The following is a 57,671-nucleotide window of genomic DNA, read 5'->3' as shown; positions in this document are numbered from 1 at the left end:
GTGCCAGCACCTCGGCCAGCTGATCCAGAATATCACTCATCCCCAACCACTCCCTGCTGTGACGGTTTGCCGTAAATCTGCTCCGGGGACTGCAGCACCGGTTCTGTCGCCTGCCAGTCCCCCTCCGATAGCGACCGGTAGAAGCAGGATTCACGCCCTGTATGGCAGGCGATTCCGCCAAGCTGTGTCACTTTCAGCAGCAACGTGTCGCCATCGCAGTCCAGCTGGATGTCTTCCAGCTGCTGGACATGGCCGGAGGATTCGCCTTTTCGCCACAGGGACTGGCGCGACCGGGACCAATACACCGCCCGCTTTTCCTGTACGCTCAACGCCAGCGATTCCGGGTTCATCCACGCCATCATCAGGACGCGACCGGTTGCCGCATCCTGCGCTATGGCCGGCACCAGCCCATCCTCATTCCAGCAAACCGCATCCAACCATGCAGGATTCGTCATTATCGTTCTCTTCTGCTTCCCGGTTTTAACAAATAGATGCCGGCGACACCCAGCAGCAACGGCTCCCAGCGAATGACGGCTATCCAGGCCGGCTGGATCCAGGCCGTTATGGCCAGTATCAGCAACCCTGCGCCCAACGTCCGCGACCAGCCATCATGCAAAGGCGACGGCCGTTGCGTCAGCATACGTTCCTGCTGATCCCGCAATTCATGCAGGTCACGCACCACCTGGTGGGCCACCATGGGCGCCTGCTCGATCAGCTGTGGCATCTGTTCATTCAGACGACGCAACACACCGCGAGGCGCGACCCGGTCTTTCATCCACTGTTCAAGGAAGGGTTGCGCCGTGGCCCACAGGTCCAGCTGGGGATAAAGTTGTCGACCCAACCCTTCGATATTCAGGAGCGTTTTCTGCAATAACACCAGCTGAGGCTGCACTTCCATATTGAAGCGGCGCGCGGTGGAAAACAGGTTCATCAGCACCTGACCAAAGGAAATTTCCGCCAGCGGTTTTTCAAAAATAGGCTCACAGACCGTACGAATGGCCGCTTCCAGCTCGTTCACCACGGTTTCACGAGGCACCCAGCCGGAATCAATATGCAGCTGTGCCACCATCCGGTAATCCCGGTGAAAAAACGCCAGCAGGTTACGGGCAAGGTAGCTTAAATCTTCTGGAGTGAGCGAACCGACAATCCCGCAATCCACACCGATATACTGTGGATCTCCCGGGTGCTCATAGGAAACAAAAATATTCCCGGGATGCATATCGGCATGAAAGAAACTGTCACGGAACACCTGGGTGAAGAAGACTTCAACGCCCCGCTCCGCCAGCTTCTTCATATTGGTACCCTGCGCCTGCAACGCCGCCAGGTCAGTCACGGGCACACCGTAGATGCGCTCCATCACCATGACTTTCTGGCTGCAGTAATCCCAATATACCCGGGGAATATACAGCGAAGGCGAACCCAGAAAATTACGACGCAATTGCGAAGCATTGGCCGCCTCACGCTGAAGATTCAGTTCATCGAAAATGGTTTTTTCATAATCCGCCACGACTTCCACCGGACGCAGTCGTCGCCCGTCACTGGATATTCGCACCAGAATATGCGCCAGCAGGAACAGCAACGACATATCCTGACGGATGGTTTTCTCAATACCCGGACGAATGACTTTGACGACTACCGAATCACCGCTGTGCAGTGTCGCTTCATGCACCTGGGCAACCGACGCTGACGCCATCGGTTCACGATTGAAGGTGGCAAATAGTTCGGAGGGCGGTCGTCCAAGACTTTTCTGGATAATCGCTTCCGCCACTTCTCCGGAAAATGGCGGCACCCGGTCCTGCAATTTCGCCAGCTCATCACCGATATCATTCGGCAGCAAATCCCGACGGGTAGAAAGAATCTGGCCAAACTTGACGAAGATAGGACCCAGCTCAATCAATGCCCGCCGCAGCCGCTCTCCGCGGGAGAGTCGGCTGGGAATAAAACGCCAGGGGAGCAGCTTGAGGAACCAGCGGACATAAAAAGGTAACGGCTCGCTATCCACCAGGTTATCCAGACGATAACGGGCCACCACGGAAACTATCTTGATAAATCGAAAAACCTGCTGCACCGATCAGGCATCCTGTGTCTGCTGTTGGGTCTTTGCCGTCAGACGATCCACTCTTGCCTGCAACCGGTCGGCAGCCAGTCGCAATGTATCCAGATCATCCCGGAACGCACTGACCTCATTTTTAGGCGGCAAAACCCGAAGCTCTTCCTGAAGGTATTCTGACAGGTTCAGGCGTGCGGTGGTTGCCATGTCGCCAAACAGGGCTGCGCTTACGCGGCTGACCTGTCCCACGGCGTGCGCGGCGATGCCGCCACTGTAACGGGCCAGCAGCGCTTCCCAGTCAAATTCACTGTGCTTGACGATGGTTGAAACCGTCAACAGCAGATCCGAATTACCGGTCAGGGTAATCCCCTCGTTGAACAGGGTCGCCATGGGCTCATCACTGACCGCCAACCGTGCCAGAGCGGGTGCGGTTCCACGAATCACGCAATCGGCCTCAGACTCGTGACAGGCTCGCAGCTCTATGCCGTCTTCAGTAAACACCAGCCAGATATCCACAGCCGGTGCCGTAGAAGCCACCTGCAATACCTGTCCCTTCAGTTCGGCAAAGCGTCTCGCGGTGACCGGGTCCAGCTTCAATACCTGTTTCAGGCCCTGTTCCAGCGCCATGCGTGCAGCGGTGCCGGGCATGGTTTCCAGCAGCGAGGTCATGGTTTGATTCCCTTGTGCAGCGCCACAATGCCACCGGTCATGTTGTGATAACCGGTCTGGACAAATCCGGCGGATTTCATCATCTGCTCAAGAGTATCCTGATCAGGATGCATGCGGATGGATTCAGCCAGGTAACGATAGCTGTCCGCATCATCGGCAATCAGCTTGCCCATCACCGGCAATGCAGTAAATGAATAAGCATCGTACAACTTGCTCAATAGCGGATTATCAGTCTTGGAAAACTCCAGAACCAACAGACGACCGCCGGGCTTCAACACCCGGTTCATGGAGCGCAGCGCCTTGTCTTTGTCCGTGACATTTCGCAGGCCAAAGGCGATGGTAATACAGTCAAACGTGTTATCCGCAAACGGCAGGTCTTCCGCGTTGGCCTGAACATAATCGACATTGCCACAGACACCGGCATCCGTCAGCTTGTCACGGCCAACATCGAGCATGGCGTCATTAATATCCGCCAGCACCACCAGCCCCTGCTCACCCACGATTTTGGAAAACTTGGCCGTCAGGTCACCGGTACCGCCGGCAATATCAAGGATTTTCTGGCCCGGACGGGCTGCGCTCATCTCGATGGTAAAGCGCTTCCACAACCGATGGACGCCCATGGACATCAGGTCATTCATCAGGTCGTACTTGCCGGCCACCGACTGAAACACCTCAGCTACCAGCTTTTGCTTGTCATCCCTGTCAACGGTTTTATAGCCGAAATGGGTGGTCTCTTTTGAGTGTTTGTCAGTCATGATTCATCCAGAAAACTACTGTGCGGATATCGGGCGACTTATTCTAGCGTTACCGCCGGGCAATGTCTTGACATACGTACCACCACCTAGCGACCCGTGTCATTCCAGAAACTTCACAGCACTGACATCCGGATCCCGCGAAGCCCCGGCCTGATGCAACCGTTCCAGGTAATCCTGCCAGTAAGTTTCATAATGCGCGCCCAGGTCATAGAGGTATTCCCAGGTGTAGATGCCTGAGTCATGGCCGTCGTCAAAAATCAGCTTAATTGCGTAATTGCCAATGGCTTCAACACCGGTTAGCTGCACATGCTTTTTGCCCGTCTGCAGCACTGCCTGGCCCGCACCATGCCCACGCACTTCTGCCGACGGGCTGTAAACCCTCAGAAACTCTGCCGACAGCTCATGCGTCACCCCATCGGAGTAACGCAGCTCAAGCATGCCGCTCTTGCGATGCAGCCGGATATCAGACGGCACACTGTACATTTCTGCCATATAACAACAGCCTCCATAAAATCAATCCACAGGCAAAACGAATCCCACAGCCCTGCATCATCTTTCGCAGACTATGGCATAACAATCACTATCGAACGCCAGCCGTTCGCGACCTCCACCGCAAGGGTCGGAGAGAACCCGGCACCCTGCAGGTCCCAGTCAACCGACTGGCGGCATGGGAATCACGAATTAAACGCTTCGGGACATTTTTTGGTTATGCCAAAGCGTCTGTACCGGTGACAATTGTCGCCGGTATCCGGAACTTACTCAAAATACCACCGTCAGATAGATGCGACATGATATCGAATATTTTCGGTTTACAGGTAAAAATGGCGACAATCCCTTGTGCTGTGATCCAATCAAACTGCGCATGGATCAGAAATTGCGTTCTGGATAATGCTGAGCCAACGCCTGTAGTTAGGGTATGGTTTTATCTGACCTATTGGTCAGAAACAATGAAATACACATTACACCTTATCAAACCGGGTGTGAAAATACCGCCAGGTTTATGATTGTTCATCTGGCAGGCGTCCGCTCCCGGAGTGTTTTGAGTATTCATTGCCGACACTCAATTTGGATACAATGGAGGAAAACATGAAAGAAATAATAAGTTATGTAAATAGTGATACCACATCAAAGACCAACCATGTGATTAACAAAGGAGAGTCCGTAAGATTCTCCAACAAATATACAGAAACAGCTACGATTAGATTATGGAAAGGTTTTTATATTAAGGACACTTATCCATGCACGCAGAAATACGCTTTAGTTACAAACATAAACAAAAAGCTAAGAGCCAGAATAAGAGGAGACAAAGACAGCATTTTCTTTAAAAAAAATAGAAACGTGCAATTTATAACACCTGCCAACAGAAGGTATCAGTCAACCAGGTATTTCTCTTTTTTCAATAATCCCGGCACACACAAACAAGAAATAAAAGATCCAGCCTTTAAAAACCCTAATTTTAAACCAGAGCATCTTGCAGAAAATTACTTCTACATCTCAAACAATAACACTTTAGATTGCATAGCATGTTCGTTTCAAGTAACAAAAGAGCACTGGAACTATTACAATTCAAATTCCACTATACGGAATAAAAAAGCTGATAGTGCAAATATGCGTGGATACTACCAGGACGTCCCACGCTTTCATGCTTGTGATCAATCAAGCATTAAGGTGTTGATATCGGAGCACGCCAATTACATTGAGCTTATGAAAGAAGAATGTATGACTCGCTATTACTACAATACAAAAAATGAAGGCTGCTTTGATCCTTATTTCACACAAATAAAATTCGTTGCCGGAATAGATAAAAATGAAGTAGAAACTAAATTATTACAGTATCACCCCCTGGAATATGACAACGACCAGCAACTATGTGATGACATTATTGTGATTACAGACCCCGAACAAATAACCACCTGTAGCCCGGAATGGATTTGCTTTCAATACGATTTTCTAGAATGCAGACAACATCTCGAAAATATAATAAAAGAAAGCGAAGAAAACCTAAACAAAGATCAAACAGATAAAGAAAATAAACTGGCACATAATAAGCTCACAGAGGATGAATTGAAACAAGTAAATTCAGAAATAGAAAACATTAAACAAAAACGCAACACAATCGAAAACGAATTAAAACCTTTAATCAATAAAAAAATAGAATTCATTGCCAAAATCATGGATTATGCAGTTGACACATTATCCGAAGGCGATGAATACAAAAAAATACAAAATCGACCAGAAAAAGATGACGAATTATTAAAAAAACACCACGATAATTTACGGAAGGCGTTCACGGATCTCATTGAAACTATCAAAGCTAATAAAGGTATGTCAACACTCATCGCTACCCATTTGGATAGCCAGGACAAAGACTATATTTCAGAGATGGATGAAACCATTGCAAATTCGGCAACAATAGCAACTGACCTCATTCACTCCATAGTGTCGCATATTGGCCAATATGCGGAATTTTTCAGTAATGACCAGGAATTCTATGACGAAATAATGGCTCATGTTTTTATGAAACCGTCAGAAGAAGAACTGCAGACACAACATCAAAAACAAATAGCAGCAATGGCGGCAGTACAAATAAGCGTGCCATCACCATGATCGTCCATGACGGCTGCAAGCAGTCGCCATCATCCTTCAGAACAAAAATAAAAATTTAGTGACAGCGCTTAGCCCGGATATTGCGTGAAAACCCACAAATTTCTGGTTATTCGTATTTTCGTGGGAAAGTAGAGATTGACAGACAGGGAAGCGGTACATCGGTAGTCGCCAAACAAAAACCGCAACTCTGCTGTCAGTATGGATATGGAAGGCGTGAACAATTGCATCAAGGTCATCAAACGTATGGCCTATGGCTTCAGGAATACAGAATATTTCTTCCTGAAAATCAAGGCTGCGTTCCCCGGAAAAATGCGATGCTGGGTTAATACAATAAGTGCAACAGGCAAATGCAGCTGGCACTGTGAAAAATATTGACGCGATTATTGTATGAATTCTGCTTTAGCTGCCTCGTCAGCCCCAACCTGAAACACCGACCGAGAATAAAGCCCGCTTCCGGCGGTCACCGTAAGCGGGCCGACCAAACGATCCACCAAACCTGATTACAGGATATAACGGCTCAGATCTTCGTTCTGAACCAGCGCACCCAGGTGCTGATTCACATACTCAGCATCAATCACTACCGCTTCACCGGTAGCCGCGAGATCCGCTGCACCAAATGACACTTCTTCCAGCAAACGTTCCATCACGGTATGCAGACGACGGGCGCCGATGTTTTCGGTGTTTTCATTCACCTGCCAGGCGACCTCCGCCACACGGGTGATACCGGAACGGGCAAATTCAATCTTCAGCCCTTCTGTTGCCATCAGCGCCTGATACTGTTCAGTCAGAGAAGCATCCGGCTCCGTCAGAATACGCTCAAAGTCTTCCACGTTCAGTGCCTTGAGTTCGACACGAATCGGCAGACGGCCCTGCAATTCCGGAATCAGGTCAGACGGCTTGGACAGATGAAACGCACCGGACGCAATGAACAGGATGTGGTCGGTTTTGACCATGCCATACTTGGTGCTGACCGTGCAGCCTTCAATCAACGGCAGCAGGTCACGCTGTACGCCTTCACGGGAAACATCGCCGCTGTTGCTGCCGGAACGCTTGGCCACCTTGTCGATTTCATCCAGGAAGACAATACCGTTCTGCTCCACCGCTTCAATCGCGCTGGTTTTCAGGTCATCTTCATTCACCAGCTTGGCCGCTTCTTCATCCTGAACCAGCTTCATGGCTTCACGGACTTTCAGCTTGCGGGTCTTTTTCTTGCCACTGGACATGCTGGAGAACATGTTCTGCAACTGGCTGGTCATTTCCTCCATGCCGGGAGGCGCCATGATCTCTACCCCCATGCTGGCTTCATTGACTTCAATGTCGATCTCTTTATCGTCCAGCTCGCCTTCACGCAGTTTCTTGCGGAAGACCTGGCGTGTACTGCTGTCCTGCGGCTGAGATTCCTCGGAGAAAGAACGAGCCGGCGGCAACAGTGCATCCAGGATACGATCTTCTGCTGCATCCATGGCGCGATGCTTGACCTTCTGCATCTCCTGCTCACGCTGCATCTTGATCGCGGCATCCACCAGGTCACGGACGATGGATTCCACATCGCGACCGACATAGCCCACTTCGGTGAACTTGGTGGCTTCCACCTTGATGAACGGCGCATTGGCCAGCTTGGCCAGACGACGCGCCACCTCGGTTTTACCGACACCGGTCGGGCCGATCATCAGAATGTTCTTGGGACTGATTTCGTTGCGCAATGCTTCATCAATCTGCATCCGGCGCCAGCGGTTGCGCAGGGCAATGGCCACGGAACGCTTGGCGTCATCCTGACCAATAATGTGTTTATCCAGCTCGTGGACAATTTCGCGGGGAGTCATATTCGACATAACTGCAGCTCTGATTTCCTGAATTCGTTACCGGTGCCGGGCTTACTCGTCGTAGCAGAGTTCTTCGATGGTCCGGTTGTGGTTGGTGTAAACACAGATATCACCTGCAATCGACAGGCTTTTTTCCACGATATCCCGCGCATCCATATCCGTATTCTCGAACAACGCCCGGGCGGCAGACTGTGCAAACGAGCCGCCGGAACCTATCGCCAGGATGCCGTCCTCCGGCTCCATAACGTCACCGTTACCGGTAATGATCAGGGACGCCTTGGCATCGGCTACCGCCAGCATGGCTTCCAGACGTCGCAGTGCACGATCCGTCCGCCAGTCCTTCGCCAGCTCAACCGCGGCGCGCACCAGTTGTCCCTGGTGCTTTTCCAGCTGTGCTTCAAAGCGCTCAAACAGGGTAAAGGCATCCGCCGTGCCGCCGGCAAAACCAGCCAGTACCTGGTTATTGTAAAGACGGCGAACCTTGCGGGCGTTGCCCTTGATAACCGTCTGCCCCAGTGACACCTGACCGTCACCACCGATCACCACTTGGCCCTTTCTGCGCACAGACAGGATGGTAGTGCCTCTGTACTGTTCCAAGGCGGACTCCTGTAATTCGTTCATTAAGATGAGGGAATGATTGGGACGGCGGGAAACAATTTCAAGGGCCCTCTGAGCAGAGGGCCGGAAATGGGGGATTTATTTCAGTTGTAACATCAATGAATCGATCTTGTGGGCAGCCAGAGCCTGACGGGCTTCATTCAGGGAACGCTGCTCAGTGAACGGCCCCAGTTGCACACGATGCCAGGCATCCCCGCCCTTGACGATCACACGCTCAACCCGGGCATCCAGCCCCCACAGCAGTAACTGCGCACGCAGGCGGTCTGCATCATCAGGGTTACGGAAAGAACCGGCCTGCAGCAGGTAACGTCGGCCCGGCTTTGCTTCCACCGTGGCTGGCGCCTGCTTGTCAGCCGATTCTGGCGCCTTCGCTACCGCAGGTTTCTCGGCTTTGGGCGGTGCCACCGTTTCACGTTTGGGCTCGTTAGGCACCATAACTTCTGATTCAGGCAACAGGGTATAGAAATCAAAGACCGGCTTTTTTTCCGGGGACGTTTTTTTCTTGCTGACGATCTCACCGGTTCCCGTATTGCCTGCGACTGAACGCGCATCCACGCCGGCATCAGGCGCCAGATTCACCAGTAACGTCACCAGCACCCCGATCGCGACACCGGCGCCCAGCCATAACCAGCCGGGAATATCTTTCTTTCCTGCCGATTTCTTCGTTGCCGACGCACCACGCCGGACTGTTTTCTTCGCCGCCATTACCCCTCCATGGCACCGTTTCTTCGTCAAGACTACCCATACTATAACAAGCCATAGCGCAACGGATAAAACACGTAACCCGTTCGCCATACCTGCTGACCAAACCGGGAATTATCGGCAGAAGCCAAGGGGAACTCTACCGTGACTTTTACGGTCTGATTTGACAGGGCATTAACCCTTGAAAAGCGTATTGTTTTGCCTGTGGAATTTCGATAGCATCCGGCTCATGGCTACGATAATAGACAGTTCACACCCTGTATTGACTGAAGACCACGTCCCTGACGCTGGCATTATCGCACGTCTGAATTTTCTTCCCGCTCTCCGACGACGCTACCGCCGAATTTAAGCAGTACAGGCGCTTTCCCGTGCCCTGTCCTGCCTGACCGCTTGCCTCTACACTACGTTGTTTATATAACCCAGTCCCTGACCAAGGTTTAAGGATCCGTTCATGAACGTGCTTAAAGTACTCGAACACCAGCTCACACAGGCCCTCATCGCCGCCGGCGCCCCGGAAGGCAGCAATGCCATGGTCCGCACCAGCGCCCGTGCTCAATTTGGCGATTACCAGGCCAACGGCATCATGCCCGCTGCAAAAAAAATGGGCATGAATCCCCGTGAACTGGCACAGCAGGTCGTGGACAAACTGGAACTGGGCGGCATCATCGAAAAGGCTGAAATCGCCGGCCCCGGTTTTATCAACCTGTTCATCAATGCCGAATGGCTGGCCGGCGAACTGGACGGCTACAGCAAGGATCCCCGCGCTGGCGCAAACGAGAGTGCTGAAAAGCTGAACATTGTCGTGGACTACTCCGCACCGAACGTTGCCAAGGAAATGCACGTTGGTCACCTGCGTTCCACCATCATTGGTGACGCAGTGGTACGGACCCTGGAATTCCTGGGCCACAAAGTGGTTCGCGCCAACCACATCGGCGACTGGGGCACCCAGTTCGGCATGCTGATTGCCCACCTGGAAGAACTGCAGAAAGAAAACCCGGAAATCATGTCTGCCGAACTGGCTGACCTGGAAGAGTTCTACCGGGAATCCAAGAAGCATTACGACAGCAACCCGGAATTTGCCGAGCGTGCCCGTAACTACGTCGTCAAGCTGCAGCGTGGTGACGAGTGGTGTCTGGAAATGTGGCAGAAACTGGTTGATGTCACCCTGGAACAGAACCAGCGCAACTACGATCGTCTGAATGTCACCCTGACCCGTGAAGACGCCATGGGCGAAAGCATGTACAACGACATGCTGCCCGGCATCATCCAGGACCTGGAAGCCAAAGGGCTGGCAGTGGAAGACCAGGGCGCTAAAGTCGTCTACCTGGATGAATTCAAGAACAAGGACGGCGACCCCATGGGTGTAATCGTCCAGAAAAAAGACGGTGGTTTCCTCTACACCACTACCGACCTGGCCTGCGCCAAGTACCGCTATGAAACTCTGGGCGCGAACCGGGTACTGTATTACATCGACGCCCGCCAGGCCCAGCACCTGCAGCAGGCATGGACCATCGTCCGCAAAGCGGGTTATGTGCCTGAATCTGTACCGCTGGAGCACCATGCCTTTGGCGTCATGCTGGGCAAGGACGGCAAGCCGTTCAAGACCAGAAGCGGCGGTGTTGTCAAACTGTCCGAACTGCTGGACGAAGCCGAAGAACGGGCAGCGCGTCTGATTGCACAGAAAGGGGCTGACCTCACCGAAGAACAGAAGGTTGAAGTCATCAAGGCTGTGGCCATGGGCGCGGTGAAATACTCCGACCTGTCCAAGAACCGGACCAGCGACTACATCTTTGACTGGGACAACATGCTGTCTTTTGAAGGCAACACTGCACCCTACATGATGTATGCCTATACCCGGATTCGCAGCATCTTCCGTAAGGCGGGTGTCAATGAGTCTGACCTAACCGGCCACATTACCCTGACAGAAGCAGAAGAACGCGCCCTGGCTCTGAAGGTCATGCAGTTCAGCGAAACCATCGACACCGTGGTTCGTGAAGGCATGCCGCACTTTATGTGTGCCTACCTGTACGACCTGGCTGGCGCCTTCATGAAATTCTATGAAGCCTGCCCGGTTAACAAGGCGGGTGTCGAAGAAGATGTTCGGAACAGCCGACTGCAGCTGTGCGCACTGACAGCCCGTGTCCTGAAACAGGGTCTGGGACTGCTGGGCATCAACACTGTCGAACAGATGTAAAACGCCCCTACCAAAAACGGCAGCTTTCGCTGCCGTTTTTTCATTTACAACTCAACATTAGCCAGCTGCTGTGACTCCATCAGCGCCTCATAGTCGCCCGTCAACTCGTTCATTTTCCGCAGGATAGATTCGGTAGTCACCGAAATCACTGTTGGCACATAACGCCCTTCTTTCTCTCCCTTGAATCCTGCCTTGGAAAACTGCCACTGAGCCTGCACTTTGGTCAGCTTCTTCTGGATCATGGCACTGTTCTCAGGAGCAACCCGGAGAAACTGCAGGGATTCATCGAAAAGTGTAATCGCTTCGTGCAACTCTTCGTGAAGCTCCTCTGCATCCACCCCCCAGGCCATCGCCATATAGCGGCCAGCAATACGCTGGGACAACATCCGCTGCCGCCCGGAAATATTCACCAGTTTTGCGTTATTGCCACCAGCATGCTGCTCAATCAAGGTCACTACATCATTCGACAACGTCAGAAGCTCATTACTTTTTCTCAAGACCCATACTGCATCCTGCTTGTTGGGTGTCGCCAGTGCCTGTACCCGGTACAGCTGCCAGACTTCCTCCACCCGGGCCAGCATATCCCGGATTTTTTGGGTCGGCGCGTAGTCAGACAACTCAAGGAACTGTTGCTCAAACAGGGCAATGCTGGCATCCAGCTGTTTCTGCGCCACCTCGATGTTCACACCGGCCCCCAGCATCAGGTAATTCTTCACTATCCGTTGTGACAACATCCGCTGCCGCCCCGATTTATTCACCGCCTCAGCATCTGTCAAAACTGCTTCAACCGGCAATGACGTCGCCAGCAGCATCATCAAAAACAATGCAGGTAATCGGCTCATCAACATATCCCTCCCCCTAACTATTCCTGTCACATATATGGAATGCCTAAGCAACATGTACGCCACAAAAAGAATCAATAAAAGAAAGGTAATTACGTTTTATCAAGCACAAAGCGATTCAAAACAGATCAGACAAGCACACATAACGCACCATCCTGGAGCGACAAACTTACAGGAATGGTGAAACAGAGGATTCAGGAGATTGAATACAGGTAATGGAAGGGTGTGATGAAAGCGTCGGGAGCCAGCACCTTACACTCTGACTCCCGAAACAAAACACTTAAACGTCTAACATAAACGTCACTGGTCCATCATTGAGCAGACTGACTTTCATATCCGCACCAAAAATGCCGGTGGCAACATCAGAATGGCGCAGTTGGGCCTGCTTAACGAAATATTCATATAACGCATTCCCTTTCTCCGGTGTTGCCCCGGAGCTGAAACTGGGGCGCAAACCTTTGCGGGTATCGGCCACCAGGGTGAACTGAGAGACAACCAGCAGCCCGCCACCGGTATCCGCCAAACTCAGATTCATCTTGCCATTGTCGTCAGAAAAGACCCGGTAACGCAGAACACGATCCAGCAACTTGTCCACTTTCTGCTCATCATCGTCTTTTTCCACCCCCAACAGCAGCAGCAATCCTGAATCAATAGCCCCCACTGTTTCATCCGCAACGACCACGCTCGCGTGGCTGACACGCTGAATCAACCCTTTCATAACAACCTTATATCAAGAGGTTTTGTCCAGACCAAACTCTTTACCGAAGCGTTTGCCCATTTCATCGGTCGCCCTGACCAGAGCATCCCGAATACCAGCTTCTTTGGCTGAGTGTCCAGCATCCCGCACAATGTGGAGTTCGGCTTCCAGCCAGTGCTGCTGCAACGTCTGCGCATTCTCGAGCGGGCACACCATATCGTAACGTCCGTGGACAATAATCCCGGGAATACTGGAGATAGCCTGACACTGCTTAAGAATTTCGTTTTCCTGAATGAACGCCTTATTGATCATATAGTGGGATGCGATACGGGCCATGGCCAGAGCGCGATGCGGATCAGAAAAACCATCCAGCACTTCCTGGCTGGGACGCAGGGTTGCACAATGCCCTTCCCAAAGACACCAGGCCTTGGCAGCGGCCATTCTGGCCAGCTCATCCGATCCTGTCAGCCGCGCATAGAAAGCGCTCAACATATCGCCACGCTCTGCCTCAGGAATAGGCTGGGAGAATGTCTGCCAGTAATCGGGGAACACCCGATTGGCGCCATCCCGGTAAAGCCAGTTGATATCCCGCTCACGCGCCAGCCAGATACCACGCAACACCATGGCCAACACCTTCTCTGGATGCTGAATGGCATACAATAGTGCCAATGTTGAGCCCCAGGAACCGCCAAATAACATCCATTTTTCGACTTTCAGGAAGGCACGAATCGCTTCCATGTCCTCCAGCAAATGCGCCGTAGTATTATTTTCCAGTTCACCATAGGGACGGGAACGACCACAGCCGCGCTGATCAAACGCAATGATGCGGTACAGGTTGGGATCAAAGAAGCGTCGGGTATGTTTATCGCAGGAGCCGCCCGGGCCTCCATGCAGATAGAGCACTGGAATCCCTTCCGGGTTACCACTCTCTTCAAGATACAGTTCATGATGGCCGGAAACCGGCAGGATATGACGGGCGTAGGGTTTAATGGCCGGATAAAGCGTCAGCATCGGATATCCTTTGTCATGACACAGGCAACTGTCAGCTCACTGAACAATGATCATAACAGCCAGATTAAAAGTACCAGTGTCTAACATTAACCCTATTCAGAGTGGGAATAAAGCCAGCAGAAACACGGCGTTTACTCCATGATAGACTGGCAGAAAGTGCTCGCACTCACTGCCAGCCTGTAAAGACATCCTGTCATTACCGCACGCGTAACCCGTGCGGTAAATCAAACAACGACAGACTGACTATTCCCTTATTTCTTGGAAGAACGACGACGCTCTACCTCTGTCAGCTTCTTCTTACGCAAACGGATGGATTCCGGTGTGACTTCCACCAACTCATCATCATCAATGAACTCGAGCGCCTGCTCCAGCGTATGACGAATATGCGGCGTGAGCATGATGTTTTCATCGGTACCGGATGCCCGCACGTTAGTCAGCTGCTTGGCCTTGGTCGGGTTCACCGTCAGATCGTTTTCACGGCTGTGCAGGCCAATGATCTGGCCTTCATAGACCTCAACGTTAGGACCAATGAACAGACGACCACGTTCCTGCAGATTCCACAACGCGTAACCCAGCGCCTTACCCTTAACCATGGAAACCAGCACACCATTCTTACGGTGCGCAACCTTGCCGTCCTTGACCGGACCATAGTGGTCAAAGATGTGGGTCAGGATACCGCTGCCAGAGGTCATGGTCATGAACTGGGAACGGAAACCGATCAGGCCGCGGGCTGGCATGATGAAGTCCAGGCGGGTACGGCCCTTGCCGTCCGGCACCATGTTTTTCAGTTCAGCCTTGCGCAGTCCCATTTCTTCCATGACGGAACCCTGGTGCTGATCTTCCACATCGATCACAACCTGTTCGAAAGGCTCATGGGAAACACCATCAATATTCCTGATCACAACTTCAGGACGGGACACCCCCATTTCATAGCCTTCACGGCGCATGGTCTCAATCAGGACTGACAGGTGCAGCTCACCCCGGCCTGACACAATGAACTTGTCCGCATCAGCGCCCTGCTCCACACGCAGCGCCACGTTATGCAGCAGTTCACGCTCAAGGCGGTCCTTGATATTTCGTGATGTGACGAACTTGCCTTCCTGACCGGCAAATGGCGAATCATTCACCTGGAAAGTCATGCTGACTGTCGGCTCGTCAACCGTCAGCGGCTTCATCTGTTCAGGGTGATCCGGGTCGCACAGGGTATCGGAAATATTCAGGTTATCGATACCGGTGATGCAGATAATATCACCGGCGCGGGCCTGCTCTACATCAACACGCTCAAGACCCAAGTGCCCCATGACTTTCAGAATACGAGCATTACGCGCCTTTCCGTCACGTTCAATCAGGCGTACCGGTGTATTGGTACCCACGACACCACGGCTGACCCGACCAATACCGATAATGCCAACATAGCTATTGTAATCCAGCGCACTGATCTGCATCTGGAACGGTCCATCCCGATTAACATCCGGTGCCGGCACCTTGTCCACAATCATTTCGAACAATGGCGTCATATCATCCGCCATCTCATCCGGATCATTGCCAGCAATACCGTTCAGTGCTGACGCATAAATCACCGGGAAGTCCAACTGCTCATCGGTAGCGCCCAGGCGGTCGAACAGGTCAAATACCTGATCCATAACCCAGTCAGGACGCGCGCCGGGACGATCCACCTTGTTGATAACAACAATCGGGCTCAGGCCCTGCTCAAAGGCCTTCTGGGTCACAAAGCGGGTCTGCGGCATGGGGCCGTCAACGGCATCCACCAGCAGCAGGACGGAATCCACCATGGACAGAACACGCTCAACTTCACCACCGAAGTCAGCGTGTCCGGGGGTGTCAACAATATTGATGTGGTAATCCTGCCAGTTGATCGCGGTGTTCTTGGCCAGGATGGTGATGCCGCGTTCCCGTTCCTGGTCGTTGGAATCCATGATGCGCTCGGCATCCTGATCCTTCCGGCCCAGGGTGCCGGACTGCTGCAGCAGTTTGTCGACCAGCGTTGTCTTGCCGTGGTCAACGTGCGCGATAATCGCGATATTTCTCAGCTTCTCAATCACAATGATGCCTCAAGCTCTCAAAAAATAGTCTGTTTTGTTATCTCTGACCGGTTAATCACCTGTTCTGTCGGTCAGACATGCAGCACTTTCCCTAGCGCCGCCTGAAAATCATCCGATCGGCCGGAGGCCTCACAATAAGCCTCCACCAGCCGTTTTCTCAGGGTAGAATCCAGCAGTTCCATATCTTCCTTGGAACGCGCCAGGTGGTGAAAGTTGCGCAGAGCGCGCCATTGCCCCAATGACAACCGGCCACAGCTCATATCCGCGATATCAATCAGCCCCAACCCCCTGTCCGGGGTCAGGAGCACATTTCCTAAATGCAGGGAACGAAAGTAAACGCCTTTTTCATGTAGCCGGGCAATGAACTGCCCTAACTGCCGTATCAATCCGGACGAATCACCCGTCGTATCTTTTAGCACCTTACGCAGTGTTTCTCCGGGAAGCGGCTGATAATGCACTGCCGTTCGCCGGATGGCAGGGATGCGATAATTATCGATAATCGTGACCGAGGGAATCCCCCTTTCGGCAAGCAACCCGGCATTAAGGGTAAATCGCGTTGAGTAGGGGAAGACCAGTGCCGATGACAACAGCCGTTTGCGCCGAAACAGTTTAAGGAAAGAGCCGTCGCTCAACAGCAGTACCTTGTCGCCAAAGCCATCCGCTTCAATGACGCGGGCGCCATTCTTGAGGGTGGTGTACTCCTGTTCTGTCAGCCTGCGCATGCCAATTCCGGGTTCTGTATCGATCAGTCTCTGGCCATAACTATGACCCCAAGGGGCGGCAATTCTATTAGACTGGCACCACCTTGGAAAGATTATGTTAATATTGCGCGATTATGCTGCCCGAATCCTGTATCGGGCTCACTGTGAAAACCCCCATGTCTTTCCGCTTGCAGGCCGTAACAAGACCTGCAACAACCGAAAAAAGGTCACGATGTATGACAGACCCAATCCGAAATGATGAGGGAGGCCTCCGGGTTTACCTGCGTCTGCTCGGTTATGTTCGCCCGTACTGGCATGTTTTTGCCCTGAGCATACTCGGCTACATGATATTTGCCGCCAGCCAGCCCATGTTTCCAAAGATGGTGGACTATTTTATCCGGGCGCTGGACGTGAATGATCACGATCCGGTCGTAATCCCCCTGCTGGGCAGCTTTGACAAAACCGCACTGGTCTGGTTTGTCCCTGTTGGCGTATTGTTTATCGGGCTTTTCCGCGGCATCGGCTCATTCCTCGGCAGTTATTTTCTGGCCAAGGTCTCCCTGGGCGTGGTCAACGACCTGCGAATCGCCCTGTTCAACCGCCTGATCCTGTTGCCCAATACGTATTTTGACAACCACAATTCCGGCCACCTGATTTCCCGGATCACCTATAACGTCAGCATGGTCACCGGCGCGGCGACCGACGCCATCAAGGTGGTCTTCCGCGAGGGGATGACCGTCATCGCCCTGCTGGGCTTCCTGTTCTGGACCAACTGGCGACTGACCCTGGTGTTTGTGGCCCTTGCCCCCATTATTGCCATTGTCGTGGGCCTGACCGGGAAGAAATTCCGTAAAATCAGCAAAAAAATCCAGACCTCCATGGGTGATGTGACCCATATTGCGTCTGAAACCATCAGCGGTTACCGGGTGGTGCGCGGGTTTGGCGGCGAAACCTACGAGCAGCAACGTTTCAGAAGCGCCTGCCTGCGCAATACCCGCCAGGGCCTGAGGCTGGTCAAGGTGTCCGCGACCCATACGCCTACCCTGCAATTTCTGGTGCTGTCGGCATTATCCATTCTCATGTACATCATCCTGTACATGAAAACCTCCGGCGCCATCAACTCCTCATTCAGTGAACTGGTGGCCTTTATTACCGCCGCGGGCCTATTACCCAAACCCATCCGCCAGCTCAGCGAGGTGAACGCCAATATCCAGAAAGGTATTGCCGCCGCCCAAAGCATCTTTGAGCAGGTAGACGAACCCACTGAACCGGATACGGGCACCTTCACGACTGAGCGTGTTGAAGGCCGCATTGAATTCCGGAACCTTTGTTTCACCTACCCTGGTGCTGACCGCCCGGCATTAACCAATCTTAATGTCACCATAGAGCCCGGGCAGACCGTCGCCCTCGTCGGTCGCTCCGGCAGCGGCAAGACGACCCTGGCCAATCTCCTGCCCCGTTTCTACGGGCATACCGAAGGCGAGATTCTGCTGGATGGCCGTCCACTGGATGAATACACCCTGCGTAACCTGCGCAGCCATATCGCGCTGGTGACCCAGCATGTGACGCTGTTTAACGACACCATCGCCCGCAACATCGCCTACGGCGACCTGCAGGATATGGACGAGGAAGATATTCGCCTGGCAGCCAAGGCCGCCTACGCCATGGAGTTTGTGGACAACCTGCCGGAAGGGCTGCATACCCTGGTGGGTGAAAACGGCGTACTGCTCTCTGGCGGCCAGCGCCAACGGCTGGCGATTGCCCGCGCCATTCTGAAAGACGCGCCGGTACTGATCCTGGATGAAGCCACATCCGCGCTGGACACCGAGTCCGAGCGCCACATCCAGGCCGCCCTGGATGAAGTGATGAAGGGCCGTACCACCCTGGTCATCGCCCATCGTCTTTCCACTATCGAGAATGCCGACGTCATCCTGGTCATGGATAAGGGGCAGATCGTGGAAAGCGGCAACCATACCGAGCTGCTGGCCAAAGACGGCGCCTACGCCCGACTCTATCGCTTACAGTTCCGCGATCAGGCGGAACCGACACTGGACAGTGAACCCGTCACCCTGGTTGAAGCCTGAGACAGGCGGCAACCACTGACGGAAATGACAGACAGGAAACACTGGATACCCATGAAACCAAGTTTGCCCCGCTTTGACAAAGCCCGTGTCGTGGTCGTCGGCGATGTCATGCTGGACCGATACTGGCAGGGCCCCACCCGCCGGATTTCTCCCGAGGCGCCGGTTCCCGTCGTCCGGGTCAATGGCAGCGATGACCGCCCCGGCGGCGCCGGCAACGTCGCGCTCAACGTCACCTCACTGGGGGCGCCCGCCTGGTTGCTGGGCATTACCGGCGATGATGAAGCCGCCGACGCCCTGACCACACGGCTTGAGGCTGCCGGCGTCTACTGCGATTTTGTACGTCTTAAAGATGCGCCGACCATCACCAAATTACGGGTCATCAGCCAGCACCAGCAGCTGATCCGGCTGGACTTTGAGGAAACCTTCACTGGCGTCGAAGTCAACACCATTCCCGACCGTCTCGCAATCCTGCTGGATAATGCCGACGCACTGATCGTTTCCGATTATGGCAAGGGCACCCTGAAAGACATCCAGGCACTGATTCGTCTGGCACGGAAACGCAACATTCCCGTACTGGCCGATCCCAAGGGGCAGGATTTCACCCGCTACCGTGGCGCCACCGTTATCACCCCGAACCTGCATGAGTTCGAGGCGATTGTTGGCAGCTGTTCCAGCGAAGAAGAGCTGGTAACCAAAGGCCAGGCGCTGCGTGAAGAACTGATGCTGGACGCCCTGCTGATCACGCGCGGCGAACACGGCATGACCCTGTTGCGTGCCGACGAAAAAGAACTGCACCTGCCGGCCCGTGCCCGTGAAGTGTTTGATGTCACCGGTGCAGGCGACACCGTCATCGCTACCCTTGCGGCTGCACTGGCCAGTGGAGAGCCACTCCCCCGCGCCGCGGCACTGGCAAACATTGCCGCAGGCATCGTGGTTGCCAAACTGGGTACCGCTACCGTCAGCCTGCCGGAACTGCGCCGTGCGGTGAATGCCATCCAGGGCTCGGAACGGGGCGCCATGACACGCGAACAGCTACTGATCGCGATTGAAGACGCCCGCGCCCATGGCGAAAAAATCGTCTTTACCAACGGTTGTTTCGATATTATTCACGCCGGACACGTCGGCTACCTGGAACAGGCCCGCAAGCTGGGTGACCGGCTGGTGCTGGCCATCAATGGCGATGAGTCTGTTACCCGCCTGAAAGGTGAAGGTCGTCCGATCAACCCGGTTGAACGGCGCATGGCGGTACTGGCAGGTCTGGAAGCGGTCGACTGGGTGGTATCCTTCGATGAAGATACACCGGAATCCCTGCTGGAACAGCTAAAGCCAGATGTACTCGTAAAGGGTGGCGATTACGGTATCAACGAAGTGGTTGGTGCAGGCATTGTCACCGCTTACGGCGGCGAAGTCGCGGTTCTGGATTTTCTGGAAAATTGCTCAACCACGGCAATTGTGCAGAAAATCCGCAAGGAAAATGAGCAAGAGCCGGCCTAGTAAAACACGGCGGATTGGAGCATTACCCTGATCCGCCTCCCTATGCTCTGCTGTTGGTCAGATACCCGGCACACCACCATCCTGATACGTTACAAAGTGCACGTTTTCCCTTGACGCAAAACACTCCGATAATCGATACCCTGACACATTAAATGGCATGAGTTTCCCATCAATCAGTTGAAAGTATGCCGATGGCTCGCCATCTACAAGCTGCGCCAAAATCAGTCGATGATCAGACTGTAACCGGCTGAGCAGGAATCCATCTTCAGGTTCATCCTCTACGAAAAATCCCTGCTCAGGCCATGCATCCATCTCGACCGTCAAGCTATAAACCAGCTGAACGCTGGCCGAAGGGCAGTGAACATAACAGTGAACCGGTAACGTGACTGGCTGACCATTAACAAAAACACAGTCGTTTTGCTTTCCTGCCAACCACTCAGAAGGCTGAAGTTCGATCACGGATGATAGCATGGGCAAACCATAAGGGTTGCCGACAGACACTCCTTCATAATGGAACGGAAAATACCCCGGCCCCTGCTTGAACAAGACCTCTTCTGAAATTTCCCGGAGTACTGTATTCATCGGGTTTTCCAGCTCTGTGGTTTCCACATACCCCGATACCGGCTTGAGCACCCGTCCTGCATGACCGCGGTCCTGCCCGACCAGCACCAGGTAGTCATTCCCATCAACCTGTATTCTCAACAGGACAGAAACACCAAGGTTTGCCAGGCGAATTTCATTGCTCGCAGGGAAACTCGGCGGGATAGCACCTGAAGAACGAATCGCAGCCATCTGACTGAATGTCAGCGGATCACCGCAAGGTCGCAGATCCAAACCTTCTGCCGTACGGACTAAAGTGACCTGACGGGTCGAAAAGGCGGTTGCAGCTTCCCTGCGCAGTATGATTCCTTCACTCATGCAGCCTGTTTCTCCACCGCCTGCATGACGGCCTGAACATTATGGCGAAGGTGGTCAGGGTTGATCGTACCCAATACGGCAGCTGACACACCGGGATGGGAAAAGACAAAATCCATACAGGTCTGCACCGGATCCTCACCATCCATGCAGAGGTGGCCACTGGCCAGTGCCTTCTTCACCAGGATCGCTTTACCATGATCCCGGGCATAATCCAGCACAGCGCGTTCGCCCTGCTCATTGAGGTTCCAGGTGACCATGGCGCAGTCAGACTGCTCCAGGGCCAGAACCCCGCCTTCAACGGTTTTCGTTGACATGCCAGAAGCCAGCACCAGCCCTTCACGCTTCAGCTCAGCCAGCAGTTCAAGGGAGCCATAACGACGAATAATATCCACATCCTCGCCACTGGAGTGGACCAGCACCATATCCAGGTAATCAGTACCCAGCCGTTTCAGACTCCGCTCAACACTGAAACGGATATGTTCCGGCGTAAAATCAAAACGGGATTCACCCTTTTCGAACTCCTCACCGACTTTGGTGCAGATCACCCATGACTGACGCTCACCGGCAATCAACCGTCCCAGGCGTTCCTCGCTCGAGCCGTAGGCCGGTGCGGTATCCAACAGGTTAATGCCAAGTTCGCGGGCTATTGCCAGCAGATTGCTCGCTTCCCTGTCATCAGGAATCCTGAACGCCTCGGGGTACTTGACCTGTTGATCACGCCCCAGTTTCACCGTGCCGAACCCCACCGGTGAAATCGTCACACCGGTGTCGGCCACCGGCTTTCTCAGGTGTTCAATCAAAATAATCACTCCAGAAGGGGCCGGTTACAGCTGGGCGCGGCAACGCGTCAGGCAGACCGAATGCCTCGTTACCCGTAGGTTCAATACCTGCGCCCCGGAGTTCACGTACCACTTCGTCACTAAGGTTCGGCGCCAGCGCCAGCTTGGTGGGCCAGGTGATCAAACCATTACCGACAGCCTTGCAGTAGGCAGCGTCCGGTCTCAACAATTTGCTCTGCTTGGGTTCCGCCCGGTTAACCCGGAGTGTCGCCCATTGCGCATCGGAGAAATCGACCCAGGGCAGCAGTTTTTCAACTTCTTTTTTGGCCCGTGCAATCTGCTCGTCACTATCACGCTTGACGCCGGATTCCGCAATCTCACCGCCCATGTACCAGACCCACTGGTCATCATCGGTCGGATGGCTGGTAACGGTCAGGCGCGGCACGATATCGGTGCTGATACAGTGGGCGTACAGGGGATAGGGATGCTTGTGCTTCAACATCACCATGTGCAGCGGACGTAACTGCATTTCGGGTGATGTTACCCCCCAGCGCTGGAGGATATCGCCAGTACCTTCGCCGGCCGTCAGGACAAAACGACGGGCATTGATTTCATAGGTTTCACCATCGGCGGTACATTCGATGGAGGTAATGTCGCCATTCTCACCAAAGCGGATGACGCTGTCCTTATCCCAATCCACTTTCAGCGTGCGATCCTCAAGACCTGCGATCAATTCGCTCACCACCGTCTCGATATCCAGCACACTTTCATTGAGTTTGTAGAGCTTGCCCTTGAAGCCGGGATCCTGAAAAACCCTGGGGACTTCATCACGCTTGACCGGATCCACCCGGCCACGCAACGCTTTGCTGGCAAAGAACGTGGCCATTCTCGAACCGAGGCCACCGGGTGTCCACATATACTGGTGATCTGACAGGATACGCACACGGGACAGGTCAATTTCACCTTCGCCGTCCAGACAGGCGCGCCAGCGGGCGGGCATACCGGCAATACACTCCGACGCCTGGGTCAGGTTACCGGACAGCGCGTACTTGATACCGCCGTGGATAATCCCCTGGGACTTGATACTCTGACCGCCACCGAGCGTGGCATTTTCGAGAAGCAGGGCCTTGTAGCCCATGTCGTTGAGGCGCCGGAACAGCCATAAACCAGCAATTCCGCCACCGATAATGGTTACATCAGTGTCGATGACGTGGGACATGATACTCATCAATTCAGGTTAGTTCGGGGGAGTATAAGCCTTCAGCGGAGGCTGGGTCTATCGCAGGCATACCCCCATGACTCCCCATTGAACAATCCGATCAGAACATTGACAAACTCAATGGTCAGAATATGCAGGCTCATAAGACAATACACGCAACAACTAAGTAATCTGACAAGCAACACATTCCAGAAAAGACGCTATACCTGCTCCCTAAACTTATCAAACAACTTTTTGAAAGCCAGCCTCGCCTCTTTAGCTGTTGGTCTTGACCCAGGCTCTTTATTTAAGAGCTTCTGATCTTCAGCCACAAAGTCGCGAGCAAGAGAAGTATCTTTGTATGATTCCTCAATCTCTAATTGAACCGATTCACCTGGCTCAACCCTGTATAATGAAGAGGCAATAATCTTGTGTTCAAGCAATATCACAGCCAAAGTCATGCCCGCAGAATAAATATCAGTGGCATACGTTTGTGATTGTATTTTGTCTTTAGCATCAACTCTCTTTAACTCTGGCGCCATAAAATGGAGTGAGCCCTCAACTTTATTTACCTGCCCTCTGAATCCACCTTCTGCATCATATGCGAAACCAAAATCAGCAATCTTAAGGCAATGAAACTTTCTCTCTATTATTTTCTGCCCAACCAGAAGATTTTCAGGCTTAATATCACAATGTACAATTTCGTTTGCTTCCAAGTACTCTAAACCATGCATAAGCTGGATAGCCGAGTACAAAAGACGGATCAACATATCCTGAGGAGAGCGGCCTGCCAGGTATTGTCTGAGATCGACACCCGCATCTTCCATAATTAAGTATTGCTCATTAGCCTCAATATATCTTCCCTCTTTCGCCAAGAACAATTTTGATATCCTTTCGCTATCAGCCTTAATAAATCGAACAATATTTTCATGAGTTAATAAATCCCGGAGAATATCAGCTTCATTTTTCAGCGCTTTATATTTCTCGGCTTTCTTTGTTTTATCACCCTCAGACTTCTGTATTTTATCTCCCTCTGTTTCCTGTTTAGCAGTGATCTTTTGTCTTCTTTGTTTACGGATGGGGTCAAATTGAACTTTAACAACAAACGGATTCTTTGAAGGCAGCTTTTCAGTGTTGAAATATAGATTCATTTCGTCTGTCTGCACCGGCGTGACACGTACGACAACGGCTTGATCCAAAGTTGGATCAGGCAAGCAATTTTTATCACCGCCTTCTGCAGAAGATAACAACTCTGTTTTTACCCAGCCACGTTCACGCCACCGGCGGACTTTGTCCATCATAAAGGTAAAACTCGTTTCTGACGTAACTTCTGGCGTAACAGTTGATGCAGAACCGATGGACGATAAAGAGTCCATGCGCTCTTCATCAGAAGGTATGTGAAGCAAAGATAAAGCACCAGCTCCACCTGACGCGCCCTCTGGCGTTTCTTCTTCTGATTCACTACGTTGACCTTCCGATCCGGACATTTCAAAGAACAAAGAAGCACTGCTACCTGTGCCTACACTGGCCACACTCCCTCGATGCATTGTGGATTTCTTACCCCACTCGTCATCTAACTGTCTGCCAACATCAGTATCAGAATCCAGATTAAAGCTTGATATGCTCGCTGTTGAGGAGGCGCTTCTCCAACCATGAGACCCACCAGAACCGGTTTTTGGTGGTGCTCCACTGCTATCACTAGAGCTGGACAGTTGTGGACTGTTTGAGCCTGACGGCTTTGATGGTGTAGCCAAAATAACATCCTGAATCATGATCCCGTCTGTATTTCAATAAACATCGTGCAATCAAGCAATAACGACTCAGCCAGCCAGTCTGACATTCAAAGACCAAAACCCACAACAATGTTAGAATCCAGCCTTCTGCCTTAGGTGCACGGTTATACAGACGAATGCCACGACTACTTTACACATTAATCTATTATTTCCTCTTTCCCTTTATTCTCCTGCGCCTGCTCTATCGGGCATGGAAAGCTCCCGCTTATGCGAAGCGCTGGAATGAGCGGCTCGGTTTTTTCAAAGCCCCCGTTCCGGCCATGAAAAGTATCTGGGTGCATTCCGTATCGGTTGGAGAAACCATCGCGGCTGCACCGCTGGTGAATGCCCTGAAAATACGCTATCCAGGGCATCGAATTGTCGTTACCACCATGACACCTACCGGCTCTGACCAGGTCCGGGCCATCCATGGCGACAGTGTGTTTCATGTCTATGCGCCTTACGATTTGCCCGGCGCCGTCAGGCGGTTTCTGGATCGTATTACCCCGGAACTGGTCATCATCATGGAAACCGAGCTCTGGCCCAATACCATCGCAGCCTGCCATAAACGACATATTCCGGTACTGCTGACCAACGCCCGGTTGTCTGAGCGTTCCGCACGGGGCTACGCCCGGCTTGGACCTTTGACGCGCAGTATGCTGCAACAGTTAAGTTTCATTGCGGCCCAGGCAACGGATGACGCCGAACGTTTTATCCAGCTGGGCCAACCCCGTTGCCAGACCATGGTAACCGGCACACTGAAATATGATCTGAGCATCGATAATACGCTGCCTGAAAAGGCGAAAGCGCTTCGGGAACAGTGGCTGAGCGAACGTCCTGCATCAACCCGCATTATTGTTGCCGCCAGCACCCATAAAGGGGAAGAAGAGCAGATCCTCTCAGCGTTCCAGAAGGTTCGACAGAATCACGGTGAAACATTATTACTGCTGGTGCCCCGCCATCCAGAACGGTTTAACGACGTTCACACCCTGATCACCAACCAGCACTTGTCAGTTGCTCGGCGAAGCACCGATGAAGCCGTAACCGCAACAACCGATGTCATCCTGGGTGACACCATGGGAGAAATGATGCTGCTGTTCAGCGCCTCGGACATCAGCTTTGTAGGTGGTAGCCTGGTACCGGTTGGGGGGCATAACCTGCTGGAGCCTGCAGCGGTTGGCCTGCCGGTGATCAGCGGATCACATCTGTTTAACTTTACCGATGTCGCTGAAGCCCTGAAATCAGCAGACGCACTGTTCATCGCCAACAATCAGGATGAGCTGGCTGATGCCATCAACAGGCTTCTGGAAGATGATGGGCTTTGCGAGAATACAGGCCTGGCCGGGAAAGCCGTTGTCGAACAGAATCGTGGCGCACTCGAAAAGCAATTGACACTGGCGGACAGCCTGATGCATTAAATTAACTCACGGTACATAGGTAGCGATGAGATGACTTCATCGTACCTATGTCAGCGAGTACAGATTCGGCCATTGACCGCCTTTCCAGTTAACCCTCCCCCCCTGCATTCCATATAACCAACAAAAACATTCACGTAGAAATCTATAGGCAAGATGGTTCATTTACGACTATGTTCCATCGCAACAACGCAACTGTCTTGCTGAAAAGAACTGTGCATTGATGCGTTCTCAATCATTGATTAACTTTCTCTCGCTCCAATTGGTGCAGGTGGGCTTAACCGTCACAGTTTCCACCTTAAGCCATGCAGACATATTCCATGCTTATGGCCCTTTAACCGTTTTTGGTGAACACCTTCAAACCCTTGGGAGCAGCACGCCATCAACATCCGGTAAACACCCTGCCTTTTTTTATCTCAATGCCAACAACGCTCTATCAAAGGATCAACAGTCAACCATTGAACAGCAACTGTTGTCAGGACAAACACTGGTGATTGACGGCACTGAGAGTTCTCCGAAAACCCGGCAGTCAATCAGCGCATTACTAGGCGGCATTGGTTTGCATGGTGATGTCATTATGATTCACAAACCAAGAGGGGCTCAGCCACAATATACGCAGTTAACAGCCACAAAATCAGGAAACAAAAAAGAAGACAATTTTCGTGTATCACACAAACTCGCCAGCGAAACCCTTGCCATACAGCAACACTGGGGCAGACATCCCGTTCATCCGGTAAAGAAGCGAACCACAACAAATGACGCCTGGCAGCCGGAAACCACAATCAACATCGAGCTACGGCAGATTAATATGCCCTGCCTTGTTGGCAATCAAATGGAAAGTCGAGCGTCATCATCAACCTATTGGACCGGAGGATTGATTGATGCCTGTAACCAGAACGCCAGTTATTCACTGAATTATGTCGTGGACTTTATACGGTCAGTGGCTTCAGCGGAACACAGTGCTCAAGATGACAAATACATCCGCTTTACCGTGAATCCGGAAAGCAACGGCGGCAGTGGTTGGCACCTGGTTGATCAACCCACCCACCGGCACACCTGGTTTGAATCATGGACCCATCGAACCACCTGGTTTGGTCCCGTCGCCGATAGTTATACCATGGAGATTAAAACCCACGACCCGGAGGTATCGCTATACCATGCCATTCCGACCAATACCCCCAGACACTCGAAAATAAAAGCCAAGACAACAATAAAAGTGAACATGGCTGCACGATTTGGCATCGAGCCGGGTCGTATGCAGGGAGCCAACAACCCTGGACCTCCCGCCCCCCCCGGGGACGATGCCAATATCCCTTTGGCTGATGGCATCGGTGCGGACGGGGCGGGGTTACAAAACCTGCCTGAAGCAGGCATTCCACAGGAGCACGCCCCTGTATACGACTCCCCTCCTCCACCTGACCAACAACAGCCGCAACAGGACTTTCACCGCCCGCCTCAACCGAGCCTTGCATTAGAAACCATTGAGGAGGAAGCCCAGGAAACAAACCAACCAGCAACGACGCAAGAAGAGCCACTCGCCCTCCCCGCTCTTAATCTAAATATTTTTGAAGAATCCGACACCTCAGACGAGAATCGGATGTTACAGACACAGACAAGCAATCCCAAGAGAGAGAAATCCATAGATAAAGGCTACAAAAACATCTCTTTGATTCCAGTGGGTGCCTACTTTAGTTCAAAGTCCCTTGTGTACAGTAATCATGAATACGAGATAGCAAGTCTCTTGAGAAACCGCCCCAATGCCACGGCCTGGTGGCACTGGCACCGCGGATTCACCAAATACAGTAAGGAATGGCGAACCCACGACCGGTGTGAACTCTTTTGCCAGGACTGGTTCTTTAATGACAACACGTTTTCGGGCCTCGCTTATGCCCATTTCGTCCCCGGATTTTCTGCGACCTTCAAAGTCAGTGGAAACAAAACCAACCGATCCACATTTGAAGTGTCTGCAAGCGTACTGCCTGTTGCCCTGGGAGGACATATTCGCTACTTCGGACTCTTTCAGGATTATTCGCTATGGGATCAAAAAGGCCATCTGCAGACAATCAGCCAGCAAATGACAATCGATTGGGGAGCTACGGTATTTAACGCATCACCGGCATTTTCCCTGGAGGCTGCCAATATCAACAGCGATAGCGGCTTATGTTTGAATGTTATTGAAAATAACCGTCATGATGGCGCCAGGGTCGGTATTCATCGCTGCCACCACAGACGCAATCAGCTGTGGATATATGATAAACATTTCCGTCTCCAGTCACAGAATGCCCCTGACCGCTGCCTGACGGGTGAAGCAGATGAAACGGTTAGATTACGTCACTGCTCACATGTGCCAGAGCAAAAGTGGCAATTTCACGGTAATCAACTCAAAAATTTACAGGGTGATTATCTGGAAACCACGCCTGAAGGAGAATTAAAAAACACACAATTACACCACACTGACACACAGTGGCGACCGTACATCCATGAAACATTTCCAGACAATGCCGTCAGTTTGACTAAATAATTTTGACTCCCGAAAAAGTGATAGAAAAACTAATCGTCTGGTTATGAACCTAATATTCAAAACAAAGCCCAAGCCACAGTATTCGCGAGATACGGTTCATATTTTGCACCCACATTTTTCATTCAAAAAGGAGAGAGGATATGGAAAGTAGCACACCACTTAAACGCACAACCAGCTTAGGGGCCAGTCTGGATGCCCCTGTTAATCCTGAAGACATACAGAGATTCCGACAGTCGTCTCAATCTGCCCCCTCAACCCCCACCCAAAGACGAAGAAGTTTACCATCCACAATTATCAGAACAGTAAGCCTGACAGAATTCCGGGAGAGGTTAGCATCAGCGCCTGATTTTAGAAAAACAGCCGACATCAGCATTCTGAAAAGGCAACCAAGAAGAACGCCATCCCGGAAGTCACTTGAAACGCAACAACAAAGACTGTTAGAAAAACCGGAAAAACTCTTCAATACCATATGCGAAGCCATTTATCATAAATGCGCAGATGAAAATTTTGAAACAACAGATAAAAAAATTACCAACCTGATTGATGAATATGCATTTAAAGACAATGTAGAGACAGACCTGAAAACGATAAAAAACAGCCAACAGGAAACCGTATTTCTCTATTTTATCAATCATTACATTTCCCAAAAATGCCGCAGCTTCGAACCATCAAGAAAAAAAACAGAAACACTCATTCGCGTATTATTATCGAAAGGGTTTGACATAATGTCAGCCGATATCAATGGACTGAACTGTCTTGACTATCTGGTTCTAGAGGATGATGAATTCAAACCAGAATCAAAATCAGAATCAGAACACTCATTTACAAACCAACTAGTAATGAAACTGATTAAAGAGTATGGCTTTACACTCAACCAGGCTGATGAAAGATCCAGGAAACCACTCCTATTACGAGCAGTAGAAGCCGGCAACAACGCGAAAGTCCAGCTTTTACTGGATATCAGCAAGGCGGAACCTCACGATCGTGAATCGGAGCTTGGTGCCTCTGGTATACAACAAGAAGCCTCTCTGGCACCAATAGACGTTGGAAAACAGTATTCTGCTGATCCCAACATTACCGATGATGCCGGTGAAACCGCACTGCTATTAGCCGTCGCCAAACAAGACATACCTTTAGTTAAGCTGCTGATTAAGCATGGCGCTGACGTTAATGCAAAACCTTGCAAGTATGCAAATACACCACTGCAACATGCCGTAAAGATGAAAGACTTTGGCATGGTCACCTTCTTGGTTGAAGATCAAAAAGCAGCCCTGGAGCAAGTGAATATCCATGGTGAAACAGCACTCATGCATGCTTGCCATGAGATAGACTTAGCATCACTTAAAATAGCAGATTACCTCCTTGAGTGCGGTGCAGATATCAATGTTTGTAGAGAAAATGATTCCGAAACAGCACTAACCTTCCTGCTACGCAATCTGTTAGAAATAAAAGACGACACATTATCTGCAAGATGTAAGCAATTAATTATAAAATGGACAAACACAGAAACTAAACACAGCAATAAAACAGCTTATGGATATACTCCGCTACAAATCTGCCTTGCCGGAGACCACTATGATATTGCCAGGCATTTAGTCGATATTGGCGCCTAAATAAACGAAATTGGCGTCAACGGCTATACACCGCTTTTCCGTGCGGCAGTACAAACAAAAAAAATCGATCAAGTAAAAACACTCCTGCAACCAGAATTAAAGGCCAGTCCAAATGTTATTTGCAATGACGAAGTATTATTACAACGAATGTTAATTGAGGCCAACACAGCAGCTAAAAATAATGAGCCACGTAAGAGAGAAAGACGAATGACGATTATCAAGGCCTTACTGCAAGCTGAAGCCGACCTTTCACTCTGCTCTAAAGTACACAGCAGTACCGTTCCTACGCGACTGCTTAAACTTAGCGATGATCAGCTTTTTATGATGGTAGTTACCTATGGGGCTCAAACTGACTGGAATGTCATCAGTGAAGACGGTCAACGCACCCCACTCACTTGGGTATTGGCATTAGCACATGAACATAAGGAAGATGAATCCTATATTAAAGGCTTCACAAACATACTCAATTGTGGCACTGATCCAAACCGAACGGTTGGGCCTGAAAAAAGATCTGCCTTAATGATTGCCGCAGCCATCAATAATGACCCGACATTCGTTGACGCGCTGTGTGAGTTTAATTACAAAAAACAAGAGGTAAAAATCAACCAGAAGGATAAACATGGCAATACAGCCTTACATCTCGCTTGCCGGGAGGGGACTCATGATAAAAGCATCACACCAACATTAGCATTATTGCTTGCAAATGGTGCTCGAACGGATATTCCTAACAAAGAAGGTCACTTTCCAATATTTTACGCACTCCAAAACAAAAACATTGCAGCTATACACCTGTTAGTGAAGCAACCCTTTAGCCTCAGTGTTGCAAGAGCAGTAGATGCATGTGATATCGATAAAATGCTGGAAGATCTAAAGAAACAAGACCCGGAGAACAAGACGACATCTGAAATCAGAAACGCTTTATCAGCAGCCAAACAAAAAGCTACAGCAACCATACAAAAAGCAAAAACAACCATACAAGAAGAACAGAAAAAAAAGTCAGAATCTGTAGCACAAATAAAAAAAATGGAAGCCGCATTAGCAGAAAAGACAAGTCAAATAGCAGCAGAATTAGCAGCCAAAAAAGCCTCAGAAGATGCATTAAAAAAAGCTAAAGATGACTTGGCTACAGCACAAAAAGAGTCTGAAGAAGTAATGATGAGAATGAAGGATAACTTTACTGCAGTACAAAAAGAGTCTGAAGAAGTAATAATGAGAATGAAGGATGACTTTACTGCAGCACAAAAAGAGTCTGAAGAAGTAATAATGAGAATGGAGGATAACTTTACTGCAGCACAAATAGAGCATACGGAAGAAATTTCAAGACTTACAGCTCAAATGGATGAGCTAACTTCGCGCGTTGAGCCTCAAGAAGGAAGCGTTGCCGGGGCTGCAGAAGTTTCCGATCAAGGAGAACTAAAAGTTGCTATCGGAGCCGGAGAAAAGCCAGATACGATTATTTCTGGCGAGCCATTAACAGACGAGCCAGCATCGGATGAGGAAGTACAAACGCTAATCCAGAAGCGAAAGGACCTTCAAAAGGACATTGAACTGCTAAAAGCAGAAAGAGACAAAGAATTACCTCTGCTGGATTACAGTGCAGCCTCTGGATCTGATGCAGAAAAACAGCGTGAACAACTCAATGCTGAGCTGGCAGATAGAAAGGAACAACTGAGAATTACCCAGGAGAAACTGCAGCACTTGCAACGTGAAGAATCTGAGCGTACGGCTCAACCAATAACAAGTGAGGTCGCATCCAATACGGAGCCTCGGCAGTTAACCCAGACAACAGAACTGATGGCGCAGGAAGTCGAACGACTAACGCAGGAACTAACGGGACTGAAAACTCAACAAAAGCACAAGATCTCTTCAGCGACTGGCGACCCTGAAATGCAACATGAAATAGACAGGCTGGCTCAACAGCTAGACGTTACAGTGACTTCACTGCACACCTTGCAAGATGCCTTGCAGCCTCAGGAGCAACAACCTGCCGGGACACCGGCCACTTCCTCAAGCAAGGCCACTGCCCAAACTACAACACACCAAGCGGGCAAAAAGCCCACAATAAGTCAAGCCGTTATGGTTAAAGGGAGAGAGCAAGTGAAAGTCATAGAACGTCTTATTCCAGAAGCATTTGCACTGTTGTCAGTTTTCTATCCCGACAAATTATTGGAAACAGTAGGAGCCAGTGCCAACCGACTCTATTTGCAATCCTTCGCTCATGCCTACCAACTGACTGCCCCCTTATTCGGAGCAAGTGTGCCTCGCAGGGAGGTGCCCAAGTATCCTAGCCTTGCGCTCGCGCAAAGGCTCGCAAGAGAAGTAGCAAAAGAAGAAGCAAGATTTGCCGCCAGACGCCCCGCAGTCTTTACTGCGCAAGAAACAACAATGAGTAAAGACAAAGAGCTTGTTTCAACACAAAGCGATCCTGAATTTTACAATTACTCTGTGCGTCACCAGGTCATGAAACGATCTGCAACATCGGAGGATTTACAACAACCAGACGACACTACAGATTTTGATGAAACCGATGATGCCTTGACCTTTCCTGTCGTTAGACGGGAAGTCTGCATGGAAAGCATTATCGCATCATTCAGGGATCCAACAGGGATAATAACTCGACGTCGTAGCGAATCTGACTTGACAAAAAAAGTCGCCCCCACGACACGCATAAGCCTGAAATATCTGGATCTTGCAGAGATCATTCCGAACCAAATTGTAACGATTGCAGCTGAAGAGCTATCAACTGAGACACGTTTTTCTCGAGCCATTGATACCACTGAAACTGCAGAGAGAACAATGTCTGAAGAAGAGTTGTCCGGACTTTTAGCAACAGCCGCAGCCCCTTCTGAAACAGGGGAGTCGGATCGTGAAAGCCCGTTTACAGTAATCCCCGGAATGTCTCCAACAAAGTTGAGTCAGTCTGATTTATCTGGGGATGACAGTAACGCCGACAAGAGTGATGCCTAACAACCAGGTACAGTGCGCCGAGGAGTCGTTGTTACCGCTGAAGAACTTCAGCGTGCCTTACGTATTGGCAAGGTACTTCGACGAACCGATGACACAAGCAGTGATGGCTCATCCGGTCGCAGTGACAATAGTAACGATAGGTCTTCAAGCGGGCTTATCCATCAAGAATAAAAAACCTGCCAATAGGCAGGTTTTTTATGGGGGTTATTGGTATTTAAAACACCCCAACTGGATTGCATCCGGAATCTAGCCGGTACACACCGGCACGGTCATCCCCTCTTCCGGGTTACCGGTCATCCACTCATTCAACGCCTGCAGATCCTCCGGGCTCAGGGTGCCAGCGGTCTGTTTCAGCTTGAGCGTGTTGATAATGAAATCATAACGCGCATTGAAATAATCGCGCTGTGCGGAATACAGCACCTGCTGGGCATTCAACACATCAACAATGTTTCGGGTACCGACTTCATAACCGCTTTCTGTCGCCTTCAGAGCGCTTCGGGCAGAAACGATGCCCTGGCAACGGGCTTCAATGCGGTCCACATCGGTATTCACCGTACGGTACAGGTTGCGGGCATTGGTCGTCGTCTGGCGCAGGGTCAGGTCAACCGTCTGCTGAGACTCTTCCAGCCGGTAGCCGGATTCACGCACCCTGGAACTGGTCGCACCGCCGGAGAAAATCGGCATGCTCAGTTCCAGGCCATAAACGGTATTGTTGCTTTTGCCATTCCAGCCCAAATCATTGGCCATGGACGGATCATTGGCATGACTGTAAGTGGCCACAGCGTTCAGCGTCGGCGCATGGCCGGACTTACTGACACGCAACTGTTCTTCGGCCGCATTCACACCCATACGTGCCGCTTCCAGTGTCAGGTTCTGGGCAATGGCCGTTTTCACCCACTCTTCAGCAATCGCTGGCACCGGAGTATTGACCGGCATCCGCTTGTCCATCTGGACGATGGCAGGCACGCTGACATTGGTGATGGTGCGCAGGTTTTCCAGCGCGACTTCCACATCATTGGCGCCCTGGATACGGGTCACGCGGGCAGCATCATAGGCGGCTTTGGCTTCGTAGACATCCGTTTCAGCAATCAGGCCGACTTCAAAACGCTGACGGGTCTGGTCCAGCTGACGCTTGACGGCTTTTTCTTCCGCCTTGGCGGTGGCCAGGTTGTCCTGGGCACGCAGCACGTTGAAGTAAGCTTCAGACACCCGCATGATCAGGTTCTGTTGTTCAACGCTAAACCGGATGCGGGACTGTTCGCTCAATGCTTCAGCACGTTCAAAGTTAAACCAGGATTCCAGGTTAAACAGCGGCTGACGCAGGGTCGCTGACCAACCATGGGAATTCCAGTTATTGGTTCGATCATGGCCAGAGTCCAGCGGCTCAGAAACCAGCTGGGAAGAACGGTTATCCGCCGTATTCGCTGACATGGAAATAGTCGGCAGCAACGCTGCACGGCCCTGCGGCACAATTTCCTTGCTGGCATTCCAGGACGCACGGGCTGCGGCCAGCTGGGCGTCATTCTGTAACGCCAGATCGTAGATTTCGAGCAGATCCATGGACTGCTCTGCCTGAACGGTCATTGCACATGACAGCAACGTACCGCCCAGAAGGGATAAAAAGCGCTTCGATACCATTACCTGTTTCCTTTGCTCTCCACAGGTGCTTAAACCTGCCCAACACGATTTGAACTACGCTTTGTGCTTCAAGCCGGTCATCGCGTGCATACAGTGATAAAAGCGTGGATGTTAACAGATATGCACCGCAGATATCTGCGGAACCTGTAAAAAAATATTCACACCACCGGCAGGGTTGGCCTGTGTAACTGGCACCGCTGGTTGACAACAGCGGAAAAAATGAATAAATCAGCCTGTTAGATTACTACAAGAACGTAACCACCACCCCGGGAAAACTGATATAATGAGTGATCTTCCGCGTTTCCTCAGCGAGTCCGCACAGGCCGACGAGCAGGCCGTACAACCCTTCCCCAATTCACGGAAAGTGTACCTGACCGGCAGCCGCCCGGACATCCGCGTACCGGTGCGAGAGATCAGTCTGTCTGATACGGTGACGGAGTCCGGCACTGAAAAAAATGACCCGGTACTGGTTTATGATACTTCCGGTCCTTATACCGACCCGGATGTTGCGATTGATATTCGCAAGGGTCTGCCCCCCTTGCGGGAAAACTGGATACGGGAACGGGAAGACACTGAACAACTTCATGAATTCAGCTCCGAGTATGCCAACCGCAGCCTGAAAGACCCACGGTTATCCCATCTCCAGTTCGGCCTGATACGCCAACCTCGCCGGGCCCTCCCGGGTCGCAATGTCACCCAGCTGCACTATGCCCGTAAAGGGATCATCACACCTGAGATGGAGTTTGTTGCCATCCGTGAAAACATGAAACTTGAAGCGGCGCGGGAACAGGGGCTGCTTGACAGCCAGCACCCCGGCCAGGCATTCGGGGCAAGCATCCCATCAGTGATCACCCCTGAATTTGTTCGTGATGAAATTGCCCGCGGCCGCGCCATCATCCCGAATAACATCAACCATCCGGAAAGCGAACCGATGATTATCGGGCGTAATTTCCTGGTGAAGATCAATGCGAATATCGGTAACTCTGCCGTCACATCTTCCATCGAAGAAGAAGTGGAAAAAATGACCTGGGCGTCCCGCTGGGGTGCTGACAATGTCATGGATTTATCAACCGGTGAGAATATTCACCAGACCCGCGAGTGGATACTGCGCAACTCGCCGGTGCCCATCGGCACGGTGCCGATTTACCAGGCGCTGGAAAAGGTCAATGGCGTTGCCGAGGACCTGACCTGGGAAATTTTCAGGGATACGTTAATTGAACAGGCTGAACAGGGCGTGGATTACTTTACCATTCATGCCGGCGTCCTGCTGCGCTATGTTCCCATGACCGCCAAACGCCTGACCGGCATTGTCTCCCGCGGTGGTGCGATCATGGCAAAATGGTGCCTGGCACATCACCGGGAAAATTTCCTGTACACCCATTTCGAAGACATCTGCGAAATCATGAAAGCCTATGATGTTGCTTTCTCTCTGGGTGATGGACTGCGCCCCGGATCGATTAATGACGCCAACGATGAAGCCCAGTTTTCCGAACTGGAAACGCTGGGTGAATTAACCCACATCGCCTGGAAACACGATGTGCAGACCATGATTGAAGGCCCCGGCCATGTCCCGATGCACATGGTCAAAGTGAACATGGAGAAACAGCTTGAGCTGTGTGACGAAGCACCCTTCTATACGCTCGGCCCGCTGACAACCGACATCGCCCCGGGTTATGACCATTTTACGTCAGGCATTGGCGCCGCCATGATCGGCTGGTTTGGCTGCGCGATGCTGTGCTACGTCACCCCCAAGGAACACCTTGGCCTGCCAGATAAGGACGATGTAAAGGAAGGCCTGATCACTTACAAGATTGCTGCACACGCCGCTGACCTGGCGAAAGGTCATCCCGGCGCGCAGATTCGTGATGACGCGCTGTCCAAAGCACGGTTTGAATTCCGGTGGGAGGACCAGTTCAACCTCGGCCTGGATCCGGATCGCGCCCGCGAATTCCATGACCAGACTTTGCCAAAAGATTCTGCCAAGGTCGCCCACTTCTGTTCGATGTGTGGTCCGAAATTCTGTTCCATGAAGATCACCCAGGAAGTGCGGGACTATGCCGCCCGGAACAACCTTGATGTCAACAAGGCCCTTGATTCCGGCATGCAGGAACAGGCCGAAGTATTCCGTGCCGCGGGCAGTGAATTATATAGCAAGGCCTAGAAAACATCTTTTGCCACTGATTCTGTCAAATTTCCAAAAACTTTTTGAATTTGACAGAATCAAAACCTTTCCTAGATAGCACAGCGCTGTTTTTTTGCAATGCATAAGTGATCGTTTTGCCTGACTATACTTGACCTGAACCGTACGATTTCAGTGCATGCATTGCATAAAGAGAGTAGAGCGATACAACAAAGGACAGAGGAGATTGATCAGGTTGGCAAACATAGATCAGCTTACACACCACCGCAAACCTTACCAGGTGAACCTGGTGAGACAGCAGGTGCTGTGCGAGATGAACTATATCCGTTTGATGAAACTGATCGCGGGCAACGCTTCAGACGAATGGACCATAGGGTTCTCTTTCCACGGCCAAACCTGTTCGGTTCTTTTCCAGGTGACCAGCCGCAGCCGCTATACCACGGTGCTTGATATTACACAGGACAACCGCTTTAACTGGCTACCCTGCCAGAAAATGCAGGTTCGACTCTACCATGACGTACGCATGGCAGAAGTCATCAGTTCCCAGCGTCAACACCACTTCAAGCCCCGGTATCATTATCCCAACGAATTGATGTACCACCCCGATGAAAAAGAACAGCTCAACCTGTTCCTGGCAGATTGGCTGGAGCACTGTCTGCGCAACGGTTACCTTTTCGAAACCATTGAGCAATCTTCCTGAAAATTCTTCTTCAGGACTGCCAATAAATTAACAGATTCTGCCCATTAATTCGGGTAATCTCCCACACTCTATACACATGATTCATGCCTGAAGGGAGAATGCCGGGTTGAGCATGCACGGCGTCAGCAAAATCGTCCAGATAACCGACTGCCACCTGTTTGGTGATGCGGATGGCACCTTGCTGGGAATCAATACCCGCGACAGTTTTAATGCCGTCCTTGAACGGGTCAAACAGCACAGCGCTGATGCTGACCTGGTCTTAGTCACTGGTGACATTTCCCAGGATGACTCCGTCGCATCCTATGCCTTCTGCCAGCGTCAACTGGAAACACTGGGTATTCCCTTTGCCTGGATTTATGGCAATCATGACGAGCCTGAACGACTGGCCCAAACATCTTTTAACGCAAACTTCCCCCAGACAGTACAACTGGAGGACTGGCATGTCCTGTTACTGCATAGCCAGATCACAGGCGCTGTCCACGGCGAGCTGCGCAACGACGAACTGACCAGGCTCTCCGCGACACTGGCAGCCCATCCGGAACGACCGACATTAGTCGTCACCCATCATCACCCCCTGCCTGTCGGCAGCCAGTGGATGGATGCGATCAACCTCAGGAATGGGCGACACCTGTTTGAATTACTGACCACATCACACCAGGTCAAGCTGCTGATACATGGCCACATCCACCAGGCCCTTGAAGCCCGGGAACAAGGTATTACCGTGCTGGGCACACCCTCAACCTGTGTCCAGTTCCTGCCCGGAAGCCCTGACTTTGCTGCTGATACACGCCAGCCAGGCTATCGGGAGATTATCCTCCATGCGAATGGCCGGTTCTCAAGCCAGATCCACCGTCTGGCGCCCGGGACGTTCCTGCCGGACCGCTCTGAATCAGGGTATTAGCGCCTGCCGTTTTTCCGTCATAGAGCAGCACGATAACGTGGCTGGCCGGCTATGCGAAAAACGTATTAAGCCTTGGAACTTTCCCGCCAGAATATTGCCTAAAGTGGAAATAGGAGCTGTAAGGAAAGGATGTAGTCATGGGACGATCCAGGTCCTGGGAAGACGAAGACAATGAGGCACTTGGCTGGACTGATAGTCAGGAACTGAAAAAGCGTAAATCAGAACAACAACGCTCAAAACGCAAGCGTGCCAAAAGCATCCATAAAGGTATTGAGAAATACTTTGAGAAGAAGAAATTAAGGGAAGAACTCGGCGATGAGCTGGAAGATGACGATCTTGATTTCTTTGATGAGGATGACGAGGACTGGTACAAACACTAAAAAGCAAATAGTCATTTAAACAGAAATCACCCGATAACATGTCTCTAATCAACCTGCCATCAGGCCGTTTTAAACTGAAATGGTTCGATGCGTTTTCATATGAATTAAACAGAAAAGAAGGTTCACTCCCTACAAAGATATGCTCAGCAATATGCAGTTTCTTTTGTGGTCGCACCGTAGAAAAATCCGAGATTGAACAACACTATCTGAGCTTTGGAAAAAAGACAATTCTCGGACGAACCATCATTGCAAAAAAAATCATCTCCGAAAGAAACATTACGCCAACAGATGCAAACAACAACTTAAATCCTTACCCGCAGAATGAGCATAGTTCATCGCTATCAACAACAACGTCCATTCAAATTGATCCACCTGAAGTCAACCCCTCTGCACCAACTACTCATATAGATAACGAGCCAATAGTCCCTGAACCCCAGAATTTGATAGTGAACGATGAACTCTTGCGCGAAAGACAAGAATTACGACTGGAAATTCTTAAACTCTTTAAAATAAAAGAATCACAATACTCCAGAAGCTTTCCTCCCGTTGCCGCCTGCGACACCATATGCGGACTTTCAACCAGTCAAGAACGAAGCGCCTATCACTTACTGGAAAAATTAAAGCGCCATGCTGCATCTTCTGGATTATCTATCAACGAAATTGCCTTATATGATAATAAGGATGACGAATTGTACATTAGAAGAATAAATCTTGAACTAGAACTTTCTTATGTGATAGGGACAATATTCCCTGAGTTAAAAAGCCTATCCATGCTAGGTGCCCATGGATATGGCTTGTCTTATCCGGATTATGCAATACTTGAGAGGTATTATCCCGTAGAATCCATGACGCAAATATTCAACGGCATTGAGGTAAAATATTCCAAAAATAATAAACCCATCATTCGGCAGGCCGCAACGCGAGGGTGTACGGCTGCTGCGACAGCAATGTTGATATGTGAACATAAGAAAGATGTTGACCTGGCGTATCTTAAGAGCCGAAATCTTGGCAATGATAAGAAGATGATAAATGACATACAGAGTGCAGGATTAAAACCTATATTAACACCATATAAAACCTTAACGACCGACAGGAAAACTTCGCATGGCCACTTCGGGCGTATAAAAAATGCGCTTCACACAGCTTACAACAGAACCCAATGTGATTCTCTGGACAAATTGGAAATAGCCATTAAAAACAATGGCTCTGCTATTGTATCTGTCGATAGAGGCATAGGAGGCCATGTTGTAGTAGTCGATCATATAACCAATACGCATGTTAGAATCAGAGATCCTTACCACGGCTGGGAAGTAGATATTAGCCGGAAAGACTTTCAGGAATCCTGGCAAAAATGCAGTAGCATTATCCAGATACAACCAAGTTAGTAATGCGTATCCAGAAAACAATTACCATCAGCATTTTTTGTTATTAAATTAATACTCGCGACAGGCAAAATCTGCCAAACAACCTATTGAATCATGCCTCTTTCATTCAATATTCAGCTGAACAGGGATAAGAATATCCCTATTCATAGTTTGCCTGTTATATGTGACAAGAAAACGGCCACGATGCGATTGAAGAGTTCTGGCTTTTCCGCATGTAACCAGTGACCGGCTCCTCCAATCACTTTTAACTGGCTCATGGGAAACAGTGATAACACTTTTTCCTGATGCGCACTGTCGATGTAATCCGAACGTTCACCTTTCACAAACAATACTGGCCCTTCATACGGCGCTGGCCCCGTCGGTGCTGAACGGATGTTAGGATAACTGTCGTGAATACCGGTGAGATTCACCCGCCATGCATAATACCCTTCCGGCGTCCGGATCAGATTGCGTAGCAGAAACTGACGAACGCCGGGTTCAGCCACATGTTCCGCCAGGATTCGATCGGCGTCTTTGCGCTGATGAATCTCGTGTTCTGCAACCGCAAACATTCCTTTAAAGACATTGTCATGCCAGGCCGGATATTCAACAGGGGCAATATCTGCCACGACCAAGGCTGTCACGCGCGCAGGTGCATCAAGAGCCACCTGCATTGCCACCTTGCCGCCCATGGAGTGTCCCAGAAGAGCTGCTTTTTCAAGCCCATTGTCGTCCATATAGGCCAACACATCTGCCGCCATGGACGGGTAATCCATGAAGTCCTCATGGGGTGAAGCGCCATGGTTTCTCAAATCCAGCACATGAACGCAGTAGTCTGCGGCCAGCGCCCTTGCAACAACCCCAAGGTTGTCACCCGCGCCGAACAGGCCATGAATCAGGATCACCGGTTGACCAGTACCACTGGTTTTCGCAAAGAGTTTTACAGGCATCAGGGCGTACAGTTCTTAATAAAACCAAACAGGGATGACGGGGAAATACCTATATTACCAGCAAACCCCACTCACTAAACTCCAAATCCCGGTGTTATGGAAAAATGTCCCTTCCGGTAATCCGTTAGGAGCTTGAAAGAACCAACCATTTGGAGAAGATCAATGAGTAACAGCTCCACATCGGGTATGAACCCCTGGCGTCTGTGGAATCGCCTGCCTCTGTGGCTGCAAATCCTGGCCGGCATGGTGACAGGTATTATAACAGGGGGCATCATTGGGCCTGACGCCATCGTGCTGAAACCCATCGGTACGATTTTTGTCAACGCTATCAAGATGTTGATTGTGCCCCTGGTCTTCTGCTCACTGATTGTCGGCGTCACCTCCATGCAGGATACCGGCAAGATGGGACGTCTTGGACTTAAGTCCCTTGTCTTTTATTTGCTGACCACCGCCATTGCGATATCCATCGGTCTTGTACTCGGTCACTTCCTGGCGCCCGGCGAAGGGATGCACCTGATAGCCAAAGAACAGGAAGCCGTTAAGGAAGCACCCAGCCTGATCAACACGCTGGTTTCCATTATTCCCAACAACCCGGTCAAAGCGATGGCAACCGGCAATATTCTGCAGATTATTGTTTTTGCTCTCGCGCTGGGTATCTCCCTCAATCTGATTGGTGATCATGGCAAGCCGGCAATCGCGATTTTCACCAGCCTGGCAGAGGCCATGTACAAACTGACCGGACTGGTTATGATAATGGCACCTTACGGTGTATTCGGCTTGATGGCCTGGGTTTCAGGCGCCTACGGCATGGATGTTCTGTTACCTCTGATTAAGGTTATCGCTGCCGTTTATATTGGCTGTCTGTTGCATGTCTATGGTTTCTACGGCGCCGTGATTGCACTGATTGGCCGCCTGAATCCCATGCGTTTCTTTCGTGGTATTGTTGATGCTCAGGCCATTGCATTCACCACATCCAGCAGTGCCGGAAGCCTGCCCGTCAGCCTTCGCTGCAGTCAGCGGTTAGGCGCTTCCCGGGGAACCTCCAGTTTCATTCTGCCACTGGGTGCGACCATCAACATGGACGGTACTGCACTGTACCAGGGTGTCACAGCACTGTTCGTTGCGCAGGCGTTTGGCGTTCCGCTCTCCGCGGGTGACTATGCGACCATTATTGCGACCGCCACCCTGGCATCTATCGGTACCGCCGGTGTTCCGGGTGCGGGCCTGATCATGCTGACACTGGTGCTCACCACCGTTGGCCTGCCCATGGAAGGTGTTGCGTTGATCGCCGGTATCGACCGTCTGCTGGACATGGCCCGTACCATGGTCAACGTCAGCGGCGACCTGATGGTCACCACCCTTGTGGCCAAGAGCGAGGGTGAACTGGATACCGAACTCTACAACGGCACCAAGAAATTCGTCGAAACGACACCATCCTGATAACCACTACACGACTGCGTCACGCCATTCTGACCCTCAGATTCGGCGTGGCGCAGACGCTTTCTTGATTCAAATCAGTATTCGTTTTCTCCAGTCCTTTAGCCTCTTGCCGTTTCCTGTAACGCAGACTCGTTCTGCCCTCGCCATGAGTGATTTACCTCGTATGAGCACCTTTGAATTCAGTCTGGATGCTTATCTGTCTGATCTTGAGCCCCTGATCAATGTGGATTGCGGCACCTGCACCCCGGAAGGCGTTGCAGCCATTGCTGACCGGATGACGACCCACTATGAGAGCATTGGCTGGCATGTCACCCGCCACCACGTGGATGACCGGGCAGGCCCCTGTCTGAGCGTGACCAACAAGCCGGAAGCCACCGAATATGATGTGTTGCTGGTCGGCCATATGGACACCGTATTCCCTAAAGGCACCGTCGCTGAACGCCCCATGTCTGTCCGTGACGGTCAGGCTTACGGCCCCGGCGTTGCCGATATGAAATCCGGTCTGCTCAATGCCTTCTATGCCTTAAAGCATCTTCCACAAGCCGTTACTGACAAACTGGCAATCTGCGTTGCCATGAACTGTGACGAGGAAATCGGCAGCATCTATTCCCAGGATTTCATTGAATCCATGGCGAAGAAAAGCAAACAGGTTCTCGTTTGCGAAGCAGCCCGTACGGATGGCTCACTGGTCAAGGCCCGTAAAGGTCTGGCCGTGTATGACATCGAGTTCCACGGTCGCGCCGCCCATGCCGGCAACGAGCCCGAAAAAGGCATTTCCGCCATCACCGAAATGGCCCAGTGGATTGTTGAGTTCAACAAACTGACCAACTTTGAAACCGGCACGACCCTGAACTTCGGTGTTGTCTCCGGCGGCAGTGCGGGCAATGTTGTCCCCGAGTATGCCAAGGCCTGCCTTGATATCCGCTTCTGGAATAACGCGGATTACGAACAGATTGATTTCCGTCTGCACGAACTGGCGGAAAATCCGTTCATGGCAGGTATTCGTATCGAAAAGGTTCGTACGGCCCACAAGCCGGCCATGGTGCCCAGCGAGCAGACTGAAGCCCTGATGGCGCTGGTCGAAGCCTGCGGCCGTGAAGAAAATATCGACATCACCTGGCAGGCCGTTGGCGGCGGCAGCGACGCCAACTTTACGGCAGCCCTGGGTATCCCGTCTCTGGACGGCCTGGGCCCGATTGGTGGCGCCATGCACAGTGACAAGGAGTTTCTGGTGCTGGATTCCATTGAACCCCGCATCCGGCTCCTTCAGCGTGTTCTGACCCGCCTGGCCGACTAAGCTCTATCCCTGATTTCGCCGGCAACATGCTTCCATGTGCCGGCGAACCATGACGAATCCCCCATCCTGTTGCTAAGCTGAATAGATAACACGGTGTAAAATCAGCTTATTTTCATAACCAGATAGTATCGTTTTACAGCCAATAACAAGGAATCGTTATTGGACAAGGTTGTCAGGCAAGGGATTATGCTAAAAAAATTATTATTGCCCTCCATCTTCATTCTGCTCGCTTACGGTTTCTGGATCAGCCCCGATTTCAAGGTCATCGCCGCCGGTATTGCTGTCTTTCTGTTTGGGATGTTGTGCCTCGAGCAAGGCTTCAAAGTCTTCACCGGCGGGATACTGGAACAACTGCTGAATCGTACGACACGCACACGAACGGGCAGTTTCAGTTTTGGATTATTTTCTACGGCATTTCTGCAATCCAGCTCGCTGGTGTCTGTCATCACACTGTCATTTTTAAGTACCGGGCTGATCACGCTGATCCAGGGCACGGGGATTCTGTTTGGCGCCAACCTCGGTTCCACGCTCGGCACCTGGCTGGTCGCCACGCTGGGCCTGAAAGTCAAAATATCCACCTACGCCATGCCGCTGCTGGTCTTTGGCACCCTGCTGCAACTACAGAAAAACCGGCAACTAAAAGGCTGTGGCTTCGCGATCCTTGGATTAGGTTTCCTGATTCTCGGTATTCATTATGTGAAGGAAGGGTTTGAAACTTTCAGTAATGGCAGTGGCTTGTTAGCTGCCTACAGTGATGAAGGACATATTCTCGCCTTCGTACTGGCCGGTATGGTGCTCACTGTCCTGATGCAGTCCAGCCATGCGTTGCTGGTACTGACTATCGCCGCATTGGCCAGTGGACAACTGGGCTATGAAGCTGCACTGGCCATGTGTATCGGTTCCAACATCGGCACCACCGCCACTACATTCCTGGGTTCCATCAGCGCTGGCAGTGATGGCAAGCGTCTGGCTTTTGCCCATCTTGTTTTCAAAATGGTAGCGACTGTCATCATTCTTCCGCTGCTACCGCTATTTATCCTCCTTAATGATGAGCTTGCCGCACTTCTGGGGATTGCCGCGACTGATTACACACTGAAACTGGCACTGTTCCACACGCTGTTCAACCTTCTGGGCGCAATCATCCTGATGCCATTTTTGCCTCAGCTGGTAAATAAGCTTCAGAGAATGTTTCTTACCAGAGAAGAAGGCAACACGCTGCCTCTGAGCATGCCGGATGGCCAGACGGAGCGAGCCATATACCTCACCGAAGCCGCTCAAAATCATCCTGAAGCCGCGCTGAAAGCCCTGCAACAGGAATGTGCCCGGCTTTATCGCAATACAGTGAACCTGATTTGTTTTGGCATTTACCTCAACAGTGAGCAATTACTGAAAAGCCGGGACCTAGTCGCGCTGACCAGTGATCGTGTTCCTCCCTGGCCGGACTGGGGTATCAGCAAGCTCTATAAGCGGCATATCAAGGGTATTTACAACGATATTCTTGAATTCAGCAGTGTCATGGAAGGCGAGCTGGACAGACATCAGTCTTCCGAACTGTTTGCGACCAAACTGGCCTGCCGGAATTTCATTGAAGCCGTCAAAGACCTGAAACATCTGAACAATAATATGGCACGCCATATTCATTCCGATAATGCGCTGGTGAGAGAACAGTACAACCGACTGCGTCGACGCATCGCGGTGACCGTGAAAGAGATTCAGATCATCAGTGACAATGGCCCGGATGAAGTTATCGCCAGTACGGATCAGCTAAAACTGCGTTTGCACCAGCAGGACCTGTTAACCAGTGGAGAACTGGATCGATTGATTCAAAGTGGAGAAGTGGATTCTTTCGTTGCCAGCTCGCTCATTAACGACAACGGTTATGTGCATACCATCTGTAACAGTCTGATTGATGGGGCCGTCATCGTTATGCTGGGCGGTAACGCCGACATCATGCGCCTTGACGATGAAGACCCCTCCCCCACCTTCGACCAGTTTGATTCACCGGAGCCGAGGAAGAAAAACCGCTCCGTCTTTACGTTAATCAACGGCAAGCGCTGAATCCTCAGCGCCTGGTCCACACTTATTCCATTAAACAGCCACTGGCGCCTTGATATGAGGATGCGCCTGGTAATCCTGCAGCTCAAAATCTTCGAAGCGAAAATCGAAGATGTTCTTAACGTCAGGATTCAGTTTCATGGTCGGTAATGGGTAGGGGTCACGGGCCAGCTGGGCTTCTACCTGTTCTGCATGATTGGAATAAAGATGTGCATCACCAAACGTATGCACAAAATCTCCCAACTCAAGATTGCAGACCTGAGCAATCATCATGGTCAACAACGCATAGGAAGCGATGTTGAAGGGAACACCCAGGAAAATATCCGCACTGCGCTGATACAGCTGGCAGGACAGTTTTCCATTCTGAACATAGAACTGGAACAAGCAGTGGCAGGGCGGTAACGCCTGTTTCCCATTCGCCGCATTCTCATGGGGCTTCATGCTGACATCTGGCAATACGACAGGGTTCCAGGCACTGACTACCAGACGACGGGAGTCCGGGTTTGTCCTGATTTCTTCAATAATATTGGCGATCTGATCCACCACCTCGCCATTAGGCCCTTCCCAGGAACGCCACTGTTTGCCATAGACTGGCCCCAGATCACCCTCGGGTGTCGCCCACTCATCCCAGATGGACACACCATTTTCCTTGAGATAAGCAATGTTGGTTTCTCCCCGGAGAAACCACAGCAGTTCATGAATAATGGAACGAAGGTGGCACTTCTTGGTGGTCACCAACGGGAATCCCTTGCTGAGATCAAACCGCATCTGGTAACCAAACACACTCCACGTACCGGTACCGGTACGGTCATCCTTGTAAACGCCCTGCTCTTTCACATGGCGCATCAGGTCCAGGTATTGTTTCATGTTTGCCCCAAACTATTTACTGACTTCGCCGTGGGTTGCCAGCCACTGGCGATCGTCGCTGTTCGCGCCATCCACCAGGGGATATCGACGATAACCCAGCCAGATCAGCAATACGCCACCGGCAATCATGGGTGTCGATAACAGCTGCCCCATGGTCAGCCAGTCCCAGGCGATAAAGCCAAGCTGGCTGTCCGGCTGCCTGGCGAACTCAACCACGAATCTGAAAATACCGTAACACAGCAGGAACACACCCGACACTGCCATTCGCGGCCGGGGTTTACGGGAAAACCACCAGAGGATACAGAAAAGCGCAACCCCTTCCAGGGCAAACTGATACAACTGGGAAGGATGCCTGGCCAGCTGATCGGGATCACGGGGAAAGACCATGGCCCAGGGCACATCCGATGCCCGTCCCCAGAGTTCTCCGCCGATAAAATTGCCTATGCGTCCGGCACCGAGCCCAAAGGGAACCAGCGGCGCAATAAAGTCTGTCATCTGGAAAAACGATTTATCGAGTTTCCTGCCGTAGAGGTACATCGCCAGCAAGACACCGAGCAATCCCCCATGGAACGACATGCCGCCTTCCCAGACTTTAAACAGCCAGAGCGGATCACGCAGGAAATAGTCAAAATGGTAAAACAACACGTAGCCAAAACGACCACCAACCACCACACCCAGTGCAGCAAAGAAAATCAAGTCACCCAGCTGTTCCTCTGACCACAGACCACCCGATGTCCGACAACGACGACGGCCAAGCCACCAGGCCATAGCAAAACCGGCCAGGTAGGTCAGACCATACCAGTGCACCTGTACAGGTCCGATGGCAATGGCCACCGGATCAATGGCAGGATATTGAATCAAACGTCAGCTCCCGATAATAAATTTCAGACCAATAACCAACAGCAACAAGGCAAAGAGATAGCGCAGCTTTTCCGCAGGCAACCGGTGGGCAATGACCGCCCCCAACCGGGCACAGGGCACACTCGCCAGCACGATGCCAATAAACGCCGGCCAGTAAACAAACCCTGTGCTGTATGCCGGCAAGTGGGGATTGGCATAACCCAGCAACATATTGACCAGGGCGCCAACAATTGCAATGGGTAGGCCACATACCGAAGACGTTCCTACGGCCCGTTTCATCGCCATTCCGTAACGGGTCAGTAACGGTACAGTTAACGTACCGCCACCGATACCAAATACCGCTGAGACATAACCGATGCCTCCGCCATAGGCTCCCAGTCGCGCAGGACCGGGCATACTGCGTGTCGACTGCTCACGACCGCCTCGATAAATTCGCCAGGCAACCAATAGCGCAAACATCCCAAGGAGGCTTTGCAGCAGACTCCCGCTGATACGAACCGCCGTCGCCACACCCAACACGGCCCCCAGGCAAATACCCGGAACCAGGTAACGGAATGCTTTCCAGTCAATACCGCCTTTCTGGTTGTGGCTGTAAATGGAACTCAACGAGGTAGGAATGATGGTTGCGAGAGAGGTCCCCACTGCCATGTGCGTCAGCACTTCCGGCGACACACCCTGCAGGTGAAGCACAAAAATCAGTGCCGGGACGATAATAATACCGCCCCCGACGCCAAACAGTCCGGCCAGCAATCCCGCCACTGCCCCGGCCAGCAGGAATCCGATTACAAACATATCAATCTCCACTGCGGCTGGTATTCACTGCGCTGAACCTTGTGATAACCTGATGAATAAAGGTTTTGGAACAACCGCACAATAAAAAGGCTGAATCGCATGTGTCTCATCGCCCTGCGCTGGTCACCCGATACTGAATGGCCGCTGATCGTAGCAGCCAATCGTGATGAATTTTATCAACGTGCATCAGCTCCCGCCCATCACTGGCCCAATAGCCCCGGACTCTTTGCCGGACTCGACAAACAGGCAGGCGGTACCTGGTTGGGCGTCAATACCCGGGGACGCTTTGCCGCTGTCACCAACTTCAGACGACCGGGTGAAAACGGTACGATCAGCCGTGGCGCCCTGACCCATGATTTTCTGGCCAGCGAGCAATCCGCCCAGGATTATTTGCATTCACTGCAGGCAAACAGCCAGGATTATGCGGGCTTCAATCTGTTGATCGCTGATGATACAGGACTCTGGTATTTTACCAACCGAAGTCAAACGACGGCAGACGGAAATAGTCTACAACAACTGCCACCGGGAACCTATGGACTGAGCAACCACCTGCTCGACACGGCCTGGCCAAAGCTGTTACGCCTGAAAGAAGGCTTTACCCGGTTAGTGGATAACCAATCACCGGATGCAGCGGCCCTGATTGATTTGCTTCAGGATTCATTGCGTCCAGAAGATGCTGCACTTCCCGACACAGGCATAGGCATTGAGCGGGAACGGTTGCTCAGCTCATGCTTCATCCACAGTCTGATTTATGGCACCCGCACCAGTACAGCACTGATTCTTAACCGTTATGGTCGACTCAGTTGGCATGAACAGCATTATGGGCCTGAGGGGGTGGTGGAAGATCGTTTCGCCTGGGAGTTAATGGTGAAGTCCGGCTGGATGACGACGGGTTATGAAAAGGCTGAATCCATCAAGACAGCCTGAGTCAGACAGGATCCCCCTGACAGCGCCCTCCAATCACCTGATCCAACCCTTGTTTACGCAGTGCAAGCTCCAGTGTACTGCGGATAATTCTCGGATTATCCATGGTCATGACATCATCAAGTATCGCTTTAGCCTGACTGCGCTCCATACTTCTCAGCGTCCACTTCACCTTCAGCAGCTGGGTCGCATTCATGGACAACACATCATATCCCATGGCCATCAGTAACACTGCCGCAGCCGGATCACCGGCCATTTCACCACAAATACCGACAGGCTTTCCTTCCTGATGAGCATCGTGCACGATTTTCTGCAAAGCCTGCAAAACAGCGGGGTGCAACGAGTGATAGAGATCTGCAACCCGTGGATTGTTTCGATCAACCGCAAGGATATATTGCGTCAAATCGTTACTGCCCACGGAGAGGAAATCGACCCGACGGGCAAAATCACGCACCTGGTAAACCGCCGCCGGCACCTCAATCATGACGCCAATGGGTGGTAACAGCACATCAAGCCCCTCACTCTGAACCTCATGATGAGCCCGGTGTACCAGGTGTAGCGCTTCTTCCACTTCAGAAATCCCGGTCACCATGGGCAACATGATCCGCAGGTTATCCAGCCCAACACTGGCCTTGAGCATGGCCCGAATTTGTACCAGGAATATTTCCGGATGATCCAGAGTGACCCTAATACCACGCCACCCAAGGAAAGGATTATCTTCACGGATCGGGAAATAACTGAGTGACTTGTCGCCCCCGATATCCAGGGTGCGCATGGTCACCGGTCGTGGCGCAAACGCTGCCAGTTGTTCACGGTATATTTTTTTCTGCGCCACTTCACTGGGAAACCGTTCCCGAATCATGAAGGGCACTTCTGTGCGATACAGGCCGACGCCTTCTGCACCATGGTCGAGGGATCTGACCGTGTCCGTCATCAAACCGGTATTCACCCAGAGAGGGATACGGTAATTATCCGGCGTAACACACTGTTTGTCTTTGAGGGCTTCCAATCCTTTGGAGAACTGCTGCTCTTCATCCACCACTTTCTGATAGTGACGCAGCATTTCCACGGAGGGGGAGGAATAGACGCGCCCCAGATTACCGTCAACAATAAGCTCCCGGCCAGCCATACGGTCATAAGGCAGATCCACGGCCCCCATAACGGTGGGGATGCCCATCGCACGTGCCAGAATGGCCACATGCGAATTACCTGAACCCAGTACCGATACCAGACCTACCAGACTTTCCCGAGGCACTTCACCGAGCATCGCCGGTGTCAGCTCTTCACTGACTACCACGCATTTCCCGGGATTAGTGATCGAAATCTGGTCTTCTTCCTGCAGATAAGACAATACCCGACGCCCAAGATCCCGGACATCCACAGCTCGCTCCTGCAGGTAAGGGTCATCCATCATCTCGAAGTGTCGGACATGCTCATCCACGACCTGCCGCAAGGCGCCCTGCGCCCAGGAACCGGCCTTGATGAGTTTGCAGACCTCAGCCCCCAGCGCGTTGTCATCAAGCATGCGCAGGTACACATCAAACAACGCCTGTTCTTCGGGTCGAAGGTCTGAGAGCTTTTCGGCAGTTGTCCGCATATCGTTGCGGACGGCTTCAAGTGCACGATTGAAACGGATCAGCTCGGCGTCAATATCATCAGCTTTCTTTTCAGAAACAACGCTCAAATCCGCTGGAGGGGCAAGCACAACCGCGACACCAATCGCTACACCCGGCGCCCCCGCGACACCATTAAAACGAACGGATTTTTTCTTTTTTCCGGCAGGCACGACGTGCAGGGAGCCCGTTGCTTCAGCATGGGCAATGACACCAGCCAGCTGGGCCGACATGGTAACAAGAAAGGATTCCTCACCTTCGTCATAATGACGCTGAGCCTTGTGCTGAACCACCAGCACACCCAGCAGATTTCGGTGATGAATAATGGGAACACCGAGAAAAGACTTATAATCCTCTTCTCCGATCCCCTCCACATAGCTGTATTTTGGATGAGAGGGAGCATCATCGAGATTGATAGGCTCTTCACGCAAGCCGACCTGCCCCACCAATCCTTCAGAACGCCCGAGCGTGACCTTGCCAACCGCTTCCCGCTTGAGCCCTTCATTGGCTCTCAGGGTATAGCGGCTGGTTTCCTCATCATAAAGATAAACAGAACAGACCTCAGTCTGCATGGCGACTCGGACGCTGCGCACAATAACGTCCAATGCGGTCTGGAGATCCCTTGCCGCACCGACATCCTGGACGATCTTGCGCAATGTTGTCAGCATGCCAAACCTTCTGTGTCAGTCCTCCAGGTGGTGAATCCGCGATAAACGGCATTCTCCCTGTTTCATCGGGCCAGCCCCTGCGTGTGCAGGCTCATCATCCGCGGCGCCAATTCTTTCATGGCACGCCGATAGACCTCCCGTTTAAACGCGACCACCTGGCCCAACGGGTACCAGTAACTGACCCAGCGCCAGTCATCAAATTCCGGCGAACCGGAACGATCCATACGAACCCTTTCGTCAGGCCCCAGCAATTCCAGCAGAAACCATTTCTGTTTCTGCCCGACACACAGCGGAAAACTGTCCCGACGCACCAGACGCTTTGGCAGCCGGTAACGCAGCCAGCCACGGGTACAGGCCAGTATCCTGACATCCCCGCGCTCTAGCCCGACTTCTTCGTAAAGCTCCCGATAGAGTGCATCTTCGGGGCTTTCGTCATCATTGATTCCGCCTTGTGGAAACTGCCAAGCATCCTGACCGATTCGTCTTGCCCACAACACCTGTCCCCGACGATTCGCCAGGATGATGCCGACATTGGGCCGAAATCCATCCGAATCAATCACATGGTTGACCTTATAAAAACTATTGCCAAGCATTGTTTCACAGTTCCCGCCACTTCGGCAAACCATAAAACCGTCGCGGCTTTTACTGTTCATCAGGAACGGTTGTTCCGGATCAAAATCCTCCGTTTAAGCCTGTTCCCCTGCCCCGCTCTTGATTACCATGCCGCCATGAAACACCAATAATGAGGAACAACGGACATGGCGCTTGTGCTGTTTGACCTGGACAATACCTTGCTGGCGGGTGACAGCGATCACACCTGGGGGGAGTTCATGGTGGATCGCAAACTGGTGGATGAGCAGGCTTACCGGAAAGCCAACGACCAGTTCTACCAGGATTACCTGCAGGGCAAGCTGGATATCAAGGCCCACCTCGCCTGCTGCCTCGCTCCCTTGACAGAGCATTCCATGGAAACGCTGCACCAGCTTCGCGACGAATTTGTCCAGGAGCGCATCGTGCCAATGATTGCCAAAGACGCGCGTGAACTGATTCGCCGTCACCAGGAGGCCGGGGACACACTGATGATCATCACCGCAACCAATCGGTTTGTGACAGAACCCATTGCCAACTTGCTTGGCATTGACCTGTTGCTGGCTAGTGATGTCGAAATTCAGGATGGGCAATATACCGGCAAGCCGGAAGGTATCCCCTGCTTCCAGGAAGGTAAAGTAACCCGCTTAAAACAGTGGCTGGATGAGAATAAGGAAATAACACTGGAAGGCAGTGTGTTTTACAGCGATTCACACAACGATCTACCACTGATGGAATTCGTTGATAAACCGGTAGCAGTTGACCCGGATGAAACCCTGGCAGCCATTGCCAGAGAAAAAAGCTGGCCTATTATCAGCCTGCGCTGAGCCGTTGGCAGCTTATGGAATACCCATAAGCTGCCTGTTCTCTACAAGAGAGGTTAAACGGTGACGCGGCAGAATAACGCCTTTATATAAGCCGTTTCAGCGATAGCCGGATGAATCGGATGGTCTGCGCCCTGATGGCATTCCGCCACCAGCTGCAGGTTACGATCAAGATGACGACTCGCTGCCCGCAATGTATCCAGCAGACGATCACGTTCCAGATGCATGGAACAGGAGCAACTCACCAGTAAACCATCCCGCTTCAGGAGTCGCATCGCCAGCTCATTGATCCGACGATATGCCTGCTCACCGGCACGGATATCTTTTTTGCGTTTGATGAACGCCGGCGGATCAACAATCACCACATCAAATCGCTGTTCACCGGCATGAAGCTCTTTGAGTGCCGCAAAAGCATCGCCCTCAAAAGTCGCCACCTTTTCGCCTACACCGTTGAGTTCGGCATTCTGATGGACATACTCAAGCGCGGTCGCAGAACTGTCCACACAGTACACCTCTTCCGCACCCGCGACTGCCGCCTGAACACCCCAGCCCCCAACATAACTGAAAACATCCAGCACCCGGGCACCCTTCACCCACTGATTAAGCTGGGCACGCGCTGGCCGGTGATCATAGAACCAGCCGGTTTTCTGGCCTTCCCGCACCGGTGCAACGAACTGTGTGCCATTTTCGATCAGTGGCACGTCATCAGGGACTTCACCCCAGGGTGTTTCAATATATTCAGGCAATGCCTCAAGCTTACGACCAGATCCATTATTCCGGAACAGGATGCCAGCAGGCTTAAGCACTTTAACCAAAGCCTCGACAATGTCCTCTTTCACCGCTTCCATGCCCCAGGTGGAGATCTGCACCACCAGGTAATCACCGAACCGATCCACCACCAGACCGGGCAAAAGATCGCTATCACCATACACAAGCCTGTAGTACGGCTCAGAAAACAGTCGTTCCCGCAGCCCCAGTGCAACTTTGATGCGATGCACCAGCAGGGATTTATCCAGTGTGTACTGGGTATCCCGGCTGACCACCCGTCCGCAGATCAGGGTGTTGGGGTTGACGGTGGCAATAGCCAGCGGCTTTCCCGTCGAAGATTCAACCACAGCCTGCTGACCTGCGGAAAACCCTGCCAGCGGTGTTGCGGCAGTATCCACCTCATTACTGTAAATCCAGAGATGGCCAGCCCGCAGACGTTTGTCTGCATTTTTTTTCAGCCGCAGCGGCGCGCACGTCATAAATCAGTACCTTTTGCCTGAACAGGCAATGAAAACATAGTCAGGAGAAAAAAATTTCGCGTATTATACGGCTTACTGCCTGAGTATTCAGTGGTGTAAACCCTGTATCAGCAGCTGTATTCATAATGGATGAGAATAAAAAGGCAATTATTTATTTCGCCTTGTCAGGGTGTCCGGAATGGGGCATACCCCCTGCTACACTCAGAACAATAAAAACCAATTCGATAGTGAGATCAGGGATTGTGAGCAGCAAAAAGTCAGTTTTTTCATCACCGAAACTCTGGGGATATAGTGCACTTCTGACCAGTATGTCCCTTGTACCTATCGCTCACGGGGACGTGGAACAACTCCATGGTGACGAAATGGGCGACGTCTACATCATGGACACCGTCACCGTAAAACCCAAAAACGAATCCTCATCGACGCCTTATTACGATGGTGATCTGCAACACCGTGAAGACCGTGATGATCCACTGTCTGACATTGCGCAACAGGCGCAAAGCCAGGCGACCCAGAGAGGACTGGCGGAATCATTAGGACTGGATACGATCACCAGTGACAACGCCTACTCATTTGACTTTGGACAACAGGTCAATGATGGCATTACCCAGATGCTGGATGCTCCACCCGATGGCGTGGTCGTCGGCGGCTCGAATGGCAACTATACGCTGACGAACCAGGGTGTCACGGCGACTCTGACCCAAAACCCGGACAATTCCTGGACTTATGCATTGCCTAACGGTTTAACCATGACTGCTGGCCCCAATGGACTCCAGATCGACGGCATCCCTAGAAACGGCATTCCTGCGGATACCAATGTCCCGGTCAGCGCACCGGTTGTCATCGACAACACGGGATCAACCATCGGCATTGATATACAGGCACCCCAGTAATTATCTCTCACTGGAGCCCCGCCGGGCTCCAGAATGACACCTCAAGCATACCTTCCACTTCTTTATCTATACTTCCGGAGCCGTATCTCAAGGACATACGCTTAATGAGTCATTTTATCCTTACCGCCACCGGCCCCGATCTCCCTGACATTGAAAAACAACTCTGTAACAGCGTGACCCAACATCATGGGCACACCATTGAAAGCAATATGTCGCATATGGGAGGTCATTTCACGGGAATGATGTTATTCAAGATCGAACCACAACATACTCGCGCATTAAAAAGCACACTGAAAGGCATTGAATACTCAGGTATTCATGTGGAGATAGAACCATCACAGGAAAGAGAGGGATATAACAAGCATATTGCTATTAATGTTATTGCGGATCATTCGCCAGAACTATTATCTGACGTAGCTCGTATATTGACCGAAAAACGGGTTCGCCTGGGTAATATGCACACGTATACGCTGTCTGCCCCCTATACCGGGGAAGCACTGCAACGCATACAGGCCAAACTGTTTTATCCTGCCGACATGAATCTCGACACCATCAAAGCCTCACTGGAATCGCTATCCCCTGAATTGATGGTCGAATTTTCACCAGCGACACAGAGCGACGTTACGCCACCACTGCCTCCGGCTTGAGATCATAGAGCTCACTGACAAGGTTTTTCAGGACACCCTGAGCCTCTTCATAGCCTGTATCCAGATCCTCAACCACAGAAAAGTGATCAATGCGATGGGTGATATAGCGGACGATGTCCTTCCGCGCCTTGAGACCACTCAGCACCGCAGTGGCGCTAAGGCGGTTGAAGTCTTCTACCAGTTGCTGAAGATTGATGTTATCAGCCATCTTCAGGAAACGATCCTGGCACACGACAAGGCGATAATCGATATTCACTAGCTTGTAATTCTCTATCAGCAGCGACGCTCTCAGCATGCCCGACAGGAAAAAGCCTGTAAAGTGGCAATTCAGAATAAACGGGGATATCAACGTCAGTCTTTACACCTGTACAAACAGCCGCGGACTTTCGGTGCATGAAACAAGGCCAATAACTTAAGAAACCGGAACAAGATAAGACAAAGAAGAGAAAAACAGGATGGGTTTAAACTGTCTCCTGACCTGCTTACAGTCTTTTGTACTTTGCTGTATTTCAGGCCAGGTAGACGACTCTGTATAACTACCAGAGAAGGTTACAACAACCTCACGCCGGCATGACAGACCCCGTCACCCCAATACTGCCATCATTACGCGCTACAAGATCAGAACAACTTTCCATCGTCTCTTTCACACCACGACGGAACGCCTTATCCAGAACAGAAATACCAAAGTTGACTTCGCACCCCTGAACACCGGCATCCAGACCAAACTGATAGGCGGCACGCTCAGCGGTATGTGCCCACTGCAGGCTTTTACGGTAACAATCTTCCATCCTGGCCATAACACCTGCGGAATACATCGTCAGAATATCTTCTACGCGCTGATCAAGCTGTAATGATGAATATGTTTCACCCACTGACATAAATCGGAACCTCCAAACGTAAGTATCAATTTTTTTTGTACTGCTGTTTTTCAACTCCGAGTCAAATTTACATCGTTTTCCGGATGAAATGCTTGCCTATAACTGGACTAGATTTTGTCCCTGAGTATACTGGAGGTAAATCAACACGCCATCAGCTGTACCGGCCTCAACTGGAGCAGTCTGATGTACATGTCACACAGCACCAGCGATTTCCCTAATGAAGATCCCATTGAAGTATGGGAAACACTTCTTAACAAGCTACAACCTTTCTCTATTACGCCTACTTCAGAAGGTGTATTTCAAGGTCAACTGAACCTCGCAAAGCTTGGCGACATACGACTCAGTACCGCCAAAGTGACGGAGCATCTACTCCATAAAAACGCGACAGAAATAGCCCAGAGCACCAACGATGAACTGGCTTTGATTTTCCCTCTCCATAACAGCCTTGGCATTATACAGGGAGATAACCGTTACCGACTCAGCCAGGGGCAGGGTCTGGTACTTGATCTTA

General features: G+C 51.4%; 49 protein-coding genes and 1 pseudogene (2 of these 50 cut by a window edge). 22 read left to right on the top strand and 28 right to left on the bottom strand.

Going from position 1 to position 57,671, the window contains the following annotated elements; translation table 11 throughout:
* The 6 genes from AC27K1_RS07945 to AC27K1_RS07920 form a co-directional block, all read right to left on the bottom strand.
* On the bottom strand, positions 1–40 hold the start of the coding sequence (locus tag AC27K1_RS07945; protein WP_487149647.1) for a phosphoribosyl-ATP diphosphatase. The gene continues 290 nt to the left of window position 1, outside the view; the window shows 40 of its 330 coding nt (coding positions 1–40); it begins with the start codon at positions 38–40; the stop codon falls past the left edge of the window.
* Positions 33–455: a phosphoribosyl-AMP cyclohydrolase gene (gene hisI / locus AC27K1_RS07940; protein WP_487149645.1), complete on the bottom strand. Its 423-nt coding sequence runs from the start codon at positions 453–455 to the stop codon at positions 33–35. Before hisI ends, AC27K1_RS07945 begins: the two co-directional genes overlap by 8 nt.
* Positions 455–2,068, bottom strand: a complete 1,614-nt coding sequence (ubiB, locus tag AC27K1_RS07935; protein WP_487149643.1) for a ubiquinone biosynthesis regulatory protein kinase UbiB — start codon at positions 2,066–2,068, stop codon at positions 455–457. Before ubiB ends, hisI begins: the two co-directional genes overlap by 1 nt.
* A gap of 3 nt (positions 2,069–2,071) precedes the next feature.
* A complete protein-coding gene (locus AC27K1_RS07930) occupies positions 2,072–2,719 on the bottom strand; it encodes a ubiquinone biosynthesis accessory factor UbiJ (RefSeq protein WP_487149641.1) in 648 nt (215 codons plus the stop codon).
* Positions 2,716–3,474 carry a bifunctional demethylmenaquinone methyltransferase/2-methoxy-6-polyprenyl-1,4-benzoquinol methylase UbiE gene (gene ubiE, locus AC27K1_RS07925; protein ID WP_487149640.1) on the bottom strand — a complete coding sequence of 253 codons (759 nt, stop codon included), beginning with the start codon at positions 3,472–3,474 and terminating at the stop codon, positions 2,716–2,718. Before ubiE ends, AC27K1_RS07930 begins: the two co-directional genes overlap by 4 nt.
* Positions 3,475–3,573: 99 nt before the next feature.
* Entirely contained in the window at positions 3,574–3,957 is a 384-nt protein-coding gene (locus AC27K1_RS07920; RefSeq protein ID WP_487149820.1) for a gamma-butyrobetaine hydroxylase family protein, read from the bottom strand.
* Positions 3,958–4,560: 603 nt separating this feature from the next.
* Between AC27K1_RS07920 and AC27K1_RS07915 the strand changes: the two genes are divergently transcribed.
* Both AC27K1_RS07915 and AC27K1_RS07910 read left to right on the top strand, forming a co-directional pair.
* On the top strand, positions 4,561–6,081 hold the full coding sequence (locus AC27K1_RS07915; protein WP_487149639.1) for a hypothetical protein: 1,521 nt from the start codon (positions 4,561–4,563) through the stop codon (positions 6,079–6,081).
* Positions 6,082–6,285: 204 nt separating this feature from the next.
* Positions 6,286–6,387, top strand: a pseudogene (locus tag AC27K1_RS07910) (transposase); the annotation flags it as partial.
* Positions 6,388–6,581: 194 nt separating this feature from the next.
* On the opposite strand, the gene hslU reads toward AC27K1_RS07910, so the two are convergent.
* The 3 genes from hslU to AC27K1_RS07895 form a co-directional block, all read right to left on the bottom strand.
* The gene (hslU, locus tag AC27K1_RS07905; RefSeq protein WP_487149637.1) at positions 6,582–7,913 is read right to left on the bottom strand and encodes an ATP-dependent protease ATPase subunit HslU; all 1,332 of its coding nucleotides are present in this window, start codon (positions 7,911–7,913) and stop codon (positions 6,582–6,584) included.
* A 42-nt stretch (positions 7,914–7,955) separates the two neighbouring features.
* A complete protein-coding gene (hslV, locus tag AC27K1_RS07900; RefSeq protein WP_487149635.1) occupies positions 7,956–8,501 on the bottom strand; it encodes an ATP-dependent protease subunit HslV in 546 nt (181 codons plus the stop codon).
* 99 nt (positions 8,502–8,600) lie between these two features.
* On the bottom strand, positions 8,601–9,227 hold the full coding sequence (locus AC27K1_RS07895) for an SPOR domain-containing protein (RefSeq protein WP_487149634.1): 627 nt from the start codon (positions 9,225–9,227) through the stop codon (positions 8,601–8,603).
* A 448-nt stretch (positions 9,228–9,675) separates the two neighbouring features.
* On the opposite strand from AC27K1_RS07895, the gene argS reads away from it, so the two are divergent.
* Positions 9,676–11,418, top strand: coding sequence for an arginine--tRNA ligase (gene argS, locus AC27K1_RS07890; RefSeq protein WP_487149633.1), 1,743 nt, complete (start codon positions 9,676–9,678; stop codon positions 11,416–11,418).
* Positions 11,419–11,462: 44 nt separating this feature from the next.
* On the opposite strand, the gene AC27K1_RS07885 is transcribed toward argS, so the two are convergent.
* From AC27K1_RS07885 to AC27K1_RS07865, 5 genes are all read right to left on the bottom strand, one after another.
* The gene (locus AC27K1_RS07885; RefSeq protein WP_487149632.1) at positions 11,463–12,260 is read right to left on the bottom strand and encodes a type IV pili methyl-accepting chemotaxis transducer N-terminal domain-containing protein; all 798 of its coding nucleotides are present in this window, start codon (positions 12,258–12,260) and stop codon (positions 11,463–11,465) included.
* A 280-nt stretch (positions 12,261–12,540) separates the two neighbouring features.
* Positions 12,541–12,978, bottom strand: coding sequence for a D-aminoacyl-tRNA deacylase (gene dtd / locus AC27K1_RS07880; RefSeq protein ID WP_487149631.1), 438 nt, complete (start codon positions 12,976–12,978; stop codon positions 12,541–12,543).
* A 12-nt stretch (positions 12,979–12,990) separates the two neighbouring features.
* Complete coding sequence (gene pip, locus AC27K1_RS07875) at positions 12,991–13,968, bottom strand: prolyl aminopeptidase (protein WP_487149629.1); 978 nt, start codon at positions 13,966–13,968, stop codon at positions 12,991–12,993.
* A 251-nt stretch (positions 13,969–14,219) separates the two neighbouring features.
* Positions 14,220–16,031 carry a translational GTPase TypA gene (typA, locus tag AC27K1_RS07870; protein ID WP_487149627.1) on the bottom strand — a complete coding sequence of 604 codons (1,812 nt, stop codon included), beginning with the start codon at positions 16,029–16,031 and terminating at the stop codon, positions 14,220–14,222.
* A 71-nt stretch (positions 16,032–16,102) separates the two neighbouring features.
* Entirely contained in the window at positions 16,103–16,753 is a 651-nt protein-coding gene (locus AC27K1_RS07865) for a hypothetical protein (RefSeq protein ID WP_487149626.1), read from the bottom strand.
* A gap of 215 nt (positions 16,754–16,968) precedes the next feature.
* Between AC27K1_RS07865 and msbA the strand changes: the two genes are divergently transcribed.
* Positions 16,969–18,816 carry a lipid A export permease/ATP-binding protein MsbA gene (gene msbA, locus AC27K1_RS07860; RefSeq protein ID WP_487149625.1) on the top strand — a complete coding sequence of 616 codons (1,848 nt, stop codon included), beginning with the start codon at positions 16,969–16,971 and terminating at the stop codon, positions 18,814–18,816.
* Positions 18,817–18,867: 51 nt separating this feature from the next.
* Positions 18,868–20,310: a bifunctional D-glycero-beta-D-manno-heptose-7-phosphate kinase/D-glycero-beta-D-manno-heptose 1-phosphate adenylyltransferase HldE gene (gene hldE, locus AC27K1_RS07855; RefSeq protein ID WP_487149623.1), complete on the top strand. Its 1,443-nt coding sequence runs from the start codon at positions 18,868–18,870 to the stop codon at positions 20,308–20,310.
* Between the two features lie 57 nt (positions 20,311–20,367).
* Here hldE and AC27K1_RS07850 read toward each other — a convergent pair whose 3' ends face one another.
* The 4 genes from AC27K1_RS07850 to AC27K1_RS07835 all read right to left on the bottom strand — a co-directional run bounded on the left by AC27K1_RS07850 (position 20,368) and on the right by AC27K1_RS07835 (position 24,977).
* Complete coding sequence (locus AC27K1_RS07850) at positions 20,368–21,228, bottom strand: NUDIX hydrolase (protein ID WP_487149622.1); 861 nt, start codon at positions 21,226–21,228, stop codon at positions 20,368–20,370.
* On the bottom strand, positions 21,225–22,028 hold the full coding sequence (locus AC27K1_RS07845; protein ID WP_487149620.1) for an aldo/keto reductase: 804 nt from the start codon (positions 22,026–22,028) through the stop codon (positions 21,225–21,227). The genes AC27K1_RS07850 and AC27K1_RS07845 overlap by 4 nt, the downstream gene beginning before the upstream one ends.
* Positions 22,021–23,226 (bottom strand): FAD-dependent oxidoreductase, encoded by a 1,206-nt coding sequence (locus tag AC27K1_RS07840; protein ID WP_487149618.1) that lies wholly within the window; start codon positions 23,224–23,226, stop codon positions 22,021–22,023. Before AC27K1_RS07840 ends, AC27K1_RS07845 begins: the two co-directional genes overlap by 8 nt.
* Positions 23,227–23,426: 200 nt before the next feature.
* Positions 23,427–24,977, bottom strand: a complete 1,551-nt coding sequence (locus tag AC27K1_RS07835; RefSeq protein WP_487149616.1) for a protein kinase domain-containing protein — start codon at positions 24,975–24,977, stop codon at positions 23,427–23,429.
* 137 nt (positions 24,978–25,114) lie between these two features.
* Between AC27K1_RS07835 and waaA the strand changes: the two genes are divergently transcribed.
* The 4 genes from waaA to AC27K1_RS07815 all read left to right on the top strand — a co-directional run bounded on the left by waaA (position 25,115) and on the right by AC27K1_RS07815 (position 33,493).
* Entirely contained in the window at positions 25,115–26,395 is a 1,281-nt protein-coding gene (gene waaA, locus AC27K1_RS07830) for a lipid IV(A) 3-deoxy-D-manno-octulosonic acid transferase (RefSeq protein WP_487149615.1), read from the top strand.
* A 220-nt stretch (positions 26,396–26,615) separates the two neighbouring features.
* The gene (locus tag AC27K1_RS07825; RefSeq protein ID WP_487149614.1) at positions 26,616–28,913 is read left to right on the top strand and encodes a ricin-type beta-trefoil lectin domain protein; all 2,298 of its coding nucleotides are present in this window, start codon (positions 26,616–26,618) and stop codon (positions 28,911–28,913) included.
* 140 nt (positions 28,914–29,053) lie between these two features.
* Positions 29,054–30,526: an ankyrin repeat domain-containing protein gene (locus AC27K1_RS07820; protein ID WP_487149612.1), complete on the top strand. Its 1,473-nt coding sequence runs from the start codon at positions 29,054–29,056 to the stop codon at positions 30,524–30,526.
* A 207-nt stretch (positions 30,527–30,733) separates the two neighbouring features.
* Positions 30,734–33,493: an ankyrin repeat domain-containing protein gene (locus tag AC27K1_RS07815; protein ID WP_487149610.1), complete on the top strand. Its 2,760-nt coding sequence runs from the start codon at positions 30,734–30,736 to the stop codon at positions 33,491–33,493.
* Between the two features lie 246 nt (positions 33,494–33,739).
* On the opposite strand, the gene AC27K1_RS07810 is transcribed toward AC27K1_RS07815, so the two are convergent.
* On the bottom strand, positions 33,740–35,131 hold the full coding sequence (locus tag AC27K1_RS07810; RefSeq protein WP_487149609.1) for a TolC family outer membrane protein: 1,392 nt from the start codon (positions 35,129–35,131) through the stop codon (positions 33,740–33,742).
* A 283-nt stretch (positions 35,132–35,414) separates the two neighbouring features.
* On the opposite strand from AC27K1_RS07810, the gene thiC reads away from it, so the two are divergent.
* The 5 genes from thiC (at position 35,415) to AC27K1_RS07785 (ending at position 40,637) form a co-directional block, all read left to right on the top strand.
* Positions 35,415–37,292, top strand: a complete 1,878-nt coding sequence (gene thiC / locus AC27K1_RS07805; RefSeq protein WP_487149607.1) for a phosphomethylpyrimidine synthase ThiC — start codon at positions 35,415–35,417, stop codon at positions 37,290–37,292.
* 214 nt (positions 37,293–37,506) lie between these two features.
* Positions 37,507–37,971 carry a DUF1249 domain-containing protein gene (locus tag AC27K1_RS07800; RefSeq protein ID WP_487149606.1) on the top strand — a complete coding sequence of 155 codons (465 nt, stop codon included), beginning with the start codon at positions 37,507–37,509 and terminating at the stop codon, positions 37,969–37,971.
* 112 nt (positions 37,972–38,083) lie between these two features.
* On the top strand, positions 38,084–38,872 hold the full coding sequence (gene cpdA / locus AC27K1_RS07795; RefSeq protein ID WP_487149605.1) for a 3',5'-cyclic-AMP phosphodiesterase: 789 nt from the start codon (positions 38,084–38,086) through the stop codon (positions 38,870–38,872).
* Between the two features lie 137 nt (positions 38,873–39,009).
* On the top strand, positions 39,010–39,252 hold the full coding sequence (locus AC27K1_RS07790) for a hypothetical protein (protein WP_487149604.1): 243 nt from the start codon (positions 39,010–39,012) through the stop codon (positions 39,250–39,252).
* 38 nt (positions 39,253–39,290) lie between these two features.
* Positions 39,291–40,637, top strand: coding sequence for a hypothetical protein (locus tag AC27K1_RS07785; RefSeq protein ID WP_487149603.1), 1,347 nt, complete (start codon positions 39,291–39,293; stop codon positions 40,635–40,637).
* Between the two features lie 143 nt (positions 40,638–40,780).
* Here AC27K1_RS07785 and AC27K1_RS07780 read toward each other — a convergent pair whose 3' ends face one another.
* Complete coding sequence (locus tag AC27K1_RS07780) at positions 40,781–41,566, bottom strand: alpha/beta fold hydrolase (RefSeq protein ID WP_487149602.1); 786 nt, start codon at positions 41,564–41,566, stop codon at positions 40,781–40,783.
* Between the two features lie 162 nt (positions 41,567–41,728).
* On the opposite strand from AC27K1_RS07780, the gene AC27K1_RS07775 reads away from it, so the two are divergent.
* From AC27K1_RS07775 to AC27K1_RS07765, 3 genes are all read left to right on the top strand, one after another.
* Positions 41,729–43,006, top strand: coding sequence for a dicarboxylate/amino acid:cation symporter (locus AC27K1_RS07775; protein WP_487149601.1), 1,278 nt, complete (start codon positions 41,729–41,731; stop codon positions 43,004–43,006).
* Positions 43,007–43,169: 163 nt separating this feature from the next.
* Positions 43,170–44,303 carry a M20 family metallopeptidase gene (locus AC27K1_RS07770; protein WP_487149600.1) on the top strand — a complete coding sequence of 378 codons (1,134 nt, stop codon included), beginning with the start codon at positions 43,170–43,172 and terminating at the stop codon, positions 44,301–44,303.
* 186 nt (positions 44,304–44,489) lie between these two features.
* The gene (locus tag AC27K1_RS07765; protein ID WP_487149599.1) at positions 44,490–46,361 is read left to right on the top strand and encodes a Na/Pi cotransporter family protein; all 1,872 of its coding nucleotides are present in this window, start codon (positions 44,490–44,492) and stop codon (positions 46,359–46,361) included.
* A gap of 30 nt (positions 46,362–46,391) precedes the next feature.
* Here the strand turns inward: AC27K1_RS07765 and AC27K1_RS07760 are convergent, their stop codons facing one another.
* The 3 genes from AC27K1_RS07760 to AC27K1_RS07750 are packed head-to-tail and all read right to left on the bottom strand — an operon-like array spanning position 46,392 to position 48,878.
* On the bottom strand, positions 46,392–47,225 hold the full coding sequence (locus AC27K1_RS07760) for a thymidylate synthase (RefSeq protein ID WP_487149598.1): 834 nt from the start codon (positions 47,223–47,225) through the stop codon (positions 46,392–46,394).
* Positions 47,226–47,237: 12 nt separating this feature from the next.
* Entirely contained in the window at positions 47,238–48,086 is an 849-nt protein-coding gene (gene lgt / locus AC27K1_RS07755) for a prolipoprotein diacylglyceryl transferase (protein ID WP_487149597.1), read from the bottom strand.
* 3 nt (positions 48,087–48,089) lie between these two features.
* On the bottom strand, positions 48,090–48,878 hold the full coding sequence (locus tag AC27K1_RS07750) for a sulfite exporter TauE/SafE family protein (RefSeq protein ID WP_487149596.1): 789 nt from the start codon (positions 48,876–48,878) through the stop codon (positions 48,090–48,092).
* 99 nt (positions 48,879–48,977) lie between these two features.
* Here AC27K1_RS07750 and AC27K1_RS07745 point away from each other — a divergent pair, with 99 nt between their 5' ends.
* Complete coding sequence (locus AC27K1_RS07745; RefSeq protein ID WP_487149595.1) at positions 48,978–49,805, top strand: NRDE family protein; 828 nt, start codon at positions 48,978–48,980, stop codon at positions 49,803–49,805.
* 1 nt (position 49,806) lies between these two features.
* On the opposite strand, the gene ptsP is transcribed toward AC27K1_RS07745, so the two are convergent.
* Together ptsP and rppH are read right to left on the bottom strand one after the other, a co-directional pair.
* The gene (gene ptsP / locus AC27K1_RS07740; protein ID WP_487149594.1) at positions 49,807–52,083 is read right to left on the bottom strand and encodes a phosphoenolpyruvate--protein phosphotransferase; all 2,277 of its coding nucleotides are present in this window, start codon (positions 52,081–52,083) and stop codon (positions 49,807–49,809) included.
* A gap of 62 nt (positions 52,084–52,145) precedes the next feature.
* A complete protein-coding gene (gene rppH, locus AC27K1_RS07735) occupies positions 52,146–52,643 on the bottom strand; it encodes an RNA pyrophosphohydrolase (RefSeq protein ID WP_211826648.1) in 498 nt (165 codons plus the stop codon).
* A 198-nt stretch (positions 52,644–52,841) separates the two neighbouring features.
* On the opposite strand from rppH, the gene AC27K1_RS07730 reads away from it, so the two are divergent.
* On the top strand, positions 52,842–53,498 hold the full coding sequence (locus AC27K1_RS07730; protein ID WP_487149592.1) for a histidinol-phosphatase: 657 nt from the start codon (positions 52,842–52,844) through the stop codon (positions 53,496–53,498).
* Positions 53,499–53,551: 53 nt separating this feature from the next.
* Here the strand turns inward: AC27K1_RS07730 and AC27K1_RS07725 are convergent, their stop codons facing one another.
* On the bottom strand, positions 53,552–54,742 hold the full coding sequence (locus AC27K1_RS07725) for a class I SAM-dependent rRNA methyltransferase (RefSeq protein WP_487149590.1): 1,191 nt from the start codon (positions 54,740–54,742) through the stop codon (positions 53,552–53,554).
* Positions 54,743–55,050: 308 nt separating this feature from the next.
* On the opposite strand from AC27K1_RS07725, the gene AC27K1_RS07720 reads away from it, so the two are divergent.
* Together AC27K1_RS07720 and AC27K1_RS07715 are read left to right on the top strand one after the other, a co-directional pair.
* A complete protein-coding gene (locus AC27K1_RS07720) occupies positions 55,051–55,635 on the top strand; it encodes a hypothetical protein (protein WP_487149589.1) in 585 nt (194 codons plus the stop codon).
* Positions 55,636–55,739: 104 nt separating this feature from the next.
* Positions 55,740–56,282: a glycine cleavage system transcriptional repressor gene (locus AC27K1_RS07715; RefSeq protein WP_487149588.1), complete on the top strand. Its 543-nt coding sequence runs from the start codon at positions 55,740–55,742 to the stop codon at positions 56,280–56,282.
* Here AC27K1_RS07715 and AC27K1_RS07710 read toward each other — a convergent pair.
* Positions 56,257–56,631 (bottom strand): hypothetical protein, encoded by a 375-nt coding sequence (locus AC27K1_RS07710; RefSeq protein ID WP_487149586.1) that lies wholly within the window; start codon positions 56,629–56,631, stop codon positions 56,257–56,259. The genes AC27K1_RS07715 and AC27K1_RS07710 overlap by 26 nt on opposite strands.
* 211 nt (positions 56,632–56,842) lie before the next feature.
* A complete protein-coding gene (locus AC27K1_RS07705; protein WP_395177331.1) occupies positions 56,843–57,160 on the bottom strand; it encodes a hypothetical protein in 318 nt (105 codons plus the stop codon).
* 183 nt (positions 57,161–57,343) lie between these two features.
* Here AC27K1_RS07705 and AC27K1_RS07700 point away from each other — a divergent pair, with 183 nt between their 5' ends.
* A protein-coding gene (locus AC27K1_RS07700) for a helix-turn-helix domain-containing protein (RefSeq protein ID WP_487149584.1) crosses the window boundary here: on the top strand, positions 57,344–57,671 show its 5' portion. 674 nt of this gene lie beyond the right edge of the window; the window shows 328 of its 1,002 coding nt (coding positions 1–328); it begins with the start codon at positions 57,344–57,346; its stop codon lies off the right edge, out of view.

It is taken from the genome of Kistimonas ophiarachnellae (assembly GCF_057552235.1).
This window is presented reverse-complemented; position numbering and strand designations above follow the sequence as displayed.

Coding starts and splice junctions, on each gene's coding strand:
- hisI (WP_487149645.1), bottom strand. CDS start 455: ATGACGAATCCTGCATGGTTGGATGCGGTTTGCTGGAATGAGGATGGG.
- AC27K1_RS07930 (WP_487149641.1), bottom strand. CDS start 2,719: ATGACCTCGCTGCTGGAAACCATGCCCGGCACCGCTGCACGCATGGCG.
- ubiE (WP_487149640.1), bottom strand. CDS start 3,474: ATGACTGACAAACACTCAAAAGAGACCACCCATTTCGGCTATAAAACC.
- AC27K1_RS07920 (WP_487149820.1), bottom strand. CDS start 3,957: ATGTACAGTGTGCCGTCTGATATCCGGCTGCATCGCAAGAGCGGCATG.
- AC27K1_RS07915 (WP_487149639.1), top strand. CDS start 4,561: ATGAAAGAAATAATAAGTTATGTAAATAGTGATACCACATCAAAGACC.
- hslU (WP_487149637.1), bottom strand. CDS start 7,913: ATGTCGAATATGACTCCCCGCGAAATTGTCCACGAGCTGGATAAACAC.
- AC27K1_RS07895 (WP_487149634.1), bottom strand. CDS start 9,227: ATGGCGGCGAAGAAAACAGTCCGGCGTGGTGCGTCGGCAACGAAGAAA.
- argS (WP_487149633.1), top strand. CDS start 9,676: ATGAACGTGCTTAAAGTACTCGAACACCAGCTCACACAGGCCCTCATC.
- AC27K1_RS07885 (WP_487149632.1), bottom strand. CDS start 12,260: ATGAGCCGATTACCTGCATTGTTTTTGATGATGCTGCTGGCGACGTCA.
- dtd (WP_487149631.1), bottom strand. CDS start 12,978: ATGAAAGGGTTGATTCAGCGTGTCAGCCACGCGAGCGTGGTCGTTGCG.
- pip (WP_487149629.1), bottom strand. CDS start 13,968: ATGCTGACGCTTTATCCGGCCATTAAACCCTACGCCCGTCATATCCTG.
- AC27K1_RS07865 (WP_487149626.1), bottom strand. CDS start 16,753: ATGCGCAGGCTGACAGAACAGGAGTACACCACCCTCAAGAATGGCGCC.
- msbA (WP_487149625.1), top strand. CDS start 16,969: ATGACAGACCCAATCCGAAATGATGAGGGAGGCCTCCGGGTTTACCTG.
- hldE (WP_487149623.1), top strand. CDS start 18,868: ATGAAACCAAGTTTGCCCCGCTTTGACAAAGCCCGTGTCGTGGTCGTC.
- AC27K1_RS07850 (WP_487149622.1), bottom strand. CDS start 21,228: ATGAGTGAAGGAATCATACTGCGCAGGGAAGCTGCAACCGCCTTTTCG.
- AC27K1_RS07840 (WP_487149618.1), bottom strand. CDS start 23,226: ATGTCCCACGTCATCGACACTGATGTAACCATTATCGGTGGCGGAATT.
- AC27K1_RS07835 (WP_487149616.1), bottom strand. CDS start 24,977: ATGATTCAGGATGTTATTTTGGCTACACCATCAAAGCCGTCAGGCTCA.
- waaA (WP_487149615.1), top strand. CDS start 25,115: ATGCCACGACTACTTTACACATTAATCTATTATTTCCTCTTTCCCTTT.
- AC27K1_RS07825 (WP_487149614.1), top strand. CDS start 26,616: ATGCGTTCTCAATCATTGATTAACTTTCTCTCGCTCCAATTGGTGCAG.
- AC27K1_RS07820 (WP_487149612.1), top strand. CDS start 29,054: ATGGAAAGTAGCACACCACTTAAACGCACAACCAGCTTAGGGGCCAGT.
- AC27K1_RS07815 (WP_487149610.1), top strand. CDS start 30,734: ATGACGATTATCAAGGCCTTACTGCAAGCTGAAGCCGACCTTTCACTC.
- AC27K1_RS07810 (WP_487149609.1), bottom strand. CDS start 35,131: ATGGTATCGAAGCGCTTTTTATCCCTTCTGGGCGGTACGTTGCTGTCA.
- thiC (WP_487149607.1), top strand. CDS start 35,415: ATGAGTGATCTTCCGCGTTTCCTCAGCGAGTCCGCACAGGCCGACGAG.
- cpdA (WP_487149605.1), top strand. CDS start 38,084: ATGCACGGCGTCAGCAAAATCGTCCAGATAACCGACTGCCACCTGTTT.
- AC27K1_RS07790 (WP_487149604.1), top strand. CDS start 39,010: ATGGGACGATCCAGGTCCTGGGAAGACGAAGACAATGAGGCACTTGGC.
- AC27K1_RS07785 (WP_487149603.1), top strand. CDS start 39,291: ATGTCTCTAATCAACCTGCCATCAGGCCGTTTTAAACTGAAATGGTTC.
- AC27K1_RS07780 (WP_487149602.1), bottom strand. CDS start 41,566: ATGCCTGTAAAACTCTTTGCGAAAACCAGTGGTACTGGTCAACCGGTG.
- AC27K1_RS07775 (WP_487149601.1), top strand. CDS start 41,729: ATGAGTAACAGCTCCACATCGGGTATGAACCCCTGGCGTCTGTGGAAT.
- AC27K1_RS07770 (WP_487149600.1), top strand. CDS start 43,170: ATGAGCACCTTTGAATTCAGTCTGGATGCTTATCTGTCTGATCTTGAG.
- AC27K1_RS07765 (WP_487149599.1), top strand. CDS start 44,490: ATGCTAAAAAAATTATTATTGCCCTCCATCTTCATTCTGCTCGCTTAC.
- AC27K1_RS07760 (WP_487149598.1), bottom strand. CDS start 47,225: ATGAAACAATACCTGGACCTGATGCGCCATGTGAAAGAGCAGGGCGTT.
- AC27K1_RS07750 (WP_487149596.1), bottom strand. CDS start 48,878: ATGTTTGTAATCGGATTCCTGCTGGCCGGGGCAGTGGCGGGATTGCTG.
- AC27K1_RS07745 (WP_487149595.1), top strand. CDS start 48,978: ATGTGTCTCATCGCCCTGCGCTGGTCACCCGATACTGAATGGCCGCTG.
- ptsP (WP_487149594.1), bottom strand. CDS start 52,083: ATGCTGACAACATTGCGCAAGATCGTCCAGGATGTCGGTGCGGCAAGG.
- AC27K1_RS07730 (WP_487149592.1), top strand. CDS start 52,842: ATGGCGCTTGTGCTGTTTGACCTGGACAATACCTTGCTGGCGGGTGAC.
- AC27K1_RS07725 (WP_487149590.1), bottom strand. CDS start 54,742: ATGACGTGCGCGCCGCTGCGGCTGAAAAAAAATGCAGACAAACGTCTG.
- AC27K1_RS07720 (WP_487149589.1), top strand. CDS start 55,051: ATGTCCCTTGTACCTATCGCTCACGGGGACGTGGAACAACTCCATGGT.
- AC27K1_RS07715 (WP_487149588.1), top strand. CDS start 55,740: ATGAGTCATTTTATCCTTACCGCCACCGGCCCCGATCTCCCTGACATT.
- AC27K1_RS07705 (WP_395177331.1), bottom strand. CDS start 57,160: ATGTCAGTGGGTGAAACATATTCATCATTACAGCTTGATCAGCGCGTA.